Below are 56580 nucleotides of genomic sequence, written 5' to 3'. Positions count from 1 at the left end.
TCCAGGTCCCGCTGCTCAGCCCGATCCTGCACTACACGGGCGTGACGTACGACGAGGACGGCCGGGTGGTGGACGTGGCGCGGATCCGCTACCGCGGGGACCGGTTCTCCTTCACGGTGACGGTCGACGCGCACTGACGGGGGCCGGCAGGGGGCGGGCAGGAGGCCGGCAGGGGCGGCAGGGGGGCGGTCTACTTCTCGTCGGTCTCCGTGGTGCGCTCGCCCTCCGCCTGGGACGGCGTGGTCCGCATCGTCTGGGGGTGGCGCTCCTTGCGCTGCTTCTCGTCCATGTCCTCGTCGAGGCGCTCGCCCTCGGCCTGCGACGGAGTCGAGTATTCGTCGTACTGGCTCATGACCGTCTCCTCGGTCGATCCCGTACGTACGCCTCCCGTATGCGCACATTGCCCACATGGGCGTACATAAGGAGCGTAGCGCTTCGGCCTGGACGCAGCCCCGCCATCGGATCCCGTCGCTACCATCGGCGGCGTGAGCGAAGACGTACCGCTGCTGGACGATCTGATGCCCTGGGCCGTGGGCGGCCTGCGCCTGGGCCGGGACTGGGTGGCCGCACCCGATCCGGCGGCCCTGCGCGCCCGCTGGGCCCTCCTGACCGGCTCCGAAGGGGCCGAGCGGGAGCGGCTGTTCCGCCCGAGCCGGGTCCGCACGCCCGCCGCCGGGGCGGCCGCGCTGCCGGGCCAGCGCTCGGCGGCCACGGCCCGTTTCACCGACGCGCCCGGCGCCTGCCCCGACCCCGTACGGGTGCTCCGCGAGCCCTTCGACGAGCAGTGGCTCCTGCCCGACCAGCGGCTGATCGACACGGCCCGTCCGGAGCTCTGGCGGGTCCGGGACGAGCACCAGGTGTTCCTCGTCGAGACCCCGGACCCGCTGGTCACCGCGCACCTTCCGGCCGGCCGGCTCGGCCGGATCCGCCCGCTGCACCGGCGCCCCGGCGGCACCGAACCCAACCTCGCCCCCGGCCTGCTGCCCCTGCTGGGCGAGCGCTACGGCGGCTGGGCCACCCCCGAGGACTTCCTGTGCTGGGTCCTCGCCGCGGGCAGGCCGGGGCCGCGCGGTTACGAGGTCCCGCTCGCCGCCGATCCCGCGCGCTGGCGGACCGGCCTGGAGCTGGGGCACCGGCTGCTCACCGTCCAGCTGCGCGGGGCGCGCGGAGGTGAGCCGCCGCGGCTGCCGGGCGGCCGGCGCCCGTACGTCCGCTCGGCGGTCGGGGCGTGGCCGCACGAGCTCGCGTACGACGCCGGGAGCGAGACGCTGAGCCTCGGGAGCGGAATGGTCTCCCCCGTGCCGGCCGGGGCCTGGGAGTACGAGGCGCAGGGCGTGCGCGTGCTGGAGGCCTGGTTCGCCGCGCGCACCGCGCACCGCGGCCCGGACGCCGACGGGCTGGAGGCGCTGGGGCCCGCCGAGTGGCCGCAGAGCTGGACCTCGGAGCTGCTCGCCCTGGTGACGACCCTGGCGCTGCTGGCCGATCTGGCGCCGGAGCGGGCCGCGTTCGAGCCGGGGCCGGGCCTGTCGGCCGAGGGGCTGCGCGCGGCCGGGGTGCTTCCGCCGCCGGGCTGGTCCCGGCGGCCGGCCTCGGTGCTGGACCACCACGAGGAGGGCCCGGGCGGGCAGTTCGCGCTGCTCTGAGCCTCCGCGGGGACGAGCCCCGCCCTGGCAGACCCGCGCGGCCGAACCCGCCCCAGGCAGACCCGCGCGGCGGAACCCGCCCAGGCAGTCCCGCGCCGCCGAACCCGCACCAGCAGACCCGCGGGGCCGAACCCACACCGGCAGACCCGCGGGGCCGAACCGGCCCAGGCAGACCCGCCAGGCGGAACTCGCACCGGCAGACCCGCGCGGCGGAACCCGCACAGGCAGACCCGCGCCGGACGAACCCGCACCGACGGCTCCGCCACCGGACCAACCCGCACGGACGACGCCCGCACGCGCGCCCCTACGTACCCCAGGCCCCCAGCAGCCGCGACACCGAGCGGTCGAACACCGCGTCCATGTCCAGGCCCGCGCCCGGGACCGGGCCGCCGCCCGTGAGGGCCGCCGCCAGCCGCGGGTACTCCCCCGTGGCCAGCCGGGAGCCGAGCCAGGCCGTCCGTACGCCCTGCTCCTCCGCCTCGCTCCACGGCAGGGTCCGGGCCCGCTCGGCCAGCGCCAGCTCGCCCGCCACGTAGGCCGCGACGGTGCCGTTGACCGCGGCGACGAGCTCCAGCTTCTCGGCGTCCGGCACGTCGAGGGGCGCCAGGCAGTCCAGGCTGTGCTCCAGGTAGCGCAGGGCGTTCGGGCCGAAGCCGTACACGGGGCTCAGCAGGCGCGGCAGCCAGGGATGGCGGTGCATCAGCGCGCGCGTCTGCCGGGCCAAGGCCAGCTGGTCGGCCCGCCAGTCGCCGGTCGGCGGGGTGAACTCGTACTCCCCGCTGACCGCGTCGACCATCAGCTCGTACAGGTCCTCCTTGCGCGGCACGTAGTTGTAGAGGGACATCGTCCCCGCACCGACTCCGGCGGCCACGCGCCGCATCGAGACGGCCTCGATCCCCTCCGCGTCGGCGACGCGCACCGCCTCGGCCGCGATGGACTCGCGGCTGTGCGCCGGCCTGGGGCCGCGGCCGGCCCGTTGGGGCCTGGACCAGATCACTTCGGGTTCAGCGGGTCGCCCGCCGGCTGTCATCGCTCAGATCACCTCGTCGTCTCGCCCCCATCTTAGTTACGTACACCGTACGTAGTGAGGTACGGTGTCGCACATGACGACTACGTACGCTGTACTTAGTGAGGGTCTGGAGAAGAGCTACGGGGAGGTCCACGCCCTGCGCGGCCTCGACCTCACCGTCCCCGAGGGCACGGTCTGCGGCCTCCTCGGCCCCAACGGCGCGGGCAAGACCACCGCCGTCCGGATCCTCACCACCCTCACCGCACCCACCGCCGGGCGCGCCCTCGTCGCCGGCCACGACGTCACCCGCGAGCCCGCGGCCGTCCGCCGCGCGATCGGCGTCACCGGCCAGTACGCCTCCGTCGACGGGGACCTGACGGGCCGTGAGAACCTCCGGCTCTTCGCCCGGCTCGCCGGACTACGCGGCTCCGGGGGCCGGGCCCGCGCCGACGAACTGCTGGAGCGGTTCGGGCTCACCGAGGCCGCCGACCGGGTGGCCGCCACCTGGTCCGGCGGCATGAAGCGGCGCCTGGACCTGGCCGCCGGGCTGGTCACCCGCCCCCGGGTGCTGTTCCTCGACGAACCCACCACCGGCCTGGATCCGGCGGCCCGCGAGCAGATCTGGAGCGCGGTGCGCGAACTCGCCGAGGAGGGCACCACCGTGCTGCTCACCACCCAGTACCTGGAGGAGGCCGACCGGCTCGCCGACGACATCGTGGTCGTCGACCGCGGCCGGGTGGCCGCCACCGGCACCCCGGCCGGGCTCAAGGCCCGCATCGGCTCCTACGCGGAGGTCACGGTCACCGACCGCGCGGCGCTGTCCGGCGCCGCCTGCGTCCTCGACCAGCTCACCGGAGGCCGGCCCGTGCTCGACGAGGAGCGGCTGACCGTCGGCGTGACCGTCCTCGACAGCGGGCTCACCCTGCCGCGGATCATCCGGGAACTCGACACCGCCGGCGTGCCGGTCACCGACGCCGGCCTGCGCCCGCCCACCCTCGACGAGGTGTTCCTGCGCCTCACCCAGGCCCGTCCCGCCGACCAGGAGTACGCCGCATGAGCACCCTGCTGTCCGACGGCGGAGCCGTCTTCACCCGCCAGCTCCAGAAGGCCCGGCACGCCCCCGCGCTGCTGGTCCTCACCCAGACCATGCCGATCACCATGCTGCTGTTCTTCGGCTACGTCTTCGGCAGCGCCCTCGCCATGCCGGGCGCCGAGTACCGGGAGTTCCTGGTGCCCGGGCTGCTCGCCGCCACCGCCGCGAACGGCCTGATGACCGGCATGTTCACGGCGGCCCAGGACGCCCACCGCGGCGTGATGGACCGCTTCCGCACCCTGCCGATGAGCCGCACCGCCGTCCCGCTCGGGCAGACGGCGGCCGATCTGCTCACCACGGGCGTGTCGATGGTGCCGCTGATGCTGGTGGGGCTGGCGATGGGGTGGCGCATCGAGAACGGCCTGCCCGGCGCGCTGGGCGCCCTGGGCGTGCTGCTGCTGTTCCGCTTCGCCACGGCGTGGGTGGGCACGTACCTCGGACTGCTGAGCAGGAGCGAGGAGGCGGCGGGCCAGCTCGGCAGCGCCACCTTCGTCCTGCCGATGCTGTCCAGCGCCTACCTGCCGACCGCGGGGCTGCCCGGGTGGCTGCGCGCGGTCGCCGAGTGGAACCCGATCAGCGCCGTCGCCACCGCCGTGCGCGAGCTGTGCGGGAACGCCGGGGCCGAGGCGGCCGCGGGCGCGGCCTGGCCCGCGGCGCATCCGGTGGCCGGGGCCCTGCTGTGGTCGGTGCTGCTCCTCGCGCTGTTCGTGCCGCTGGCCACGCGCAGGTTCGCCCGCGGGGAGGCGGCGCGCGGATGACGCATGTCACCACCGCGTGTGGTGACAGTGGCCGCCCGAGCCGGTAGGCAGGGCCCATGGCTACCGAAACGGCTCCCGAACCGGCCTCCGAACCGCTCCCGCTGGACGGCATCACCGTCGTCGCCGTCGAACAGGCCGTCTCGGCCCCCTTCGCCACCCGGCAGCTCGCCGACCTCGGCGCCCGGGTGATCAAGGTCGAGCGTCCCGACGGCGGCGACTTCGCGCGAGGCTACGACACCGCCGCGCACGGCCTCGCCTCGCACTTCGTCTGGGCCAACCGGGGCAAGGAGTCGATCGCGCTCGACCTGAAGGACCCGCGCGGCCGGGAGGTCCTGCACGGCCTGCTGGCCGGCGCCGACGTGTTCGTCCAGAACCTCGCGCAGGGCGCCGCCGCCCGGCTCGGCCTCGACTCGGCCGCGCTGTGCGCGCGTTACCCGCGGCTGGTCGCCGTGGACGTCTCCGGCTACGGCCCCGAGGGCCCGTACGCCCACAAGCGCGCCTACGACATGCTCGTGCAGTGCGAGGCGGGACTGGTCTCGGTGACCGGAACCCCGGAGCAGCCCGTCAAGGCGGGGATCCCCGCGGCGGACATCGCGGCGGCCATGTACGCCTTCTCGGGCGTCCTCGCCGCGCTGCTGCGCCGGGGGGTCACCGGGCGCGGGGGCAGGGTGGAGGTGTCCATGCTGGACGCGCTGGCCGAGTGGATGGGGCATCCGCTGCACCACACGATGCACGGCGGGGAGCAGCCCGTACGCACCGGACTCGCGCACGCGGTGATCGCGCCCTACGACGCCTACCCAACGGCCGACGGGGACCGGGTGCTGTTGTCGGTGCAGAACGACCGCGAGTGGCGCCGGCTCGCACAACAGGTTCTGGACCAGCCCGAGTTGGCGGAAGATCCGGCGTACGCGACCAACACGGCACGCACCGCGAACCGGGAGAAGACCGACGCGGTCGTGGCGGAGGCACTGGGGCGGCTGGGCGCGGACGAGGCGATCGGCCGGCTGGAGGCGGCGGGGATCGCCTGCGCGCGGCTGAACTCGGTGGCACAGCTGGCCGGGCATCCGCAGCTGGCGGCCCGGGACCGCTGGCGGGAGGTGGGGTCACCGGCCGGACCGCTGCGGGCCCTGCTACCGCCGATCGGGCTGCCGGGCGGCGCGGCACCGCACATGGGTGCGGTGCCCGCGCTGGGCGAACACACCGAATCCCTGCTGCGCGCCCTGGGGATGGCGGACGCGCAGATCTCGGAACTGCGCCGGGACGGTGTGATCGGGTAGGGCCGGGAAGCCGCAGGCCCGAGGGCGAGCGGCCGCGGTGCGGGGACGGTTACGAACGGCGGCTGCCGAAGAGCGTGCGACGCAGACGGCGCAGCGGCGCGAAGAGCGAGACGCGCGCGCTCCGGCTCCGCAGACGGTGCGTGTGGTCGCGGGAGGTGAGCTCGCGCATCAGCAGCGTCGCCTCCGCGGTCTCCCGGTGCGGGACGGCGGGTCCGCCCAGCACGGCGAGATGGCGGTCGAGGCGCGAACTGCTCGCACCGCTGCCGCAGGTGATGGCAGGCACGCGAGGCGGCCTGCTGCGCATAGCTATCTGTTCCATGTTCTCTCCCCACCCGTACGAGGGCACCCGGCCCGGGCAGGTTAACCCTATCGCCCCCGCGTCGCCCCCGGGTATCCCGGTGGTGTGAATTACCCCTATGGGGACGGGTAGTTGACGATTACTCAGCGGAGTCGACCGTCACTCTCCGCACAGACGTGACGCTGCGGAAGGTCGCGCCGCGGGTCCCGTCACGACCGGAGCCACTTGGCGCGCACTGCGCTAACTTGGAGTGATCGCCCGATGACACGCGGGCGCACGGTGACGCACTCGGGGGGCCCGTGTGAGTGAGGAATCGAACTCCGATCGCGTCGTGTCGGGGCGCTACCGGCTGCTCGAACCGATCGGCCGCGGCGGGATGGGCATCGTGTGGCGGGCCCGGGACGAGGTGCTGGCCCGCGACGTGGCCGTCAAAGAGGTACGGGCACCCGCCGGACTGGACCCCGCCGAACTGCAGCGCATGTACCGGCGGCTGGAGCGGGAGGCCTGGGCCGCGGCCCGCGTCTCGCACCGCGGGGTGGTCACCGTCTACGACGTGGCGTCCGAGGACGGGCGGCCCTGGATCGTGATGGAGCTGGTGCGCGGGCTCTCGCTGGCCGACGTACTGGAGGCCGAGGGGCCGATGAGCCCGCAGCGCGCCGCGCACATCGGGGAACAGGTGCTGGCCGCGCTGCGTTCCGCGCACGAGGCGGGGGTGCTGCACCGGGACGTGAAGCCGGGCAACGTGCTGATCGCCAATGACGGCCGGGTGGTGCTCAGCGACTTCGGGATCGCGAGCCTGGAGGGCTCCTCCGCGATCACCATGACGGGCGAGGTGGTCGGCTCCCCCGAATTCCTCGCGCCCGAACGGGCGTTGGGACGCGATCCGGGACCGGGGTCGGACCTGTGGTCGCTCGGGGTCATGCTCTACGCGGCCGTCGAGGGGGTCACGCCGTTCCGGCAGGCCACGCCGCTGGACACCCTGCGGGCCGTGGTGGACGCGGAGTTGCCGCCGCCGCGCCGGGCCGGGCCGCTGGAGCCCGTACTGGAGGGGCTGCTGCGCAAGGACCCGGCCGAGCGGCTGCCCGCGGCGGAGGCGGCCCGGATGCTGCGGGTGGTGGGCGCGGGCGGGTCCGTACGGGCCTCCGGCGGGCCGGTGTCGGGCCCGGACTCACCGACGGCCGTCGCGCACCACGGGCACGAGCCGCGGGGCGGCGGGGTACCGCCGGGCCGGGGGGCGTTCGGCACGCAGGGGGCACCGGCGGCTCCGTACGGGCAGCCGACGCCGCCGATGCCCGTACCCGCACCGGAGCGCGAGGGCCGGGCCGGGCTGGTGCTGGCCGCGGGGATCGCGGTACTGGCGCTCGCCCTGGTCGCGCTGGGATGGGTGTTGCTGAAGGACCGCGGGGACTCGGACGGCCGCGGCGGCGGCGCGGGGGTTCCGACGGGCGCGGCGACCACGGCCCAGACCGTCACCACGAGCCCCTCGGCCGCTCCGTCCGCCTCGCCGCCGGCCTCGGCCTCGGCCTCGGCTTCCGCCTCGGCCACCGCGGGGCAGCACCTCTCGGTGTACGTCGTCGCCGTGCGCTCGGCCTACACGGGCAGCTGTCCGCCGCCCGAGGACCACGCGCCCGCCTTCACCGCCACCGTCGAGGTGGAGCGGATCCCGGTGGTGCTGGAGTACCGCTGGGCCACGCGCAGCGGGCGGACCTCCGGCCCCGGCTGGCAGTCCGTCACGTACGAGGCGGGCGGGCCGCGGAGCCGGCAGCTGGAGCACTTCGAGCTCGCGCACGTCCCGGACGCGACCTTCGAGGACGAGGTCCGGCTGGAGGTGCGCAAGCCGGCGGAGGTGACCACCCGGTGGGTGGCCACCTCCGTGACGTGCGGGAAGGAGAACCCGACCGCCGGGCCCTCCTCCCCCGCGGCGAGCACGTCACCACCTTCGCCCACGGCGAGCGCGGCGGCGAGCCCCGCGGCCGGCCGGGCGGATCAGGCCGCGCTGGTGAAGACGGGCAGGTAGCCGCCGGACTGTCCGGCGGCGGTCGGGTGGTACGACTCGCCGATGTTCAGCCAGTTGACGCTGTGCAGCCACGCGTTGCCGGAGCAGATCTCGTGGCCCGTGAAGGCTCCGGCGACCGAGGCGAAGGTGAAGCCGTGGTCGGCGGCGCGTTTGGCGATGGCGGCGTTGAGGTGGTCGGCGGCGCCGTTGATGGCGGCGCGCTCGCCCTCGGTGAGGCCGGTGGTGCAGGTGCCGCTCAGCTTGTAGAAGCGGGGATAGCCGAGGACGACGACCCGGGCGGCGGGCGACCGGCTGTCGATGGCGTTGTAGACCTGGTCGAGCCGGCCGGGGAGGGTGGAGTCCACGTAGGCCTTGGCCTGGTTCACGCGGCTGACGCAGGTGGATTCGGACTGGAGCACACAGGTCGTCATGACGTCGGAGAATCCGGCGTCGTTGCCGCCGATGGTGATGCTGACCAGGTCGGTGCCGGAGTTGAGCGGGGTGAGCTGGTTGGCGAGGACATCGTCCGTACGAGCGCCCGAGCAGGCGGTGAAGGAGAAGGTCTGGGGGGAATGGGCGGCGGCCCAGAGGGCCGGGTAGGCGCGGGGGGTGCGCTTGCAGTTGCCGCTCGCGCCGTCGTAGCTTCCGGCGCCGACGCCGGAGGAGTACGAGTCGCCCAGGGCGACGTAGCCGAAGTCGGCGGCGGCGGTGGCTTGGGAGGCGCCGAACAGGGCGGCGCCCGCGGCGAGTAACAGGGAGGAGGTGAGGGCAGCGAAGCGCGACAGTCTCATGCTCATGTGTGCGGCTCCTTGTGGGGGTTACTCCTGAGTCCGTGGTACAAGCAACCGAGGCTGGCTGGAAGTGTCCATGCCAAGAATGTTCGGAGCAGATCGCGGCCCGAATCTTCACTCCGCATGCGTTTGAAGAGGGAACTTGGCCACCCGATCCGGCGAAACACGGGTGCACGAGGGCACGGTGTGCCGGATCATGGGCGCCATGCCAGCCAACCCGCATGACGCGCTGCCGATCCGGCTCAACGTCGACGACAGCGACTCGCCGTCGGACGTCGTCGATGCGCTGTTCCTCGGCCGGTTCGCCTCCGGTGAGCAGCCGTACTCGCACAGCGTGTCGATCGAGCGGGTCAAGGCGGACGCGACCCTCCTGCCGCCGGAGGCCGCGGTGTTGCGCTCGGCGCGCGACAGCGACCGCAGCGCCATCCTCGCCGAGGGCGAGGGCTGGACCGTGCTCGTCTCCCGCTGGAGCCGCGGCGCGGACGTGACCGTGACGGCGATCAGCGACGAACTCGCGGAAAAGGTGCTCGGCGAGGCCACGGAAGGGGTGCAGGACGAACCCGAACCGCAGCCGGAGAACGTCACGATGGGCTTCTGGTACGTCTCCCCGCGCCGCGGACCGTACCGGACGACCCGCCAGATCGCCGCCGGGACCTGGGCGGAGGTGCGGCCGAACTACACCGCGCCGGTGGCCGGGGCGATGGACCGGCTGATGAAGGTGACCCCGGACGACATCGCGGGCCGGCTGCTCCTGCTGCACGGTCCGCCGGGCACGGGCAAGACCTCCGCCCTGCGCACACTGGCCCGGTCCTGGCGGGACTGGTGCCAGGTGGACTGCGTACTGGACCCGGAGCGGCTGTTCAACGACGTGGGCTACCTGATGGACATCGCGATCGGCGAGGACGAGGGCACGTCGAAGGGCCGCTGGCGGCTGCTGCTGCTGGAGGACTGCGACGAGCTGATCCGCGGCGAGGCGCGGCACACCGCGGGGCAGGCGCTGTCACGGCTGCTGAACCTGACGGACGGGCTGCTGGGGCAGGGCCGCAACGTGCTGGTCGGCGTGACGACCAACGAGGACCTGGAACGGCTCCACCCGGCGGTGGTCCGGCCGGGGCGCTGCCTGGCCCGCATCGAGGTCGGCCGGCTGACCCACCGGGAGGCGGTGGACTGGCTGGGGACCGACGAGGGCGTCTCCCGCGAGGGCGCCAGCCTGGCGGAACTCTTCGCCCTGCGGCGCGGCGCGGGCCCTGCCGCGATCCTGCCGCCGCAGCCGCACAGCTCGGAGGCGGGGCTGTACCTGTAGCCGGCGCCTCAGCCCCGCCGGCGTTTGAGGCGCGGGCGCGGAGCGCCGCAGGGGGTCCGGGGGGGGCGGAGCCCCGCAGGGGGTCCGGGGCGGAGCGCCGGCCGTCAGCGGGCGGCGTACCGGGCCCGGAGGGCTTCGGTGGCGGCCGCGACCGCCTCGGCCTGGGTGAGGCCCAGCCGATGGGCACGCTCCGCATAGGCCTGCGCGGCGGACGCGGCCTCGCGGGAGGCCCCCTCGCCCGCCGCCGCGACGAAGGTCCCGTTCCGGCCCCGCGTCTCGATCACCCCGTCCGCCTCCAGCGCCCGGTACGCCTTCGCCACGGTGTTCGCGGCCAGCCCGAGCTCCTCCGCCAGCCCCCGTACCGTCGGCAGTTTGAAGCCGGCCGGCAGCTTCCCCGATCGGGCCCGGTCCGCGATCTGCGCGCGCAGCTGTTCGTACGGGGCGGCCGACCCGGCCGAGCCGTCGAGAGTGATCTTCAGGTTTGTCGAGGTCACGCGGGTGATTGTCCCCCATCGCCGGTTAATTGGGAGGCGTCCGCGCGAAAGCGCCCGTAGCGTCTGCCGCATGATCGCATCGATCCGCGACCTCCGCCCTGGCGACCTCTCGGACGCGGCGTCCGTCGTGCGCGTCCGTCGTGCGGTCCTGCCCTTCATGATCAGCACCGCCGAGGACGTGGCCTACGAGCTGTCCTGCGCCCACCCCGCGAGCCACCACCGCGTCCTCGTCGCCGAGACCCCGGGCGGCGAGGTCGTCGGCACGGCCGATACCGGTATCGCCCACGACAGCCCGGAGCCCGGCCAGGGGTACGTCAACGTGTACGTCGCCCAGGCCCACCGGGGTCTGGGCGCCGGCCTGCTCCTGCTCCGCACGGCCGAGGAGCACCTCGCGGCGCGGGGCGCGGTTGACGCGTACGCCTGGGTGCTCGACGAGCCCGCGCACCGCGCCTTCGCCGAGCGGCGCGGCTACCGCCCCAGCCGGTCCGCGCACTTCCTGCGCCTGGACCTGGCAGCGGCCGCGCTGCCCGCGCTCCCGCAGCCGCTGCCGGCCGGGGTCGAACTGCGTCCGGGCTCGGCCTTCGCCGCCGGCCCCCGGCCGCTCTTCGAGGCCGACGCCGAGACGATGGCCGACGAACCGGGTGACATCGCTGCCGAGTTCGACGACTACGAGGACTGGCTCAGGCACACGTGGAACATCCCCTCCCTCGACAAGGAGCTCACCACAGTCGTGCTGGTCGACGGGGTGGTGGCCGCCTTCACTCTCGCCCGGACCGACGGCGCCACCCGCTACGCCTCGGGGATGACCGGCACCCTGCGCGCCTTCCGCGGGCGGGGGCTGGCCAAGCTCGCCAAGACGGCGTCCCTGCACCGGGCCCGCACGGCCGGGTACACCGAGGCCTTCACCGGCAACGACGCCGGCAACGCTCCGATGCTGGCCGTCAACAAGGGGTTCGGGTACGAGATCCGCGCGACCGAGACGCGCTACACGAAGAGACTCACGAAGCAACGCGCGCAGGAACGCACGAAGGAGCGGGAGACACCGTGACCGAGCAGCTGACCGTCGTCCTGACCAAGGCCGGACGGACCAAGATCCGCTATCCGGCGGCGCGGGTCGCCGACGACGGCGACCGGATCTCCGTACGCGCCCCCTGGGCGGCCGAGGGCGTGCGGGACTTCGGCTTCGTCCGCTTCGAGCCGGGCGACGTGTTCGTCGAGCACTTCTGGCGCACGCGCTGGTACGCGGTCAAGGAGGTGTGGACCGGCGACGGCGTCCTCAAGGGCTGGTACTGCGACGTGACCCGCCCGGCCCTGGTGCGGGCCGGGGAAATCCTCGTGGAGGACCTGGACCTCGACCTGTGGGTCTCGGCGGACGGAACGTCCGTCCTGCGGCTGGACGAGGACGAGTTCGCCGAGAGCGGGCTCGCCGAGAGCGACCCGGAGGCGGCCGCCCAGGCCGTCCGGGCCCTCGACGCCCTGGACGACCAGGCCCGCTCGACGGCCGGCCTGCGCGCCCTCCTCCCGTAGGACGGCCGGGCGCGGCAGGTCGCTACCCGTACCGCCCCGCCCGGCCTACGCGTCCTCGTCGAAGAACCCGGCCTCCACCTCAAGAGCGAGCCGCTGCAGGACCTCGATCGCGGAGACGTCCGTCTGGCCGCTGTCGTGCTCGATGGCGAGGCTCGTGAAGGCCAGGCTGAACCCGGCGACCATGGTCTGCAGGGCGGGTCCGAGGGCCTGCGCGACCAGGCGGGCGACCTGCTCGGGGGACGAGTCGGCCGGCACGCTGATCGAGGGCAGCATCTCGTTCAGCAGGTTCGTGACCACGCGGGTATCCGTTTCCGGGCCGTCGTCGTCCTCGCCTGCCTCCGCCGCCCGGCGGATCTCCTGGGCCTCCGTGAGGATGCCGATGACTCGTTTGAGAACCTCTGCTCGCCTCATCCCCGGAGCGTAGCCCCCACACCCGGCCCCCAACCCACGCGAAGCCCGCTTCCCGAGCCCGTCCTCACCCACCCTCAAGAGGACCGTAACGAGCCCGTCCGGCCTGGGCACCGTGCAGAGTGTGCTCCTGGATCGCTTCTCGGGGCAGGCCCGCCTCGTGAATTCAGCCCCCAGCCTTGGCGTGGAAGGCCCTGGGAGCCCGCTTCCTGAGGCGGCTCTTGTCCCTGCCTTAAGGGGATCCTAAGGATCCGCTCCAGGGGGTCGGAGCAGGCGAAAGGCGTGGTGCGGGGGGCTAGCTTGGCCGGGCCAGGACAGGAAGGGCCGCACGTGGCGCCGCCGGGGGGCGGCGCCGCGGGGCCCGATTCCGTTCCGCTGGCGCGCCCCTGCCTTGTGCCCGAAGGAGATCCACCCATGCCCGCACGCCGCCGTACCGTGACGCTGACCCGTATCGCCTCCGCGGGTTTCGCCCCGCTGGCGCTGGCCGCCTACGCCGCCGCTCCCGCGGTCGCGCACGGCTCGATGACGGACCCGGTCAGCCGGGTGGCGGCGTGCTACGCGGAGGGGCCGGAGTCGCCGAAGTCGGCGGCCTGCAAAGCGGCCGTGGCGTCCAGCGGGGCGCAGGCGTTCTACGACTGGAACGCCGTGAACATCGCCAACGCGGCCGGGCACCACCAGGCGTTGATCCCGAACGGTCAGCTGTGCTCCGCCGGCAACGACAAGTACCAGGGGCTGGACCTGGCCCGGGCCGACTGGCCGGCCAGCCCGATGACGGCCGGTGCGCACACCTTCCGTTACAAGGGGACGGCCCCGCACAAGGGTTCCTTCGAGCTGTACGTGACGAAGGACGGGTACGACCCGACGAAGCCGCTGAAGTGGTCCGACCTGGAGCCCGCGCCGTTCGCGAAGGCCACGGACCCCGGCATGCAGAACGGCGACTACGTCTTCTCGGGGACCGTCCCGAACAAGTCCGGCCGCCACCTGATCTACAGCATCTGGCGGCGCTCGGACAGTCCGGAGGCCTTCTACACCTGCTCGGACGTGGTCTTCGGCAAGGACAACGGGGGCGGCGGCAACGGGGGCGGCGGCACGCCCAGCGGCACGCCCAGCACGGCGGCGTCCGCGTCGGCGAGTGCCAAGCCCGGCACCGGCACCGGCACCGGCACCGGGTCCAAGCCGTCCGACAAGCCGTCCGACCAGCCCTCGGCCCCGACGGACCAGCAGATCGCCGCGGGTGCGGACAAGTCCACCGTCGAGCACAACGGCCACGGCGACAACGACCCGAAGACGAACGGCAGCACCGCCGCCGCCGTCCCGTTCCCCTCGCAGTCCACTGCCGGCAGCAACCTCGCGGAGACCGGCGGCAACGGCGCCACCCCGGCGATCGCGATCGCCGGGGCCGGCGCCCTGGCCGTCGGCGCGGCCGTGCTGTTCGGACTGGCCCGCCGCCGTGCGACGACGGCAGGCCGCCACGGCCGCTAGCTCACCCGTGCACCGGTGAACGCCGCGGACCGCCCGCCGCCGCCCGTCAGTCGAAGACGGAGGCGCAGGTGGTCCGTTCGGCGTGCGCCGGGTCGAGGGCGTTGAGGGCCTCGTGCCAGGCGATCCGGTCGGTGAGTCCGATGGCGACGTGCTCCGAGAGGTCCAGCACGCACAGGTCCTGGAGTACGACGTTCCGTACGTTCGGCCCGTCCAGGAACGCGCTCCGGTACGGCGTGACCACCTCGTCGTACTTGGTGGCGATCACCGTGTACTTCACCCCCGGCACGGTGTCCCCGCCCGCGTTCAGCTTCTGCTGGAAGGCGGATCCGGCGATCTGGTCGGCGAGGCCCGGGGTCGCCGTGCTGATCAGGTCCTCGGCCCCGGGGAAGTACGGGAGGAGCTTGGTGAATCCGAGCAGGGTGGTGCCGTGGTTGTCGGGTGCGAGTCCGACCAGCGCGTTGACCTTCTCGGCGCCGCCGAGGAACTTCAGGTAGTAGCGCGGCATCATGCCGCCCTGCGAGTGGCCGATGATGTCGGTCTTGGCGGAGCCGGTGGAGGCGAGCACCTTGTCGACGAAGACGTCGAGCTGGCCGGCGGACTTGTCGATGGGGCCGAGCCCGTTGAAGAAGGGCACGCCGGGCAGCTGCCCGTAGTCGAGGGAGTAGACGCAGTACCCGCGGTGCACGAGGTACGGCGCGAGTCCGAGCCAGTTGTCGACGGAGTTGCCGAAGGTGCCGTGGACGAGGACGACGGGGCGCGGGTGCGCGGCGGACGGCTTGCACGACCAGTTGTTCCAGCCGCTGCTGGGGGCGGACGCGGCCTGCGCTGCGCCGGTGGGGGCGACGAGCGCGGCGGCGGTGAGGGCGAGGACGGCCAGCGGGCGGAGCAGGCGTCTCCAGGGCAGCATCGTGTGATCTCCTTGCGGTTCGACTCAAGGGGATGGGGCGTGGGGGTTCGTCCCGTGATCCGGATCACAAGGGGGCGCTGCTGCCGCTAAATTACGGGTGAGTAGCAACACAGGGAAGTTACGCGTCGGTAAAAACTCGCGTGTCGTCCGATCTGCCGTCAGGCGGCCAGCGAGCCGCGGGCGATGGCCTGCGGCCCGAAGCGCGCGCGGACCCGGTCCGTGACGGCTTCCAGCCGGCGGGCCTTCTCGTCCCCGGGGTCGAAACTGAGCTGCCGCACGGCCCGTTCGGCCGGGGTCAGGCCCTCGGCCCGCAGGGACAGCGCGCGGACCCGGGCCCGTTGCAGGCCGAGTCCCTCGTAGAGGGCGTAGGCCGCGGCGGTCAGGGTGGCCGAATGCGCCGTGGGTTCGGCCAGGGTGCGGGTGCGGGTGAGCGTGGTGCGGTCGGCGCAGCGGACGGTGAGCGAGAGGGCCCGGCAGACCTGCCCCCGGTCCGGCCCTTGTGTACGAAGCCGGGCGCCCAGTTCCTCCGTCAGCGAGAGCAGCGCCCGCCGGTGCCGTACGGGGTCCAGCTCGTCCCGGTCGAAGAGCCGCTCCGCGGCGATGGTGCGGGCGGCCGCGCCCGGGCGGACGGGGGTCCGGTCGACGCCGAGGGCGCGTTCGTGCACCTCGCGGCCGAGCCGGGCGCCGAGGATCCGCCGCAGGGCGGCGGGCGGGGCCCCGGCGACCCGGCCGACGGAGTCGAGGCCGTAGGAGCACAGGGTGCGGGCGGCCCTGGGGCCGACCCCGTCGAGGACGGTGACGGGTTTGCCCGCCAGGAACTCCCTTACGGCGGCGGGCTCGTCGGGGATCACCAGGGTGTCCCCGGGCCGGGCCTCGCGGGCCGCCGCCCGGGCCAGCATGGGGTTGCCTGCCACGCCGACGGCGGCGTCCACGCCGTACAGGGCGAGGGACCTGACCCGGACCACGGCGGCCAGCCGGCGGGCGTCGCAGCCGAAGTAGCGCAGCGCGCCCCGCACATCGGCGAGGGCGGTGTCGGGCGCCAGGGCCTGCACGGCCGGGGTGATCCCGCCGAGCAGCGCGAGCACCCCGGCGTACGCCTCGGCCCCGAGCGGTCCCCCGCCGGCGGGGCGCAGCCGCAGGCACATCACGGTGCTCATCCCGCGCTCCCCGGGCTGGAGTGCCACAGCTTGCGGCCGGTCGCGGGGCCGGTGCCCGGGGGCTGGAGGTCGGCCCACGGGTTCATCTCGTACCCCGTGGGCATGCGGATCCGGCGCTCGGGGGCCCGTTCCTCCCCTGCCGCACGGTCACCGCCGTCGCCGTCGCCGTCGCCGCCCGGGGTGGCCGGCTCGGCCGCGAGCCGGGCCGCCACCGCGTCCAGGCCGCCCGCCGCCCGCAGTTCCACCAGCTCCGCCAGGTTCCACACCGCCGCCCCGACCACGCTCAGGCTCTGCGGGCCCCGCCGCTGCACGACACCCCGTACCAGCAGCAGGAAGGAGTGGAAGACGGTGTGCGCGCACCGCTCGTGGCTGTCGTCGAAGAAGGCCAGGTCGACCAGGCCAGTCCCGTCGTCCAGGGTGGTGAAGATGACCCGCTTCCCGGACCGGATCGGCGGGGTCTGGGTGGCTGCCTTGGCCCCCGCGACCAGCACGGTCTGCCCGTGCGCGGTGTCCCGCAGCCGGTTCGCCGGGACCACTCCCAGTTCGGCCAGGAAGGCGTGGTGGTCCCCCATGAGGTGCCGCGAGGCGTCCATGCCGAGTACGCCGAGCTCGGCGCTGAGCCGTTCCGCCTCGGTGAGGTCGGGCAGCCCGACGGAGGCCGTGGACCGGCCGCCCTCCAGTGGGAGTTGGGGGCCGCGCACCCCGGCCGCCCGCTGGGCGCCGTGCAGTTCGGTCAAGTGCAGCAGCAGATCACGCCGGTTGGCGCCGAAGGCATCCAACGCCCCTACCTGTGCCAGCCGTTCGGCGACCGGGCGGCCCGGGTGCGCCCGGTCCCAGAAGTCGCGCAGGGAGGCGTACGGCTGCCCGTCCTCGATCCGGCCGGCCTCGGCCCCGCTGATGCCGTGGACGTCGGACAGGCCCAGGCGCAGCCCCCACACCGCCCGGACGGCAGCATCGGACACCAGTTCGATACGAGGGGCGGCCGCCGACCGGTTCACGTCCAGCGGCAGCACCGGCACGCCCCGCCGGCGCGCGTCCGCCAGCAGCAGCCGCTTCGGGTACATCCCCGGATCGTGGGTCAGCAGCCCGGCGTAGAAGGCCGCCGGGTGGTGCGCCTTCAGCCATGCCGACTGGTACGTGGGCACGGCGAAGGCCACCGCGTGCGCCTTGCAGAAGCCGTAACTGCCGAAGGCCTCCACGATCTCCCAGGTCCGCGCGATCACCTCCACCGGATAGCCGCGCCCGCCCGCCTTCGCCGCGAACCAGACCTTGATCCGTGCCTGCGACTGCGGGTCGGACAGGCCGCGCCGCACGCGGTCGGCCTCGTCCCGCCCGCAGCCGGTCATGACGTGCACGATCTCGATGATCTGCTCGTGGAAGACCACCACCCCGTACGTCTCGCGCAGCGCGTCCGCCAGGTCCGGGTGCGGGAAGCGGACCGGTGCCCGCCCGTGCCGGGCCTCGATGAAGGGCCGCACCATGTCGGCGGCCACCGGACCCGGCCGGAAGAGGGAGATGTCGACGACCAGGTCGTGGAAGGTCGACGGCTGCAGCCGTCCCACCAGGTCGCGCTGGCCCGGCGATTCGATCTGGAAGCAGCCGAGCGTCTCCGCCGAGCGGATCAGCTCGTACGTGGCCCGGTCCCCCGGCGGCACCTGCGCCGGGTCGTCCAGGTCGATCTCCTCGCCCGTGCCGCGCCGGACCTCCGCGACGGCGTACGCCATGGCGGACTGCATCCGTACGCCCAGCACGTCCAGCTTGAGCAGCCCGAGCTCCTCCACGTCGTCCTTGTCGAACTGGGACATGGGGAAGCCCTCGCCGCTGGTGGGCACCACGGGCGTGCGGGCGAGCAGGGAGGCGTCGGAGAGCAGCACCCCGCACGGGTGCATGGCGATCCCGCGCGGCAGCGCGTCCAGCGATTCGACGAGCTCCCACAGCCGCCCGTACGACTCCCCCCGTACGTCACGCAGTTCGGGGAGTTCCGCCAGCGCGGCGCGGGCGTCGCGGGCCCGGATGTGCGGGAAGGACTTGGCGAGCCGGTCGATGACGGCCGGGTCCATGGACAGGGCGGCGCCGACGTCGCGGACGGCGTGCCGGACCCGGTAGGTCTCGGGCATGGAGACGGTGGCGACGCGCTCGGTGCCGAACCGGTCGATGATGCGCCGGTAGACCTCCAGCCGGCGGGCAGACTCCACGTCGATGTCGATGTCGGGCAGGACGCGCCGGCGCTTGGAGAGGAAGCGTTCCATCAGCAGGCCGTGCGCGACGGGGTCGGCGTGCGCGATGCCGAGCAGGTGGTTGACGAGGGAGCCGGCGCCGGAGCCGCGGGCGGCCACCCGGATCCCCATCTCCCGTACGTCGTCGACCACTTGGGCGACCGTCAGGAAGTACGAGGCGAAACCGTGATAGGCGATGATGTCGAGCTCGTGGTGCATCCGCTCCCAGTACGCGCGGTCGTCCGCGTACCCGCGCAGCACCATGCCCGCCGAGGCCCGGGAGGCGAGGACGCGCTGGGCGCTGCGGTGGGCGGCGCCGACGAGCCGGGCCTCGGGGAAGTGCACGGAGCCCATGCCGAGGTCGTCCTCGGGGTCCACCGCGCAGGCCCCGGCGGTACGGGAGGTCTCCGCGAGCAGGCGCCTGGCGTCGGCGGGGCGCAGGCCGGCGGCCTGGGCGATGCGGTCGGCGGCCTCGGCCATGGCGGCCGGGTCCTTGAGCCAGCGTTCGCCGGTGTCGAGGGGCCCGCGGGGGTCGATGGGGACCAGGCGGCGGGCCGCGTCGAGGATGTCGGCGACCGGGCCCTGGCCTCGGTCGGCGTAGCGGACGGCGTTCGTGAGCACGGCCGGGACGCCCTGTTCGGCGGCGAAGCCGACGGTACGGGCGGCCAGCCGCAGCGAGCCGGGCCCGGTGCCGGTGCGGCCGTGGTGGACGGCCTCCAGGCGCAGGGAATCGCCGTAGACCTCCCGCCAGGGCGCGAGCAGCCGGGCCGCCCGGTCGGGGCGTCCCGCGGCGAGCGCCCGCCCCACTTCGGAGCCGGGGCCGAGGAGGACGAAGACGCCTTCCCCGCGCAGGGCCGACCAGGGCAGCACCGGCTGCCCGCCGGTCACCCGCGGGGACGCGGCGCCGTCGGATCCGGTCCGGCCGGGCTCGCCGGCGTCGGCGCCGGCGTGGGCGGCGGTGACCATCCGGCACAGCTCGGCCCATCCGGCGGCGCCGTCCCGGGCCAGGAAGACGGCCCGCGCGGCGGACTCGTCGACGAAGGCCCCGCCCTTGACGGGGGTGCGGCGGCGGTACGAGGCCTCGGCGGAGCCCGCCCGGCCGCCGGACCCGGATCCGGATCCGGATCCGGATCCGCCGGCACCCGGACGCGTGCCGCCTCCGGCGGAACCGGCCGAGCCCCCCGACCCGGCCGACCCCACCGGAGACGACACGGCCAGGTCCACCCCGAACAACGGCCGGATGCCCGCCTTCACGCACGCCTTGGCGAACCGCACCGCGCCCGCGAGGGTGTCGCGGTCGGTCAGGGCGAGGGCGTCCATGCCCCGCTCGGCGGCACGTTCCGCCAGCCGTTCGGGGTGTGAGCCTCCGTAGCGCATGGAGAACCCCGAAACGGTGTGCAGATGCGTAAAACCAGGCACCCGCGGCCTCCTGCTTCGCTCGTTGAACACCTCCTCCCCCCTCCCCACCATAGAGCAATTCGAATATTCGTGCGAAACACTTGTTCGATCCTCCGAGGTCATCCATTCGGCCCTCCCCTGCTGCGCCCCGCCCCCGGTACGCCGAGCGTGTGGAACATGACCCAGCCCACCGAGAGCACCGGCGCAGGCCCGTCCGCAGGCTTCCTCGCCGAGGTCAAGGACGCCGTGACCACCCGGGCAGCCCTGCTGGTCCTGGGGGTGCTGGTCCTCCAGCTCGCCTTCATCACCTCGTACATCGGGGCCTTCCACCATCCGAAGCCCAGCGAGATCCCGATCGCCGTGACCGCCCCCCTCGCGCCGGTGGCCGAGCAGACGGCGAAGCAGCTCGGCGCCCTGCCCGGCGAACCGCTCGACCCCCGCATGGTCAAGAACGAGGCCGCGGCCCTCGACCAGGTCAGGCACCGGGACGTCGACGCCGCGCTGATCGTCGACCCGGGCGGCAAGACCGACCGGCTGCTGGTCGCCTCCGGCGCCGGCGCCTCGCTGTCCCAGGCCGTGGAAGAGGTCGTCGGCTTCGTCGAGAAGACCCAGGGCCGGACCCTGCGGGTCACCGACGTGGCCCCGGCCGGCAAGGGCGACAGCCGCGGCCTCAGCTCCTTCTACCTGGTCATCGGCTGGTGCGTGGGCGGCTACCTGTGCGCCGCGATCCTCGCGATCAGCGCCGGCGCCCGGCCCGCCAACGGACACCGCGCCGTCATCCGGCTCGGCGCGCTGCTCTCGTACGCGATCGCCGCCGGGCTGCTCGGCACGGTCATCGCGGGCCCGATCCTGGGCGCCCTGCCGGGCACCATCATGGGCCTGTGGGGGCTGGGCACCCTGGTCGTCTTCGCGGTCGGCGCGATCACCCTCGCCTTCCAGGGGCTGGCGGGCGTGATCGGCATCGGCCTGGCGATCCTGCTGGTGGTGGTGCTCGGCAACCCGAGCGCCGGCGGCGCCTACCCGTACCCGCTGCTGCCGCCGTTCTGGAGCGCCATCGGCCCGGCCCTGCCGCCGGGCGCCGGCACGTACGCCGCGCGCTCCATCACGTACTTCCGGGGGAACGGCGCGGGCGGCCCGATGCTGGTGCTCGCCGCCTGGGCGGTGGTCGGCTCGGCGATCACCCTGGCCTGCGCGGTGCTCCGCAAGGGCCGCCCGGGCCCCGCCGTGGGCAGCGGCCTCCCGGACTGACCCACGTTTGCCCTGCGGGCGGCTCGGCAGGACTTCCGGCGGCCCCGTCGGCGGAGCCGTTCCTCGGCCGTTTGCCCTGCGGGCGGCTCGGCAGGGTTTCCGGCGGGCTTGTCGGTAGGGGTCGGTCCGTGGTGCCGCGCCGGGATGTCTCCTCGGCTCGCGCCTGCGGGCCTGTCCCGGCCGTTCGGCCCGGGTTGCGCGCTCGTCCTGCGGGGACACCCCGCCACGTCCCCACTCCCCTCCCGCCGCCGCCGAAGCCCATGCGTGGGGCGGGGACACGCAGGAGGGTCCCCGCAGGACGAGCGCGCAACCCAGGCCGCACCACTGGACCATCCCCGCAGGCGCGAGCCGAGGAGACCCTCGTGCGGGGCACCGACCCACACCTTCGAACCGCCCGCAGGGGGCCAGCCACACACCGCCGAGCCCCCCGCAGGGGACACGGCACGGGCCGCAGCCTGGACTTCGGGCACCCGGCCCCGGTCCCCGACTCCCTCTTCGCCCTCGATCCGGAGATCAAGCGCGAGTGCACGTGGGCGGGGCGGAGCCCCGGTAGTGGGGGGCGCATCGGGGGGGCGGGTCAGGACGTTCCGTGGACGATTTCGCCTGCCACCACCACCGTTTCGGCCACCGTGCCCGGGATCTCGTCGGCCGGGACGGTGAGGATGTCGCGGGAGAGGACCACGAAGTCCGCGACCTTGCCCACCGTGAGCGAACCGCGCTCCCCGTCGAGGAAGTTGGCGTGGGCGGAGCCCATCGTGTAGCCGTGTACCGCCGTCGCCACGTCCACCGTCTCGGCCGGCTGCCAGGCCGGGCCGGCTCCGGAGAGCGGGCGGCGCGTCACCGCCGTGTAGATGCCGACCATCGGGTCCATCTCCGCCACGTTCCAGTCGCTGGAGAACGCCAGCACCGCCCCGGCCTCGTGCAGGCTCCGCATCGGCCACGCCTTGTGCCAGCGGTCCTCGCCCACGTTCTCCGCCCAGTCCTGGCCGGGGCCCGCGATCTCCGGTGCGCAGTGCCTGGGCTGCATGCAGGCGACCACGCCCAGCTCCGCGAAGCGCGGGACGTCCGCCGGGTCGAGGCACTCCACGTGGACCACCTGGTGGCGGGCGTCGCGCGGGCCGTTGACCGACCGGGCGTGTTCCACCGCGTCCAGGACGGTCCGGATGCCCCTGTCGCCGGTGGCGTGGACGAAGCACTGGAAGCCGCGCGCGTCCAGTCCCGCCAGCAGCTCCGCGAACTCCTCGGCCGGGTAGAAGGTCTCGCCGCGGTGGTGACCGCAGCCCGCGTACGGCTCCAGCAGCGCGGCCGTGCGCGGTTCCACCACGTCGTCGATGTAGAGCTTGAGGGGGCCGACCCGCAGCCGTTCTCCCGCGTACGTGCGGGCGGCCGCCGCGAAGGCGTCGAGTTCCTCCTCGGTGGTGCCGCGCGGGTGGAACAGGGCAGCGACGATCCGCGAGCGCAGCCGGCCCTCCGCCCGGGCCCGCTCGTAGAGGGCGAGGTCGTCGAGGGAGTTCTGCGGTTCCACCACCGTGGTGATGCCGAAGCCGATCGCGTCGTCGAGGCTCTTGGCGAGCCGCCCGTACTGCCGGTCCGGCGAGGCCCACGGGACGCCCAGGTCGCGCAGCGCCCGGTGGCCGTCGCGCGAGAGTCCCTTGATGGCGAAGTCCTTGACGAATCCGGTGGGCTCGCCGGTCTTCGGGTCCACGGCCGCCGTGCCGAAGGGGAGGTCCGTGCGGTCCCGCGAGACGCCCAGCCGGCGCATGGCCGCCGTGTTCAGCCAGGCCGTGTGCACGTCGTACGAGAGCACGATCGCGGGGGTGTCCCCGGTGACGGGGTCCAGGTCGGCGGCGCACGGCATCCGGCCGGCCGGGATCGCGGAGTAGTCGAAGGCCTCGGCCTCGATCCACTCCGCGTCCGGGTTGGCCTCCCGCCAGGCCAGGATCCGCTCGTGGATGCCCTCCAGGGTCCGCACCCCGGCGAGCTGCACGCAGGCGTCGTCCGAGCCGAGCCGGACGTGGTTGTGCGCGTCGATGAAGCCGGGGAGCACCAGCTTCCCGCCCGCGTCGATCCGCTCGGTGTCCGGGCCGGCCCAGGCGGCGGCCTCGTGGTCCGGGCCGAGCCAGACGATCCGGCCGTCGTGCACGGCGAGGGCCTCGGCCGCGGGCAGGTCCGGGTCCACGGTGTGGATGCGGGCTCCGGTGAGCAGCAGGTCGGCGGGGAAGGGGTGGCGTGCCATGTGAGGGTGCTCCATTGCGTGTGACGTGTCGTACGGGCGGCCGAGTGACCGGGGGCCGGTCAGGCGGCCGGGGCGTACGCCCTCACCCGGCGCCGGGTGAGGGCCCAGTAGGCGACCCCGGAGACGACCGACCCGAGGAGGGTGAGGTCGGCGCCGCCGAGCGGGGCCACCAGTGGCCCGGTCCACAGTTCGGAGTCGCAGGTCAGGGCGGCGAAGGCCATGCCGGCGAGCAGGGCGGCCATGCCGGCCGGGTGGTAGCCGGACCGGTACCAGTAGGCGCCGGTGCGGCCCGCGTGCAGCGCGTCGGAGTCGTAGCGGCAGCGGCGCAGCAGCATGTCGGCGAGGAAGACCCCGCCCCAGGGGGCGAAGACGATGATCAGGAGGGAGAGGAAGGAGAGCAGGGAGGTGGTGAAGTCGGTGAGGAAGAGGGCGGCCAGCGAGCCGGCGGCGGTGACGGCGGCGCTGATGACGATGGCGCGGGCGCGGCTCCACGGGATGCCGAGGACCTGGAGGTTCAGGCTGGAGGAGTAGAGCGTGATGATCGAGTTGGTGACGGAGCCGCCGAGTACGAGGGCCAGGAACAGCGGCTGGAACCAGCCGGGCAGCAGGCTCTCGGCCCCCGCGACCGCGTCGGTCATGTCGGTCTGGGTGGCGGCGGCGACACCGGCGACGCCGAGGGCCACGGAGGAGACGAAGCCGCCGAGGGCGCCCATCCACGTGAGGGACCGCAGCGAGGTGGTCCGGGGCAGGTAGCGGGTGTAGTCGGCGGGCATCGGCACGTACGAGAACGGTCCGGCGAACATGACCACGAAGGCGAGGCTCCAGCCGGACAGCCCGGGGGCGGTGGCCGCGGCGGCGGTGTCGGCGCCGGGCAGGACGAAGAGGAGCAGGACGCCGAAGCCGGCGGCGAGGACGTAGGCCATCCGGCGTTCGGCGAACTGCACGGTGGCGTGGCCCCACATGGCGACGGCGAAGGTCAGCGCGAGGGTGACGAGGAGTGCGGCGGCGCGGCCGGCCGTGCCGCCCTGCCAGCCGATCTCGGCGAAGAAGACCTCCAGGGCGAGGGTGCCGACCACGGTGTTGACGATGGTGTAGCCGATGCTCACCACCCAGTTGAGGACGCCGGCGGGGAAGTTGCCGCGGACGCCGAAGGCGGCGCGGGAGATGACCAGGGTGGCGGTGCCGGTGCGGATGCCGCTGAGCCCGGCGGCGCTGATGGCGAAGAAGGACAGTCCGCCGATCACGACCACGGCGGTGGCCTGCCAGAAGGAGAGCCCGAAGGCGACGGCGAGGGCGCCGTTGATCACGTAGGTGAAGGTGAGGTTGGAGCCGAACCAGAGCCAGAAGAGGTCCTTGGCGCTGCCGTGGCGTTCGGCGTCGGGGATGGGATCGATGCCGTGCGTCTCGACTCGGAACACCTCATCGACGTCGACTGTCTCCTGCTGTGCCATGTACGCCCCTGATCTTGAACGCCGTTCTAACTTCTTGAATGGCATTCAAGATGAGGGCTGGACCTCGACCCCGTCAAGACCCTGTCCGGGATAAGGTCGGCCCAGGAAGATCCGGAGGGCGGGAGCGGTGGCGGGAGCAGCGCGGCGGCGCGACGGGCGGATCGCCCAGGAGCGGATGCTGGAAGAGGCCATGGCGGCGATCGCGGAGGACGGCCTCGCGGCGCTCACCATGTCGGCCCTGGCCGAGCGGCTCGGCACCAGCGGCGGCCACATCCTGTATTACTTCGGCAGCAAGGACCGGCTCCTGCTGGAAGCCCTGCGCTGGAGCGAGGAGCAGCTCACCGGCGCGCGCCGGGCCCTGCTCGGCCGCCGGGTGACGGCCGCGCGCAAGCTCGACCAGTACCTGGAGCTCTACCTCCCCGAGGGCCCGCGCGACCCGCGCTGGACGCTCTGGATCGAGCTGTGGGCCCGTACCGCCTCCAACGAGCCGCTGAAGGCGGCGCAGGAGGAGATCGACGAGAGCTGGCAGCGGGACCTGGAGGCGCTCCTCGCCAAGGGCGTGGAGCAGGGCCGCTTCGCCCCCCTGGACGTGCCCGAACGGGCCTCGGAGCTGCTCGCCCTCCTGGACGGCCTGAGCACCCGGGTCGTACTGGGGCAGCGCGGCGCGGACCGGGCCCGGGCCCTGCGGCAGGCGCGCTCGGCGGCCGCCCTGCTGATCCCGGCGCCCTAGCGGTGTCTCGCCGATCGGGCCCGGCGCATCCGACTCCTTCATTTCGAACCGGACCGGACCGCGACCGGCTTTTTCCCGGCGCCTCAGCCTGATGCCGCAATTCGACGCGTAAAAGCGGAAGCATCCGTGCCGAAAAAGCCCTTTCCGGTCAGACCGAAGGGCCGTTCACCCTCGTTCACGCCCGTTCACACCCCTGCGACCCCCTTCTTGACCTGGGCATATACCAGAGGACCAAAGGCGGCCGCACCCTCGTGAAGGCTTTCACAATAATTTCGCACGAAGTGCGCCCTACCGCGCTCCTCCCCCAGCGAGCACAATCTCCGTGACGACTCGCACCGATCGTGAAGGAGGGAGCGCGTGCGCAATCAGGTGCGCACAGCGGACGGACGCGCTCTGACCGTGGAGCGCTGGGGCGATCCGGACGGCAAACCCGTCTTCCTGCTCCACGGAATGCCCGGCAGCCGTCTGGGCCCCGCCCCCCGGGGCATGGTCCTCTACCAACGCCGCATGCAGCTCATCGCCTACGACAGACCCGGCTACGGCGGTTCCGACCGCCATGTGGGCCGCACCGTCGCCGACGTGGCCCAGGACGTGGCCGCCATCGCCGACGCCCTCGGCCTGGACACGTTCGCGGTGGCCGGGCGCTCCGGCGGCGCCGCCGGAGCCCTCGCCTGCGCCGCCCTGCTCCCGGACCGGGTCACCCGGACCGCGGCGATGGTCGGCCTGGCCCCCCGGGACGCGGAGGACCTCGACTGGTTCGCCGGGATGGCCGCGTCGAACGTCAAGGAGTACACCACCGCCACCACCGACCCCGAGGAGCTGGCGGCCCGGCTGATCCCCCGCGCCGACGGCATCCGCAAGGACCCCGGACGGCTGCTGGACGAATTGCGCCGGGAGCTCACCGACAACGACCGCATGATCGTCTCGGATGCGGGCCTGCGGTCGATGCTGCTGCGGAACTACCGTGAGGGGCTGCGCCATTCGGCGTACGGCTGGATCGACGACGTCCTCGCCTTCAGCCGCCCCTGGGGCTTCGACCCGGCCGACATCCGCTGTCCGGTGCTGATCTGGCACGGGGAGCTCGACGTGTTCTCCCCCGTGGGCCATTCGCGCTGGCTGGCCCGCCGGATCCCGGGGGCCACGACCGCCATCGAGCCGGCCGCCGCGCACTTCGCGGCCCTGCGCGCGCTGCCCGACGTACTCAACTGGCTGCTGCGCGACCTGCCCATCCCGCCCCTCAGCGAACAACAGCCCGCCTAGGCCCCGCCGGGCCCGTCGGGGCGGTCCGGGCCGTCATGGCCGTCGGGGCCCTCCCGGCCGGCCAGTACGCCGAGCACCTCGCCGATGCGCGCCCGGACCTCCGGGTCGGCGACCGTCCCGTCCCGGCCGGACATCCCCCCGGTCACCGGGATCCGTACGCAGGCCTCCTCCACCACCACGGCGCCGGTGTAGCCGAGGACCGCGCGCAGCGTGGCCTCCGCGCCCCGGCCGCGGCCCGGGGCGGCCGCGTTCACCCAGCCCACGGGCTTGTCGCCGATCTCGGTACCGCCGACGGTCCAGTCCAGGAGGTTCTTGAACGACCCCGGCAGGGTGCCCGCGTACTCCGGGGTGCAGACCAGGATCGCGTCCGCGCCGGCGATCGCCGCGCGCAGCCGGGCCACCGGGGCGGGCAACGGGTCCGTGTCGTCATCCGGGTTGAAGTGCGGCAGCGTCGCCAGACCGTCGTACAGGACGGTGCGCAGGCGGGCGGGGGTCTCGGCGGCGACGGCCCGGGCCGTGCGCAGCACCGTTTCGTTGGAGGAACCGGCGCGCAGACTTCCGGACAGCAGGAGGATCAGGGGCGGCGTGGTCATGCGGCCAACCTACCGAGGCGGGTCCGACCAGGTCAGTGCCGGGTTGCGGCTCTCGCGCACCCCGGGCGGACCGGGTGCGGCCCCGGCCGGATCCCGGTCCGGATCCGATCCTGATCCCGGTCCTGATCCCGGTCCTGATCCCCGTCCGGATCCCGGCCCGGGTCCGCCGGCGGAAGAAAAGGATCTTGCCGTCCGGCGAACGGCCGAATAAGCCACGTCGAGAAATACACCGGGCTTGCCATAGAACGGTTGACCAGGCGTCATGTCTCGGTTGCCAATGGGGTGTGGCCGAGTAAAGTCCACGCTTGACGGCAGCGCGTCGCTGTTGTCATTCCCATGCCCATTCCACATGGCTTCCCCAAGGACGGTGTCGTGAACACTTCCGCAACCCCCCCGACCAGCACGGTCAAGGCCCGCCGGGTCCCGCTCGGCAAGATCGACGTCCACACCGCGTCCGCGGCGGCGACGCTCGGTCGTGTGCTGCCGGCTGAATCCGGTCGTCCGGTTCAGGCACCGATCTTCAACTCCGCGCTCTGACACCGAAGTAAGCGCTCTAGACTGGTGGAATGACCGGCCTGATCGCATTTCGCGAGATCGTCCTGAAAGTTCACAGCAGATGCGATCTTGCTTGTGATCATTGCTATGTCTACGAACACGCAGATCAGAGCTGGCGAGCCCGGCCGAAAGTGATCTCCCCCGAGGTAATTTCGCATACCGCGTCGCGGCTCGCCGAACATGCCCGTGACCATGCACTCCCCTCCGTCACGGTGATCCTCCATGGAGGGGAACCCCTGTTGGCGGGCACGGCCCGGCTCCGCCTCGTGTGCGAGGAGTTCAGCCGGGCGCTCACCGGAACCGCCGACCTCGATCTGCGGATCCACACCAACGGACTGCAGCTCAGCACCCGTTACCTCGACCTCTTCGACGAGTTCGGCGTCCGGGTGGGCATCTCCCTCGACGGGGACCGCGCCGCCAACGACCGCCACCGCCGCTTCGCGGACGGCCGTACGAGCCACCCGCTGGTCCTCGCGGCCGTCGCGCTGCTCCGCTCGGAGCCCTACCGCCACCTCTACCAGGGCCTGCTCTGCACCGTGGACGTGGCCAACGACCCCGTGGCCGTCCTGGACGCGCTCGTCGAACTCGAGCCGCCGCGCGTGGACTTCCTCCTTCCGCACGCCACCTGGGAGACCCCTCCGGTCCGCCCCGACGACGCCCCCGACGCGTACGCGCGCTGGCTCCTGCGGATCTTCGACCACTGGGAGCGCCTCGGCCGCCCGGTGCCCGTACGGCTCTTCGAGTCCCTGCTCTCCACCCTGCGCGGCGGCCCCAGCCTGACCGAGTCGCTCGGCCTCGCGCCCACGGACCTCGTCGTCGTCGAGACCGACGGGACCCTGGAGCAGGTGGACTCCCTCAAGAGCGCCTTCGAGGGGGCCGCGGCCACCGGGTTCAACGTCTTCGACCATGCGTTCGATCAGGTCGCGGCCCATCCCGGGGTCCGTGCCCGGCAGCTGGGTCTCGCGGGCGTCAGCGACTCGTGCCGCCGGTGCCCCGTCGTACGTTCGTGCGGCGGCGGGCTCTACACCCACCGGTACCGCGACCGCAACGGCTTCGACAACCCCTCCGTGTACTGCACCGACCTGCGCGAGCTCGTGGACGGGGTCGAGGGCCGCACGGCCCTGCGCGAGAGCGCACCGCAGCTCTCCGATCCGGCCGAACTCGCCCGCTCCCAGGAGGAACTGACCCGGGTCCTGCTGGCCCGGCTCCACGCGGACCTCGGCGCCGAGCCCGACTGGGCGCGCGCCTGGGAGCTGCTGGCCGCCGTGGAGCGGGCCGGGGAGGCGGGCGCGGACGCACTGGACGCCGTACTGGACCATCCCTTCACCCGGACCTGGGTGCTGGCGGCCCTGGACGCCGCCCGGGAGGGCCGGCAGGAGGGGCCGGAGGCGGCGCGCAGGCTGACCGCGCTGGCCGTCGCGGCCGTCCTGCGCGGCGGGCTGGACCTGCCGGCCGAGGTGGCCTACCGGGACGGGGAGGTGTACCTGCCGACGCTGGGGCTGCTGCGGCTCGGGGAGCCCGGCACGGAGGGCCGGGCCGCGCTGCGCGTCACCGACGAGGGGTACGCCGTACGGGACGGGCGCGCCGAGCACCGCTTCGGGCCCGCGGCGGGGGACGCGCGCTGGCAGCCCGTGCGCACCTGGTCGCCCGGGCCGGACGCCGCCCCGGTGGCGCTGGAGGACCTCGACCCGTACCGCAACTGCTTCCCCCGCCCGCCCCGGCTCCGGCTCGGCACCGGCGAGGCCGAGGAGTGGCGGCGCAGGCTGGACCGGGCGTGGGCGCTGCTGCACAAGGCGGTGCCCGGCTTCGCCCGGGCGGCGGCGGCCGGGCTGACGACCCTGACCCCGCTGGCGGGCGGCCCGCGGGCCGGCGGCTGGGGCGAGGCGGGCCGGCACGGTCCGGGGGCGCTCGGGGTGCCGTACGCGGCGGGGGTGCGGGAGACCGCGCTCGCGCTGCTGACCGGGCGGCGGCGGACCCGGCTGCGGGCCCTGACCGAGGTGGCCGACCTGTACGCGCTGGACGGGGAGTGGCAGCACCCCTCGCCGTGGCGGGAGCGGCCGGTCCCGGTGTCGCGGCTGCTGGCCGACGTGCACGAGCGGGTGGCGGTGGAGGCGTACCGGCGGGCCACCGGGGCGGCCGAGCCGGGCGGCGCGGACCGCATCCACCGGGCCCTGGACCGCCTCTCGGAGGCGGCCGAGCTGACCGTCACCGGCAAGCACCTCGTCGCGGAGCTCCGCTACGAGTTGAAGGCGGTCGACGCGTGAGCGCGCCGCCCCGGTCCCCGGCCCCCGTCGGCCCGGGCCGGGTCGCCGGCACGCTTCAGCTGGCCGTGCAGCTGCGGCTGCTCGGGGTCCGCCCCGGGATGCGGCTCCTGGTGCATGCCGGCCTCGGGGGGACCGGTCTGCGCGCCGAGCAGCTGCGTGACGCCCTGACGGGGGTCCTCGGCCCGCGCGGCACCCTGGTGGTCCCCGCGTTCACCCCGGAGAACTCCAAGACCTCCAGCGCCCATCTGGAGCGGATCGCCGGTCTGGACGAGTCCGGGGTGCGGGCGTTCCGGGAACGGATGCCCCCCTTCGATCCGGCGAGCAGCCCGAGCCAGGGCATGGGCTCCCTCGCCGAGGCAGTCCGCACCGCGCCGGGCGCCGCGCGCAGCTCCCACCCGCAGACTTCTTTCGCCGCCCTGGGCGCGGACGCGGAGCGGCTCTGTTCCGGGCACCGCATCGGAAGCCACCTGGGTGAGGAGTCACCGCTGGGAAAGCTGTGCTGGGAGGGCGGCCAGGTACTCATGATCAATGTGGGGTTCTCGGTCTGCACGGCTTTCCATCTCGCGGAGTATCGAATTCCGAAGCCCCCCTTGCGCATGTACGAGTGTGTGGTGAAGGTGAACCTTCCGGAGCGGCGAGGGAGTCTGCGGGAGGGGGCGTGGACCGCCTACGAGGACGTCGCGCTCGACGACGGGGATTTCGCGGAGATCGGCGGGACGTTCCCGGATTCCCGGGTGCGCAGGGGGCGGGTGGGAGGGGCGGCGACCATGCTCTTCTCCCTCCCGGACGCCGTCGATCACGCCCTTGACTGGATGACCGAAAACAGACGCTGATTGACTGAACGATGAGGGGATGTGGCGAAGCAGCTCCGGAATGATGTTTCTTCGCTCGCAGCTTCGGGACGGGGGGCGTGTTGCCCGCATCAGTGCACCCATATTTTTTTCTCAGTTATGCGCACACACCGAGATTCGGGGCCGGGGGGCCCGACCCCGACATGTGGGTGGAGCGCCTCTTCCGCGATCTCTGCGGCCACGTCATGGCGCTGACGGACCTGCCCGCCGGCGCCGAGGCCGGCTTCATGGACCGGGAGATACGCAGCGGCGAGGGCTGGTCGGAACGGCTCGGCGCGGCGCTCGCCACCTGCCGGGTCTTCGTCCCCCTGTTCTCGCCGCGGTACTTCGCCAGTGAGATGTGCGGGAAGGAGTGGTTCGCCTTCGCGCACCGCGCGATCCAGCACGGCGCGGCGAGCAACGAGCGCGCCGAGGCCATCGTGCCCGCGTTATGGGTGCCGGTCCCGCCCTCCCAACTGCCCGGCCCCGCCGAGCGGTTGCAGTTCAACCACAACACCTTCGGCGAGCGCTACGTCACCGACGGGCTGTACGGGCTGATCAAACTGCGCGGATACGCCGAGCAGTACGAGCGTGCCGTGTACGAACTGGCCCGGCGCATCGTCCGGGTCGCCGAGACCGTCCGTCTCGATCCCGTCCGCCCGATGGACTACCGGGTGGTGCCCAGTGCCTTCGGCCCCTCCGGCAGCGCCGGCGGCGGCCCCGCCCGCACCCTCCACGTGACCGTGGCGGCCGGCTCCCGGCACGATCTGCCGGACGGCCGGAGCCCGGAGTACTACGGGGAGAGCGCCCTGGACTGGAACCCGTACCACCCGGTGTCCCAGCGGCCGATCGCGTACGTCGCCGAAGACGTGATCAAGAACCTCAACTACCAGACCACCATGTCCTCCTTCGACGACGAGGCCGGTCACTTCGACAGCAAGCAGCCGCCGACCCGGCCGGAGATCCTGATCGTCGACCGCTGGGTGGTGGAGGACGAGCACCGCCGCCAGCGCCTGGCCGCCTTCGACCAGGAGTCCCGCCCGTGGATCAACGTGGTCGTGCCGTGGAACCGCTACGACCACCAGAGCCGGGCGAAGGAGGCCGAGCTGGCCCGGCGGCTGGAGGAGACCCTGCCCGTCAAGATGAGCCAGGGCCGGGCCGCCTGCCGGGCCGCCGCCAACGGCGTCGCCAACATGGAGACCCTCGGGCAGATCCTGCCCCAGGTGGTCGAGGCCGCCGCCCAGCAGTTCCTCAGACACGCCCAGGTCTACCTGCCGGCCGGCAACACCCACACCGAACGCCCGCGACTGATCGGGCCGATGGGGATGAGCGAGCCGCCCGCACCGCCGCCGGCTCCCTTCCCGCCCGACGCCTACGACGCGTACGACGCCCACATCGACGGCAACGACAGCAACGACACCGACCGGGGGGACGCGGATGACAGCGAGTCGTGACAGCAGGGACACCCGTGACGGACGCATCGTCACCTTCTACTCGTACAAGGGCGGCACGGGCCGCACCATGGCGCTCGCCAACACCGCCTGGATCCTCGCGGCCAACGGCAAGCGGGTCCTCGCCGTGGACTGGGACCTGGAGGCCCCGGGCCTGCACCGCTTCTTCCACCCCTTCCTGGACCCCTCCACGCTCGGGGCCACCACCGGGGTCATCGACCTGATCAGCGAATACGCCTGGGCCGCGACCAGCCCGGTGCAGCGCGCCGACGACTGGCACAAGGACTACGCGCGGATACAGCCGCACGCCGTCTCGCTCACCCCGGAGACCCTCGGCTGGGAATTCCCGGACGGCGGCACCCTGGACTTCGTCTCCGCGGGCCGGCAGAACCGCGAGTACTCCGCGACCGTCTCCACCTTCGACTGGGACAACTTCTACGACCGCCTCGGCGGCGGCCTCTTCTTCGACGCCTTACGCGCCGACATGAAGAAGAACTACGACTACGTCCTGATCGACAGCCGCACCGGGCTGTCCGACATCGCGGACATCTGCACCGTGCACCTCCCGGACGTCCTCGTCGACTGCTTCACCCTCTCCGACCAGTCCATCGACGGCGCCGCGTCCGTGGCCCGGCAGATCGACGAGCGGTTCAACGACCGCGGCATCAAGATCTACCCCGTCCCGATGCGCATCGACGAGGGCGAGAAGGAGAAGGCCGACGCGGGCCGGGCACTGGCCCGGATCAAGTTCGACCGCTTCCCGGGCGGCCTCGTCGGGGACGAGCTCACCTCCTACTGGGGCGCGGTGGAGATCCCGTACCGGCCCTACTACGCCTACGAGGAGACCCTGGCCACCTTCGGCGACGAGGCCGGGCTCACCAACTCCCTGCTCTCCGCCTTCGAGCGGCTCACCACCGTGGTCACCGAGGGCGAGATCACCTCCATGCCTGCCATCGGCGAGGAGGTCCGCCTGCGGATCAGGGACGCCTTCACCCGGCGCCGTCCGGCCCTGCCCGCCGACCTGTTCCTCTCCTACGTCGCCGAGAACCGGATGTGGGCCGACTGGATCGAGTCGGTGCTCACCCGGGCCGGCTTCCGGGTCGTGCCCAAGGACGTCTCCGCGGAGCGGGCCCCGGTGACCGCCGGCTCCGGGGACACCCTCGGCGGCGGCACGGGCATCAGCATCGACACCGCCGCCCGGACCGTGGTGCTGCTCTCCACGGCCTACCTGAAGTCCGCCCGGGCCGTGGACGTGTGGGAGCGGGCGGCCGCCGAGGACCCGACCGGGGGCCGGCGCCAGCTGGTCCCGCTGAGGGTGGGCGACGTACGGCTGTCCACGCCCTACATCGACCGCAACCCGGTGGACCTCTTCCGGCTCGACGAGGTGCACGCCACCACCGCCCTGTTGCGCGCGGTGGAGCGGCCCATGGCCCTGCCCGACAGCGTCAACAGCGCCTCCCAGCCCGGCCCCCGCTTCCCGGGGACGGTCCCGAAGATCTGGAACGCGCCGCCCCGCAACCCCGGGTTCACCGGGCGCAGCATCGTGCTGGAGCGGATGCGCGACCAGCTCGGCGGCGGCATGGCCGTGGTGCTGCCGCAGCCGCAGACCCTGTTCGGGCTCGGCGGCGTCGGCAAGACCCAGGTGGCACTGGAGTACGTACACCGGTTCATGGCCGACTACGACCTGGTGTGGTGGATCTCCTCGGAGCAGACCGACGACGTGGTCGCGGCCCTCGCCGAGCTGGCCGTACGCCTGGGCGCGCAGACCGGCGAGGACATGGCGGCCGCCTCCCAGGAGGCGATCGACCTGCTGCGGCGCGGGGTGCCCTCCTCGCGCTGGCTGCTCGTCTTCGACAACGCGGACGATCCTGAGACGCTGAAGCGGTTCTTCCCGCCGGGCGGTCCGGGCCACGTGCTGGTGACCTCCCGCAACCAGTCCTGGTCGCAGTACGGTGACGCGCTCCCGGTGGACGTCTTCCTGCGCGAGGAGTCCATCGAGCACCTCCAGCGCCGGGCCCCGGGGCTCAGCAAGGACGACGCCGAGCAGGTCGCGGTGGCGGTCGGCGACCTGCCGCTGGCGGTCGAGCAGGCGGGAGCCTGGATCGCGGAGACCGCGACCCCGGTGGCCGCGTACATCGAGCAGCTGGCCCAGCAGGCCGCGAGCGTGCTGGCCCTGAACCAGCCGCCCGGCTATCCGGAGCCGGTCGCCGCCACCTGGAACATCTCCATAGAGCGGCTGCAGTCCCGCTCCCCTGCCGCGGTCCGGCTGCTCCAGCTGTGCGCCTTCCTCGCGCCCGAGCCGATCTCCGCGAACCTGCTCTACAGCAAGGAGATGATCGACGCGCTCAAGCCCTACGACGCCTCGCTCCAGGAGAAACTGGTGCTCGGCCGGGTGATCCGGGAGATCGGCCGGTTCGCGCTGGCCAAGGTCGACCAGGTGAGCAACAGCATCCAGGTGCACCGGCTGGTGCAGGCGGTGATCCGGGCCCAGCTGACCGAGGAGGAGCAGCGGGAGGCCCGGCACGCCGTCCACCGGATCCTGGCCGGCGCCCGGCCGGACGACGACGAGCCGATCGACAACCCGGAGACCTGGCCGCGGTTCAACACCATCTGGTCGCACCTGACCCCGTCCGAGGCCCGGTACTGCAAGGAGCCGGAGACCCGCCGGCTGCTGATCGACCGCGTCCGCTACCTGTGGAAGCGCGGCGACTTCAAGGCCGCCTACCAGCTCGGCGAGGAACTGCGCGAAGCCTGGAAGGAGATGCTGGGCAACGACGACCTGCAGTACCTGTACCTGCGCTTCCACCTGTCGAACATCCTGCGTTCGCAGGGCCGGTTCGTGGAGGCGAAGGAGCTGGACGAGGTCACCCTGGAGCGCCAGCGGGCGGTGCTGGGTCCGTCGCATCCGCACACGTACATGACCATGAGCGGTCTCGCCAACACCCTGGGCGCGCTCGGCGACTACGCGCAGGCGATGGAGCTGGCGACCGACGCCCACGAGGGCTTCAGCCAGATCTTCCACGAGGCGCACCCGCGCACGCTGGCCGCCGCGAACAACCTGGCGCTGAACCTGCGGCTGGTCGGCCAGTACACCAGAGCCCGCGAGATCGACCAGGAGGTGCACGACCTGCGCACGGAGGTGCTGGGACCGGAGCACCCGTACACCCTGTCCTCCGCGCAGAACCTCGCCCGCGACCTGCGCGAGGTGGGCCGGTACGAGGACTCGGTGCAGTTGCTCAGCCGGACCTACGAGACCTACAAGCGGACGCTGGGGCGGGCCTTCCCCGGCACCCTGTCGGCCGCGAAGAACCTGGCGGTGTCGCTGCGCCGGGCGGGCCAGCTGGAGGACGCGCTCCGGCTGACCACGGCCACCCGGGCCCGTTACCGGGCCAAGTACACCTCGGTCAACCCGGACCTGCTGTCCTGCGAGCTGAACCTGGCCTCGGACCTCTTCGCGACCGGGGACCCGGGCGGGGCGCGGGACCTGGCGCAGGAGGTGGTGGACGAGTACATGAAGGTGCCGGGCGAGCGGCACCCGTACACCCTGGCGGCCGTCAACAACCTGGCGGTCTTCCACTGGGGCACGGGCGCGGCGGAGACGGCGGAGACGATGCTGCGGCAGACGATCCGGCTGATGCGGGACGTCCTCGGCGACAACCACCCGCACACGGTCTTCGCCCACCTCAACCTGGCCAACACCCGGGCTGACCTGGGCGATCCGGAGGGCGCCCTGGAGCTGGAGCGGCTCGCGGTGATGCGCCTGCGCGAGGCGCTCGGCGGGCACCATCCCGAGACACTGGCGGCCGGCTCCAACATGGCGGTCAGCCTGGACTCGCTGGGCCGCAAGGAGGAGGCGGCCCGGCTGCGGGCGGAGGCGGTGGCCGAGCTGACCCGGCTCCTCGGCGAGGACCACAGCCTGACCCGGTACGCCCGTGACGAGCGGCGGATCCACCGCGATCTGGAGCCTCTCGCCGTGTGATTCCACGGAGGGCGGCGGGGGCCCCGCGACCGCGGGCCTCCCGCCGCCCGCCACCCGACAGCAGGGGGGCGCTGTGACCGACAGCATGACTTTCCGAAACGAGGACCTGCCGGCCCTCTTCCACCACACCGACCAGGCGGCGATCTCCCGGCAGCGGGAGTCCACCCAGGCCACGCGCGCGCAGCTGGTGCTGCTCGTGGCCGCCGCGGGGGCCGCGGCCCTGCCCTCGGGGCCGAAGCTGGGCTCGCTGTACCTCTTCGGGCTGCTGAGCGTGCTCGCGTACGCGGGCGTGCTGGGCGTGGGCATGCGGGCGACCCGGCGCCGGGCCCGCCCGCAGTGGCAGCTCAACCGCAGCGCGGCGGAGTTCATCAAGTCCCTGGCCTGGCGTTACGCCGTGCACGGGGCGCCGTTCGGCAGCGAGGTCGCCACTCCCGAGGAGACGTACCGGACCCGGCTGGAGGCGGGCCTGGCCGAGCTGCGGAAGATGGGCTGGGACGATCCGCGGACCGCCGGGACGGTGCCGGAGGGCGGGGAGATCACCGGCGCGATGCAGCGGCTGCGCGGCATGGACTACCAGGTGCGGCGGGAGACGTACGTCCGGGACCGGCTGATCGAGCAGCGCAACTGGTACCGGCGGCGGACGGAGGTGTCCCGGCGGGCGACGAGCCTGTGGTCGTGGACGATCGTGCTGCTGACCTGCCTGGCCCTGCTGTTCGCCCTGCTGGGGTCGTTCGGGTCCGGGCCGGGGCCGAGGCTGACGGCGCTGCTGAGCGCGGCGGCGGCGGCCGGTATCGCCTGGAACGAGGTGCGCCGCCATCATCCGCTGATCGAGGCGCACACCCTGATCGAGCAGGACCTGGCGGCGATGATGGTCGTGATGCAGACGACGATCACCGAGTCCCAGTGGCCTTCGTCGGTGTACGAGACCGAGCGGTATGTCTCCCCGCAGCACACCGACTGGCTCGCCCGGCACAGCAGTTGAGACCGGTGGGGGGCGTGGCTCAGTCCCTGGACACGCCCTCGCACCAGATGACGGTGACCGGCTTGCCGAGCGCCCGCGCGTAGGCGACGATCTCGCCGGTGCCGCCGTGCCCGCGGGCGGGCTGTCCGTCCCAGACGGCGACGAGGCGGTCGCAGGAGTCGGCGATGTAGGTGCCGGCGGCGTAGTAGGCCTCGTCCGTGGAGCGGGCGAAGTCCATCCGGATCTCCTGCGTGGCACGGCGCTTGAGCCACCGGTAGCGGGCCAGGGCCTCGGCGCCCTCGAAGCCGTCCTCGTAGTCGCCGCTGGGGATCACCACGGTCAGTCCCGCGCCGCATTCGAGCGCGATGGCGGCGAACAGCTGGTCCGCCCCCTCGGCGAGACTGGAGAACGCCTCCAACGGCCCTTCGTGGCCGCCCAGTACGGCGCGCAGGCCGTTCTCCACATGGCCGAGCACCGCATCCGGAAGGGACCGGTGTCCGGTCACGCCGATTCGTTTCATGCAGAAACCTGCCTCCCCCGGCGGACACGCACCCCTGGACATCCTCCCAGAAGGCGGGAGGACGTCCAGGGGTGCGACGGGGGCGCGTGAGGCACCGTCAGTAGACGCTGACCCCGTAGGCGTTGAGGGCCTCGACCACGGGCTGGAAGAAGGTCGTGCCGCCCGAGGAGCAGTTCCCGCTGCCGCCGGAGGTGAGGCCGACGGCGCGGGTGCCCGAGTAGAGCGGGCCGCCGCTGTCGCCGGGCTCGGCGCAGACGTTGGTGCGGATCATGCCGTAGACGATGTCGCCGCCGCCGTAGTTCACGGTGGCGTTGAGGCCGGTGACCCGGCCGCTGTGGATGCCGGTGGTGGAGCCGCGCCGGGTCACGGACATGTTGACCGTGGCGTTCACGGCGCTGGTGATGTCCTGGCTGCCGACGGTCCCCGGGGGCACCGGCGTGTTGCTCGCGTACTTGATGAGGCCGTAGTCGTTGGTGGGGAAGCTGGAGCCGGTGGTGCTGCCGAGCACGTTGGTGCGGGCGGAGTTGGTCCACCACGTGCCCGCGCCGTCGGTGCAGTGGCCGGCGGTCAGGGCGTAGTAGTTGCTGCCGCTGCGCACGTTGAAGCCCAGCGAGCAGCGCCAGCTGCCGGCGTAGATCGCGTCGCCGCCGGAGGCCAGCTTGGTGAGCTTGCCGGGGGTGCGCTCGATGCGCAGCGCCCCCGCGTCCGCTCCGGCCTCGCGCTTGATTCTGTCGATGGCGGCGGCGGAGACGGTGGAGTCGGCGGTGACCACGAGGGTTCCGGTGGCGGGGTCGGTGTGCCAGGCGGTGCCTCCGACGTTGGCGCGCAGCACGGATGCGCTGGCCGACGCGAGCCGGTCGGCGCTGAAGCCGCCGCCGTCCCGGGGGTCCGCGGTCGCCGCCGTGGGGACGGCGAACGCTGCGGCGGCGGCCAGGCCGGTGGCCGCCGCGAGCAGCCTGGTACGGGTCATGCGCTTGATCCTCACTTCTCGTCCTCCTGGAGAGGGTCGGGGGCCCGGCGGACGTGGGGGTGCCTGGGCCCGTGAGGCGCAGCCGGGGGCACGGCGGGCGCATGAACTTTGGCCGTGCCCCTGACAAGCGCTGTCGGGAGTGTCCTGTCGTCGGATACCGGTCGCAAGAGCGGCTTTCAGCCTCCGCTCGCCCGCCGCCACCGCGAACGGCAGCGTGTTCCCGGGCGGCGGAAACGGACGGACGAGGTGGTCCGCGAAGGCGCAGGGGGGCAGCAGAGATCGGTTGAAATCCGCGGTGATCGCCCCGCCCGCGTCCGGTATGCCGGGCCGGAGGAAGCAGAAACGGAAGGGGAAGGTCAGTTCCCCGCCGAGGCCGAGTCCGCGGGCCCGCCCGTCGGCGTTCTCCACCTGGACGCTCCGGTCCTCGGTGTAGGGCCGCAACCGCCCGCTCGGCGCGAAAGCGGGGTCGTACGGGGTGGTCACGACGCCGGCGAAGGCCCGGCGGGCCTCGGCGGCGGGGCCGAAGGCGCGTACCGCCCACTCCCCTTCGCGGCGGATCACCACGATCCGCACCTCGCCGGCGGAGAGCCGGGATCGGGCGGGCGGGGCCTCGTCGGCGGCCGGTACGGCGTCGCCCTCCCCCAGGTTCCGTCCGGGGGGACCCCCGGGCTCGCCGTCGAGGCGGAGGCCGTCCTCGGCGGTGGCGGTGAGCGCCACACCGCCGCCGGTCGTACGCCAGCGCCCCGGAACGGCCGGAATTCGACCTTCCGGGTAATCGGCGAGCCTGGGGGTCCCCCGGACGGAGTCTGGGGGAGGGTGGCCGTCAGCGCGAGGGGGGCGTAGAGGGCGGACACGGCCGCGGCCCTACGCTCGCGCCATGTCCGCCGGGCGGCCTGCGGATCGTCTGCGTCGTCGCTCATCCCGCTCACCCCTTCCACGCGGGTCCGGACGGGAATCCCCTCGTACGCCGTCCGGACCTGTGAAACCTGAAAGAGCCTCAGCAGTCGCAGCCGCAGCAGTCACAGCTGCAGCAGCCGTCGCCACCGCCGCTCCCGCTCCCGCCACCGCCGCCAGAGCCGTTGGTTCCGTTGCAGCAGTCGCAGCAGTCACAGGCGTCGCACCACGGATCACGCTTCTTCCGGGACCACGGGCCCTCGTGCTCGGTGCAGCACATCTGGCAGGTGCAGAAGAGCCCGAGGGCGACCGCGCAGCCGGCGAGCAGTCCGCGACGCGGCCGCTGCGGCGGCGGCGCACCGCCAAATCCACCCGGGCCGGTGGGCGGCATCCCGGGGCCGCCCGCTCCACCGCCGTACGGGCTCCCGCCGTACGGGTTCTCGCCGTACGGGTTCCCGCCGTACGGGCTCCCGCCCTGGCCGCCGTACGGCCGGCCCCCGTAGGGGTCGCCGCCCTGCCCGGCGGAGGCGGTCGCCGTGTGGGCGCAGCTGCCGGTCCCGAAGGCCCGGTCCACGGAGGTGCGCAGCTCGTGGACGAGCAGCCGGTGGGCGAGCCCCGCGTCCGCGAACTCCGCCTCGCCCAGCGCGAGCCGGATCCCGTGCAGGGCGTCGTCGCAGAGCCGGCGCGCCTCGGCGAGCGAGGTCCCGGTGGCGGTGAGCGGGTTCCAGGCGCCCGCCGCGGCGTCGGCGCCCTGGTCCTCCACGGCGTCCAGCAGGTGCGCGAGCCGGCCGAAGTACCGGCCCGCCTCGGCCAGCGCGGAGGCGTTGCCTGGACGTCCGGCCAGCTGCGCGGTATGGGCGAAGGCGGCGGCCGTCGCGGTCTCCGTCGGCTCGGTCACCACGAGCACGGACGTGCCGTGGCCCGCCAGCGCCTCGATGCCCGTCTGCCGGTCCACGGCCTCCACGAGCACCGCCGTGTCGAAGCCGAGCGAGGCCCCGGTGCGGGCGCCGGCCCTGTCCCAGCCGCGGGCCACCCTGCGCGCGGCCGCGGCCATGGGTGCGCGGGCCAACAGCCCGTCCCGGTCCGCCACGTGGTCGCGCACCTTCGCGGAGGCGAGGACGAGCGAGACGGCGGCGGCGAGCCGCGCACCCTCGCCCTTGGCGACCGAGGCGGTGCGCATCCCGCGCATGGGGCAGGGCCCCGCGGTGCGCCGGGCGCCGGGCGCGGGCCCCGACTGAGCCTCCGTCAGGACGGAGACGAGCAAGCCGTCGTAGTTGGTGACGATCCGGGCGAACTGACCGTGGTCTCCCCGAAGTGCCAGACACAGCCCGCACAGATGGGCCATCCACTCCGCTTTGAACCGCTCCCCCAGCCGGTGCGTGCAAGGTCTGACGATGCCGAACAAGCTTCTGCCCCCGTGTGTCGTACGCGTTTCCCGCCGGGCATCGTAACGAGCCGAGTCGTTCACTCGAACGTCCCCATCGCTCACCCGCACGGCGGCAGTGGTCGTATTTTCACTCAGTCAGCAGTGGTAGCCACCAGGACCCTTGACCGTGCAACGGATGTTCTGCACCAGTACCGTCACGAAACCTCTGCGCGGCGGCTATCCACTTGGCGCGTTGTCAGCATCATGGACGAGCATAGGGGCAGCGGAGAGAAGACAGACTGACCGCGGTGAAAGGAGGCAGTCCATGGGTTCGGTGCGCAAGGCGAGTGCCTGGCTGGGTCTCGTGGAGGACAGCGACGACGAGCGCTACTACGACGACGACTACGCGGAGGCCCCCCAGGGTTCGGTGGCCGGCCCCGGCGAGCAGTGGGTCACCGACCCGCGGGTGCGGGTCGCCTCCGAGTCGGCCGTGGAGCACGGGCGCCGGATCGCGACGGTCACCCCGGACGGCTTCCGTGACGCGCGCGGCATCGGAGAGCTGTTCCGCGACGGGGTCCCGGTGATCGTGAACCTGTCGTCGATGGACCCGGGCGACGCGAAGCGCGTGGTCGACTTCGCGGCCGGACTGACGTTCGGGCTGCGCGGTTCGATCGAGCGGGTGGCGACCAGGGTCTTCCTGCTGACCCCGGCCGACACCCAGATCGTGAGCGGCGAGCCCGGCGGCCGCTCGCGCGACTTCTTCAACCAGAGCTGAGCAGGGCCCTCACCGGAAGGCGTCGAGACCGGTGAGCGCCTTGCCCAGCACCAGCTGGTGCATCTCGACGGTGCCCTCGTAGGTGAGGACCGACTCGAGGTTCGTGGCGTGCCGCATCACCGGGTATTCGAGCGAGATCCCGTTGGCACCGAGGATGGTCCGCGCGGTACGGCAGATGTCGATGGCCTCGCGGACGTTGTTGAGCTTGCCGAAGCTGATCTGCTCCGGCCTGAGGGTGCCCGCGTCCATCCGCCGGCCCAGGTGGTGGGCGAGCAGGATGCCCTTGTGGAGTTCGAGGGCCATGTCGGCCAGTTTGGCCTGGGTGAGCTGGAAGCCGCCGATCGGCTTGCCGAACTGCTCCCGCGTCCGCGCGTAGTCGAGCGCCGCCTCGAAACTGGCCCGCGCCGCGCCCATGGACCCCCAGATGATCCCGTACCGCGCGTGGCTGAGACAGCCGAGCGGCCCCTTGAGCCCGGTCACTCCCGGCAGCACCGCATCCGCGGGCAGCCGTACGTCGTCCATGACCAGCTCACTCGTCACGGACGCCCGCAGGGACCACTTGTGCTTGATCTCCGGCGCGGAGAACCCCGCGGTGTCCGTCGGGACGGCGAACCCGCGGATCCCCTCGTCGGTCTGCGCCCACACCACGGCCACGGCGGCCACCGACCCGTTGGTGATCCACATCTTGCGGCCGTTCAGCACCCAGTCCGTGCCGTCGCGCTTGGCGTACGTCCGCATCGCGGCCGGGTCCGAACCCACATCGGGCTCGGTCAGCCCGAAGCAGCCGATCAACTCCCCCGCGGCCATCCCGGGCAGCCAGCGCTGCTTCTGCTCCTCGGAGCCGTACTTCCAGATCGCGTACATGGCGAGCGAGCCCTGCACCGACACGAGCGAGCGGATCCCGGAGTCGGCGGCCTCCAGCTCCAGGCAGGCGAGGCCGTACTGCACGGCGCCGGCGCCCGCGCACCCGTAGCCCTGGAGGGACATCCCGAGCGCCCCGATGGCACCGAGCTCCCGGGCCAGCTCCCGGATCCCGGGCAGCTCACCGTCCTCGTACCACTGGGCGATGTGCGGCAGCACCCGTTCGGCGGCCCACCTGCGAACGGTGTCCCGGACGGCGAGGTCCTCGGGCCCGAGGAGCTCGTCGAGCCCGAGCGGATCATGGGGCAGGAACGCGGACACGGGGCCTCCCGGCGGCCTGAATACCGAACCTGGCAACGCAAGTTTTTGCGCCCGGCCGACGCTATTAGCCCCCGCCGCCCAAATCCAGCCCCGATCGGCCCCGCAGGCCAATCCCACCCCCGCCGCACCACTCCAGCCCCGCCGCACCACTCCAGCCCCGCCGGCGTTTGAGGCGCGGGGGCTCGGGGGCAGCGCCCCCGCCACGGCGATCAGCCCGCGTGCTCCACCGACGCCGGCGCCGGCGCAGCCGCCCCGCACGGCTCACCCTTGGCCTGCGCGGGCAACCGCACAGCACCCTCCGCCGCCTCACCCTCGGCGGCCCCGCACTCCATCGCCCGCGGCAGCCTCAACGCCATCACGGCCCCCGCGAGCAGCAGCCCCGCGCTCACCACGAGAGTGACGTGCAGCCCGTGCACGAACGACTGCCGCGCCGCCGCGTACAGCGAGGCCCCGGCCGGCCCCCCGAGGTGCGCGGCGATCTGGTACGCCTCGCCGAGCGAGTTCGCCGCGCCCGCCGAATCCGCCGCGGAGACCCCCGGCACCCCCACCAGCCCCGGCCGGTACGCCGCGTTCATCACGCTGCCCAGCAGCGCGATGCCGATGCCCGCGCCCAGCTGGTACGAGGTCTCGCCGATCGAGGCCGCGCCGCCCGCGGTGGCCGCCGGGGCCTCGCTCAGCATCGACTCGTACGCGGCGAACAGCGTGGTCTGCAGTCCGAAGCCGAGCAGGATGAAGCCGACGGTCAGCAGCAGCGGCCGGTCCTGCTGGCCCATCAGCGTCAGCAGCAGCACGGCGAAGGCCGTCAGCAGGAAGCCGAGCGAGACCATCGTGCGCGGCCCGACCCGGCCCAGCGTGTACGACCCGGTGGCGCCCGCGGCCATGGCGGCGAAGGTCAGCGGCAGCAGCCGCAGGCCCGTGTCCAGCGGGCTGAGCTCCAGTACCAGCTGGAGGTACTGGACGGCGATCAGCTCCAGGCCGACCAGGGCCAGCATGGCGAGCACGATGCAGGCCACCGAGGTGGAGAAGGCGGCGCGGGAGAACATCCGCATGTCGATCAGGGGGTGCGTGCGCCGCTTCTGGCGCCGTACGAAGAGGACGAGCAGCACCGCGCCGAGCAGCAGCGGGACCACGGCCTGCGCGTCGAGGAGCTGGCGTTCGGCGCCGAGCCGCTTGATGCCGATCACCGAGCCGAGTACGCCGGCGGCGGCCATCAGCGCACCGAGCACGTCCCACGGCCCGTCCGCGGCGCCGCGCGACTCGGGCAGCAGCCAGCGTCCGAGCGGCAGGATCAGCGCCATCAGCGGGATGTTGATGAGGAAGACCGAGCCCCACCAGAAGTGCTGGACGAGGAAGCCGCCGAGCACCGGCCCGCTCGCGGCGCCGACCGCGGCGACGGCGGTCCAGATGCCGATGGCCAGTGCCCGCTCGCGCCGGTCGGGGAAGACCTGGCGCAGGATCGACAGGGTGGCGGGCATGATCATCGCGCCGCCGATGCCGAGCAGGGCGCGCGCGGCGATGAGGACCTGGGCGTTGTCGGCGAGGGCCGCTATCGCGGAGGCGACGCCGAAGAGTCCGTAGCCGAGGAGGAGGACGCGCCGGCGGCCGACCCGGTCACCGAGGGTGCCGAAGAGGATGAGCAGCGAGGCGCAGACCAGCGGGTAGGCGTCGACGATCCAGAGGAGTTCGATCGGGCCGGGGCGCAGGTCCTCGGTGACGGAGGGGACGGCGACGTGCAGGATGGTCGCGTCGAGTGCGACGAGGACCAGGCTGACGCAGAGGACCGCCAGGACGACCCAGCGGTTGGCTCCGCCGGAGGCCGCGCTGATCCGCTGCCAGGGGGAAGGGGTCCTGGCCCCGGCCGCGTTCGTCCCCGACATGCATGTACCTCCCAGGTGATCCCTCGCGCTCGGCGGACCAGCGTCTTGTGGAGCCACGGGGGGTGGTGCGCTGTGCGGCGTCCAACGGGGTCCGGCATCGACACGCGAGTGAACGGTCAGCGTACGCGAGTTCGTGCGTCCGACACGTGGCCAAGCTCTCATCACGGCGACGGCCCAGGTGTGGCGTGTGCCACTCGCCCCTCCCCCGGTCCTCCCCCGCGTACACGCCCGCTCACGGCCCGTGGTCCCCGGGCCCGGGCAGGGCCGGCGCCACCGATAATCATGCCCGTGAAAGATCTTGGATTGCGCCGGGCCGCGCCCGCCCTGGCCGTCTTCGCGGCGGTCCGGCTGCTGGGGCTGACCGTGCTCGCGGTGTGGGGCGCGGCGGCCGGCAGCAGCCCGCACACGCTGCTGTCGGCCCGCTGGGACTCGCTCTGGTACGCCCGCATCGCCGCGGAGGGGTACGGGTACGAGGTGGTCCTCCCGAACGGGGACGTCCACTCGAACCTGGCGTTCTTCCCGCTGCTGCCGTGGCTGGAGCGGCTGGTGTCGGCGGCGACCGGACTGTCGTACGGCTCCGCCGGCCTGGTGGTGTCGGCGGTCGCGGGCCTCGCCGCGGCCTGGGGGATCTTCGCCGTGGCCGATCTGCTGTACGGCCGCCGGGCCGGGGTGTTCGCGGTCGGGGTCTGGGCGGCGCTGCCCGTCGGGATCGTGCAGTCGATGGCGTACAGCGAGTCGCTGTTCACGGCGCTGGCCGCCTGGGCGCTGTACGGGGCCCTGCGCGGCCGGTGGCTGACGGCGGCGCTGCTCGCGGCGGGTGCGGGGCTGACCCGCCCGGTCGGCGCGGCGGTGGTCGCGGCGGTGTGGGTGGCGGCCGTCCTGGCGTGGCGGCGCGGGGAGCGGTCGTGGCGGATGGCCGCGGGGGCGCTGCTCGCTCCGGCGGGCGCGGCGGCGTACGTGCTGTGGGTGGGCGCGCGCACCGGCAGCGGTCTGCTCGGGTACCTGGACGTGCAGGGCGGCTGGGGCAACGGCTTCGACGGCGGCTGGGCCTTCGCCCGGTTCGTCGGCGCGAAGCTGGCCTCGTCCGCGTTCCCGGCCGGTGTGGGACTGATCGCGGGGGTGGTGCTGGTGCTGTGGCTGTACGCGACGTGCGTGCGGCAGCGGCAGCCGGCGCCGCTGCTCGTGTACTGCGGGATCGTCGTGGCGCTGGCGCTGTGCGCGTCCGGCTACTTCGGCTCCAAGCCCCGTCTGTTGCTGCCCGCCTTCCCGCTGCTGCTGCCGCCGGCGCTGGCCCTGGCGGGGTGGCGGACCCGGCGGGCGGCCCTGGTGCTGGGCGTGGCGGCGCTGATCTCGGCGGTCTACGGGGCGTTCTGGCTGAACGGCTCGGGACCTCCATAGAGCCCCCACATAACGGAATGAATCGTTCCCATCCATCTTTCAGCAAAAGAAATGATCTGCGGCAATAAAGTTCGGGTAAGTGACTGAAACAATTGCCGGGGAAGTGGATCACCCGGCTTCCAACCACTGCCGAAATACCGCGAATTAAGCTCCGCGTGAGACCAACTCCACATCACATGGTCATCACAAAGCCCGCGATTCGCCCGGGCTGAGCAGCGGCGCGCGGTAACGTCGATTGAGTGCGTACCGACCAAATCCTGACCCGTCTGGAGCGGGTGTTCGCCCGGCTGGACCGGGAACCAGAGCGACCGGCTCATCTGCAAACCCCGCAGATGAGCCGGCACCGCGTCGTACTCCTGGGATCGACCCTCGTCTTCTATCTCGCAATCGTCGTGGCCGTACTGACCACTTCGTGGCTGGTCCGCCTGGACTGGCAGATCATGTTCTTCCGGCCCTACGAACAGTGGCCGCAGGTACACGCCTTCCTCGACTACCTCGTCGTGCTCGGCCAGCGCGGACCCACCGCGGTCATGGTCGCCGCCTGGCTCGGCTGGCGCTGCTGGCGCCAGCACACGCTCCGGCCGCTGATCACCCTCGGCGTGGCGCTGCTCCTGCTCAACGTCACCGTGGGGTCGGTCAAGCTCGGCCTCGGCCGGCTCGGCCCGCACTACGCCACGGAGATCGGATCCGCCGAACTCTTCGCGGGCGGCGATATATTTCCTTCGGGCCACACCGCCAACGCCGTCGTGACCTGGGGGATCCTGGCCTATCTGGCCTCCACCGTGGTCACCCGGCGGGTGCTGTCCGTGGTGTCCGCGGTCGTCTCCCTGAGCGTCGGCGCCACCACCGTGTACCTCGGCACCCACTGGGTCAGTGACGTCCTGCTCGGCTGGTCCGCGGGTCTGCTGATCCTGCTGGCCCTGCCGTGGTTCGAGCCGCTCATCGCCCGCGCCGAGGCCTACGTCTTCGACCTGCGCGAGCTGCTGCGCCGTCGCGCCGAGACCGGACGGATGCCCGCGCCGGTCGTCTCCGCGCTCACTCCGCTGCTCTCCGCGGGCGGCAAGTGGCAGCTGCGGCGCGCCGACGGAGCCGTCGAGGAGCCGGTTCCGGTCCCCGCCCCGGCCCCTGCCGGCACGGCGCACTCCCCGACCCCCCGGCCCGCCGCCCACCCGGCCGTCGGCCGGCCGCACCTGATCCGCTCCGAGCGGACCCCGGTCACCCCGGTCGGCAGCCGCCGCCCGGCGCACACCGAACGGGCCACCGCCCGGGGGGCCGCGGCCCGCCCGATCGCCGGCGGCTGACGGACCCACCGCGGGGCGGTACGCACCACCTCACCCCGCGGCACGAAGGCGGGCCCGGTCTCACCGACCGGGCCCGCCTTCGTCGTCCGTCAGCGTCGCGCCCGGACGTTCGTCCGTCCCGGGTCACGCTTGTGTCACAGAATATCTACAACCGCAAATCCTTATCCGACGCGCGACACGCCCGACGTGCAAGGACTTTGGAATTCACGCCGATCGGCCCGGAATTCCCTTCGGAGATTGCCACGGCCCGCATGGACCAGACCAGCTGAATCCCCCTCAGGTCCGCTACATTTCCTTCACTTCTCCGGTCTCCAGGGCCCGCCCCAGGAGATCCCGCGCGGTCCTGACCCGATCCGTCAGCTCCGGCGGCTCGACCACTTCGAACTCACAGCCGAGCAGCATGGTGTGAATCACGAGAACGTCGAGGTTCGCCGCCCCGGTGCGCAGCAGACAGCTCTGCCCGTCCACCGGTTCGAGCACTCCGTCGCTCGGCCCGATGATCCGTCCCGCCTCCTGCGCCGAAACCTTCAGCCGCACCACCGCCCGGGCCGCGTACACCCGCTGCGACACACCCTGGGAGACGTACGCGGCGAGGTCCTCGGCGGGCGGCGGGCGCGGGGTGAACCGTGGTCCGTGCGGCGGTCTGGGCTCGATCCGGTCGGCGCGGAAGGTCCGCCACGCGTCCCGGTCCACGTCCCACGCGACCAGGTACCAGCGCCGCTCGGTGCACACCAGCCGGTGCGGCTCGACGGTGCGGCGGCTGACGTTGCCCTCGTGGTCCCGGTAGTCGAAGCGCAGCCGCTCGCCGTCGCGGCAGACGGAGGCCAGCTCGGTCAGCACCGAGGCGTCCACCGTGGACCGCTCGGCCCCCCGCAGCATCGGCACGGTGAACTCGTTGAGCGCGGACACCCGGCGGCGCAGTCGTGAGGGCAGCACCTGCTCCAGCTTCGCGAGGGCGCGCACGGAGGCCTCGCCGATCCCCTCGACCCCGTTCCCGGCGGCGGTCCGCAGCCCGACCGCGACGGCCACGGCCTCGTCGTCGTCCAGCAGCAGCGGCGGCAGCTCGGCCCCCGCCCCCAGTTGGTAGCCGCCGCCGGTCCCGGGGCTGGCGTTCACCGGGTACCCCAGCTCCCGCAACCGGTCCACGTCGCGGCGGACCGTACGTGCGGTGACCCCGAGGCGCTCCGCGAGATCGGCCCCGGTCCATTCGCGGTGGGCCTGCAACAGGGACAGCAGGCGCAGCAGTCGTGCGGAGGTGTCGAGCATCCCCCGAGTCTGCCAGCGGGGTCCGGCGGCGCGGAGCCGGGCGGGAGCGGGCCGGGCGGCCGGGTGTCAGCAGGGCGGCGCCGGCGCGTCGTGGCCGCTGAGGTCGATCAGCCCGCACAGGCTCTTCAGCGACACCTTCCAGACCCCGTCGTCGAGCACCGCGACCCCCTTGCTGTCCTCCAGCGCCGGGGCGCCGCCGACCAGCAGGTCGTACGTCACCTTGGCCTCGGTGGGCGAGGTGAAGGTGATGTCCGAGATCTCCACCGCGGTGTCGGGGCTGTCGGGATCGGTCCCGAAGAGGCCCAGCAGCATCGCGATCATCTCACCGTGCTGCAGCAGGTCGGCCTTCTCTTTGACGGGGGTCTCCGGGTCGAAGAAGGCGGCCCAGTTCTTCTCGATCTGTTTCCTGGCGGCCTCGGGGTCCGCCGGGCCGTCCACGGTGGGAACACCGGGCACGGCGGGGGCCACGGCCGCGGGCGGGCCCGGGACGCCCTGCCCGCCCGCCCCGGCGGCCCAGGACCGCCCCGCCGCGGCCGGTACGGCCAGCAGGACCGCGGCCAGCGCGCAGGCCGCGGCACGTGGGTGTCTGCTGTGGACCATCTGGCTCACCACCGGAGTCCTCGCGAGCCGTTCGGCTCGGTGTTTCCAGGGTCAGCGCCCGCACGGCATCCCGCAACGCGCGCACGGGCCCGTGGCCGGGCCGGACGGTGACCTGCGGGCCCCCGCCGTCAGCGGCGGGGGGACGGAGCGGCCGGGGCCGGAGTGGCCGGGGCCTGAGCCGGAGCCGGAGCCTTGGCGGGCGGCGGCGCCGGCACGGCGGGAGACGAGGGCCCCGGCCCGGCGGGCACCGCCGGAACCACCGGCTCAGGCCTCGGGTACGAGTCCGGCTCCGGCTCTGGCTCGGGCTTCGGCTTCGGCTCGGGCTTCGGCTCCGGCTCCGGCTCCGGCTTCGGCTTCGGCTTCGGCTTCGGCTTCGGCTCCGGCTCCGGCTCGGGCTTCGGCTCGGGCTTCGGCTCGGGCTTCGGCTTCGGCTCCGGCTCCGGCTCCGGCTGCGGCTCCGGCTCCGGCTGTGACTCTGGGACCGTCAGCAGCATGCCCACCGCGATGGCCTCCGGCCGCGCCCCGATCAGCTCCCGGTTCGCCTCGTACAGCGCCCGCCACCCGCCCCGCACCCGGTGCTTGCGCGCGATCGACACCAGCGTGTCCCCGGCCCGCACCGCGTGCATCCGCCCCGCCAGCCCGTACCGCTTCGAGCACACCGGCCAGGCGTTCCACCCCTGCGAGCCGAGGAGGTCCTCCGCGACCCGGATCTGCTGTCCGCGGGTCGCGAGGTCGGCCCGCCGGGCGAACGCCAGCCCCCCGTGCTCCTCCCAGGTCGGCTGCCGGAACTGCAGCCCCCCGTAGAACCCGTTGCCGGTGTTGACCGCCCACCGCCCGCCGCTCTCGCAGTCGGCCACGCAGTCCCAGGGCCACTCCCCGCCCGGCCCGCAGTCACCCGGCCCGCTGCCGATCACCCCGGGCGAGCCGGGGTGCGCCGCGCCCGCCGGTCCGGCCGCGGGCGGTGGCGGTGGCGGAGCCGCGGCCGCGGGGCCGCAGGGAAGTACGAGCACCAGCACGGCGGCAGCGGCCACGCCGACGGCGGCCCGGCGGATCCGGAGGTTGGGCATCGGGTCACGCTACGCAGCCCCCCACGGCCCCCTCCGGCCCGCCGCGCGGCGGGTCACCGCACCCCACCCGGTCGGCCGACCCGCCACCCCTGCGTCAAACGGCCATACCCGGCCGCCAACTGAGCACAACCAGAAAACAGTTGGCACGAAAACAACACTCCGATCAGACGGTTCACTCTTCCGGGGGCCCGGTTCGATTCCGTTCCCTCAAATGGCGTGACCCCGGCCACCGCTCCCCCGTTGAGCCCGGCGAGCCGGGAGTCCCCCGGCCCCGCACCTATGCCGAGGAGCCACCCCGTGCCGCGCATGCTCGACGTCAGTGATGAGGTACGTGCCGAGATCGGTGACGAAGAAGCCGACAGGCTGCTCGTCGGCGAGGACGCGCCGCGCAGTTACGACTGCACTTCCTGCCGCACCCCCGGCGACCCCGAGAACGACCCCACCAGCACGGTGCTGTTCGTCGGCGAGGAGACCGCCGTCCTCGCCTTCGCCCATGCCACCTGCATCCCCTCGCAGGTCGTCTCCGTCTCCGAGGAGCAGCTCCAGGGCGCCGTCCGCAGCATCACCGGCGACAGCCCGGCGCCCGGCGCCAACGGCGGCGCCCCGCAGAACGTGCCCGGCGGCCAGGCCGTCCTCGGCATCACCAGCGGCCTGATCCTCATCGGCGGCGAGCTGCACCCCGCCCTGGTCGTCGAGCCGACCGCGCCGATCGCCCGCCCGGGCAGCGACGGCCCCGGCGACGACTTCCTGCCGCTCCTCATCGAGCAGGGCTTCATCCCGGTCACCGACACCGCCGAGCTGCCCACCGTCCTGGGCGGCTGGTCGGTCCTGCTCGCCGGCGGCCAGCTGCACGCCGTGCTGCAGCCGGGCACCGAGGGCGGCGGGCAGGTCGCCTGGTGGCAGGCGCACCAGGCGCTGTCGGTCACCGACGGCTGGCGCACCGCCGTGCAGAAGACCCAGCGCGTGCTCATCTACGCCGCCCCGGTCGGCTCCATCGGCCAGCAGCCCCGCGAGGACCTGCTGCGCGACGCGCTCGACAAGGCCGCCGCCGCGGGCAAGCTCGTGGCCGCCGCGATGCCCCTGGCGGGTGCGCCCGGGGTCTGATCCAGCGGGTTACCGGAACGGCCGCCAGCCCCCGGCGAGGGGGCCCGGTGGCGTGCGCCGGGGGTGTGCGGTCCGTCCCGCGCACCCCCGGCGATCTGCGTTTCCTCCCCCGTCACCCCGCATCCGCAAGCCGTCGGTTTCGTTGGCTGATACGTGCATTCATACGACTCCTCCCGCGCCCCGTCCTATCCGCGCCCCGTCCCCGCGATGCGCCCCGCACGCGATCGGGACAGCGCTCCGGCCGTCTCGCATACCCCGATCTACGACACGCTGTACTCCGAGTACCTGCGTGCCTTCCGGGCACTGCCCGGCGACCGTACGGGCGAAGAGGACCTCGGGTTCACGGCCTTCTCCTACGGGGGCGGGTACGCCGGCGGCGGCAGCTCGTACGGCAGCGGCTGGAACGGTTCGGCATGGCAGCGGACCGACGACTGGCAGCCCTCGTACACCCCGCAGCCACAGCCACAGCCGGCCTACTCGTACGCGGGCAGCCCCGGATACGCCGGCGGGCGGCAGCACCAGACCGGGATGACGCACGTCCCGGCGGCCCTGCCGCCCGCTCCGCGCCGGGGCTACTGACCCCGGACAGCTCTTCCGCGTTCCGCTGCTTCGCCGCTACTTCTTCTTCTTGTGCTGGGCGCCGCGCTTCTCGCGCACCCGCACCGAGATGTGGATCGGGGTGCCCTCGAAGCCGAACTCCTCGCGCAGGCGGCGCTCGATGAAGCGCCGGTAGCCGTGCTCCAGGAAGCCGGAGGCGAAGAGGACGAACCGCGGCGGCTTGCTCCCCGCCTGGGTACCGAACAGGATGCGGGGCTGCTTGCCGCCGCGGATCGGGTGCGGGTGGGCGGCGACGACCTCACCGAGGAAGGCGTTCAGCCGGCCGGTGGGGACGCGCGTCTCCCAGCCCGCGAGGGCGGTCTCGATCGCCGGGACCAGCTTCTCCATGTGGCGGCCGGTGAGCGCCGAGACGTTCACCCGGGGCGCCCAGGCGACCTGCTGCATCTCGGTCTCGATCTCGCGCTCGAGGTAGTAGCGGCGCTCCTCGTCGAGCTCGTCCCACTTGTTGTAGGCGATGACGATCGCGCGGCCGGCCTCGACGGCCATGGTGATGATGCGCTGGTCCTGGACGCTGATGGTCTCGGTGGTGTCGATCAGGATCACCGCGACCTCCGCCTTCTCGACGGCGGCGGCCGTGCGCAGCGAGGCGTAGTAGTCGGCGCCCTGCTGGAGGTGGACCTTCTTGCGGATGCCGGCGGTGTCGACGAACTTCCAGGTGATGCCGCCGAGCTCGATCAGCTCGTCGACCGGGTCGCGGGTGGTGCCGGCCAGCTCGTTGACGACGACGCGGTCCTCCTTCGCCACCTTGTTCAGGAGCGAGGACTTGCCGACGTTCGGGCGGCCGATCAGCGCGATGCGGCGCGGGCCGCCGAGGGCGGCGCCGCCGAAGGTCTGCGCGGGCGCCTCGGGCAGGGCCTCCAGGACGGCGTCGAGCATGTCGCCGGTGCCGCGGCCGTGCAGCGAGGAGACCGGGTGCGGCATACCGAGGCCGAGCGACCACAGGGAGGCCGCGTCGGCCTCGCCGCTCTGGCCGTCGACCTTGTTGGCGCACAGGACGACGGGCTTGCCCGCCTTGCGCAGCAGGCGTACGACGGCCTCGTCGGTGTCGGTGGCGCCGACCTTGGAGTCGACGACGAAGACGACCGCGTCGGCGGCCTCGATGGCGTATTCGGCCTGGGCGGCGACGGAGGCGTCGATGCCGAGGACGTCCTGCTCCCAGCCACCGGTGTCGACGACCTTGAAGCGCCGGCCGGCCCATTCGGCCTCGTACGTGACGCGGTCGCGGGTGACGCCGGGCTTGTCCTCGACGACCGCCTCGCGGCGGCCGATGATCCGGTTCACCAGGGTCGACTTGCCGACGTTCGGGCGGCCCACGACGGCGAGGACGGGCAGCGGGCCGTGGCCCGCCTCCTCGATGGCGCCTTCGACGTCCTCGATGTCGAAGCCCTCTTCCGCGGCGAGCTCCATGAACTCCGCGTACTCGGCATCGCCAAGTGCTCCGTGGTCGTGCTGGTCGTTCATGAAGTCCGTTCCTCGTCGTTCGTGGTGGTCGGTGGCACCCGCGCAGCGCGGTTCCACTACTAGGTCAAGTCTCGCTCAGCGCCCGGTGAGGCGCTTGGCGTCGGCCAGGTGGGCGGTCAGCCGGTCCTGGATGCGTGTGGTGGCCTGGTCCAGCGCGGTACGGGTACGTCGGCCCGTGCCGTCGCCGGCGTCGAAGGCGGAGCCGAAGACGACGTCGACCCGGCTCTTGAAGGGCGGCAGCCCCGGGATCAGCTTTCCGCGGTTCTCGCCGCTGCCCAGGACGGCCACGGGCACGATGGGCGCTCCGCTGCGGACCGCGAAGTACGCGAGGCCGGCGCGCAGCGAGGCGAAGTCCCCTTCGCCGCGGGTGCCCTCGGGGAAGATCCCCAGGGCCCCTCCGTTGTCGAGCACCTTCAGGGCGCGGCCTATCGCCGTCCGGTCGGTGCCGGTGCGGTCGACCTTGACCTGCCCGATCCCGTCGAGGAAGGGGCCGAGGGGGCCGACGTACGCTTCCTTCTTGATCAGGAAGTGCAGGGGCCGCGGTGCGGTGCCCATGACCATCGGGCCGTCGATGTTGTGCGAGTGGTTCACGGCGAGGATCACGGGGCCGGAGGCGGGCACCTTCCAGGCGCCCAGCACGCGCGGCTTCCACAGCCCGTACATGAGCCCGATGCCGATGCGCCTGCCGACCGCCGCACCCGTGAGGGAGGGCGATTCACTCACTTGCGGCCCGCCCGCTTCTCTTCCACCAGGGTCACGACGCATTCGATCACCTGGTCGAGCGTGAGCTCGGTGGTGTCCACCTCGACGGCGTCGTCGGCCTTGGCCAGCGGGGAGGTCTTGCGGCCGGAGTCGGCCGCGTCGCGCTTGATCAGCGCCTCCTTGGTGGCCGCCAGGTCGGTGGCCTCCTTGCCGCGGAGCTCGCCGCTGCGCCGGGCGGCGCGCGCCTCGGCGGAGGCGGTCAGGAAGACCTTGAGGTCGGCGTCGGGCAGCACGGTGGTGCCGATGTCCCGGCCCTCGACGACGATCCCCTCGGCCTCCATCGCCGCCGCGGCGGCGATGGAGCGCTGGAGCTCGGTGATCAGGGTGCGCACCTCGGGGACGGCGCTGACGGCGCTGACCTTGGAGGTGACCTCCTGGGTACGGATGGGGCCGGCGGCGTCCAGGCCGTCCACCGTGATGGTGGGGGCGCCCGGGTCGGTGCCGGAGACGATGGCGGGCTTGCCCGCGGCGACGGCGATGGCCTGCGGGTCGTCGGTGTCGACGCCGTTGGTGATCATCCACCAGGTGATGGCCCGGTACTGGGCACCGGTGTCCAGGTAGCGCAGCCCGAGCTTGGCGGCCACGGCCTTGGAGGTGCTGGACTTGCCCGTGCCGGAGGGACCGTCGATGGCGACGATCACGGCGGACGGAGCTGCGGTTTCCACGGTGCGGGCACCTTCCTGGTTGCGCGTACGTGTCCGGGCGCGGCAAAACGCCCCTCCCCAAGGTTACCGGCCCCCGGCGGCTCCCGGCCCCGCCTTGTCTTCCGGCCGGGAACACCTCCGGCCGGCCGTGCAGGTGCAGGCTCGCCCGGGGCCGGGGGCGGAGCCCCCCGGCCCGGACGGCGCGGCTACTGCTGGCGCAGCGCCCAGCCCCGTTCCCGCAGCTCGGCCGTCAGGCCGGCCACCGCCCGCGGCTCCACCATCAGCTGCACGAGGCCCGCCTGCTGCCCCGTCGCGTGCTCGATCCGCACGTCCTCGATGTTGACCCCGGCCCGCCCCGCGTCGGCGAAGATCCGCGCCAGCTCGCCCGGCTGGTCGCTGATGAGCACGGCCACCGTCTCGTAGACCGTCGGCGCCGCACCGTGCTTGCCCGGCACCCGCACCCGGCCCGCGTTCCCGCGCCGCAGTACGTCCTCGATGCCCGCCGCGCCGCCGCGCCGCTTCTCCACGTCGGCCGACTGGAGGCCCCGCAGCGCCTCCACGGTCTCCTCCAGGTCGGCCGCGATCCCGGCGAGGACGTCGGCCACCGGCCCCGGGTTGGCCGAGAGGATCTCCACCCACATCCGCGGGTCGGAGGCCGCGATCCGGGTCACGTCCCTTATCCCCTGCCCGCACAGCCGGACCGCCGTCTCGTCGGCCTCCTCCAGCCGGGCCGCGACCATGCTGGAGACCAGCTGCGGGGTGTGCGAGACGAGCGCCACCGCCCGGTCGTGCGCGTCCGCGTCCATCACCACGGGGACGGCCCGGCACAACGCCACCAGCTCCAGCGCGAGGTTCAGCACCTCGTGTTCGGTGTCCCGGGTCGGGGTCAGCACCCACGGGCGGCCCTCGAAGAGGTCCGCGGTGGCCGCGAGCGGTCCCGACTGCTCCTTGCCCGCCATCGGGTGCGTGCCGATGTAGGCGGTGACGTCGACGCCGAGCGCCGCCAGCTCCCGCCGCGGCCCGCCCTTGACGCTGGCCACGTCCACGTAGGCCCGCGCCGCCTTGCGTCCGATCAGGTCGGCCAGCGTCGCCGCCACGTGGGCCGGCGGTACGGCGACGATCGCGAGGTCGACCTGCCCCTCGGGGGCCTGGTCGGTGCCGGCTCCGAGGGCGGCGGCCGTCCGGGCCCGGTCCGGGTCGTGGTCGGCGAGGTGCACGGTGATCCCGCGCGCCGACAGGGCGAGCGCCGCGGAGGTGCCGATCAGTCCGGTTCCGATGACGACGGCGGTTCTCACGGGCGCTCCAGGGTTGCGTACGGCACGGTGACGGGACTGCCCGGCCAGGGTAGCCAGAGCGGACGCACGAGGGCGGGGGGGGGGGGGGGGGGGGGGGGGGGGGGGGGGGGGGGGGGGGGGGGGGGGGGGGGGGGGGGGGGGGGGGGGGGGGGGGGGGGGGGGGGG

Annotated in this window: 47 protein-coding genes and 2 pseudogenes (1 of these 49 only partly in view); 24 read left to right on the top strand and 25 right to left on the bottom strand. The window is 73.4% G+C overall.

The features are described from left to right. A protein-coding gene (locus ACZ4VT_RS26230; RefSeq protein ID WP_467953255.1) for a GntR family transcriptional regulator crosses the window boundary here: on the top strand, window positions 1-137 show its 3' portion. It extends 613 nt beyond the left edge of the window; only the last 137 of its 750 coding nucleotides appear in the window; its start codon lies off the left edge, out of view; the stop codon is at window positions 135-137. A gap of 53 nt (window positions 138-190) precedes the next feature. Here ACZ4VT_RS26230 and ACZ4VT_RS26225 read toward each other — a convergent pair whose 3' ends face one another. Beyond that, window positions 191-352: a hypothetical protein gene (locus tag ACZ4VT_RS26225; protein ID WP_467953180.1), complete on the bottom strand. Its 162-nt coding sequence runs from the start codon at window positions 350-352 to the stop codon at window positions 191-193. A 166-nt stretch (window positions 353-518) separates the two neighbouring features. Here ACZ4VT_RS26225 and ACZ4VT_RS26220 point away from each other — a divergent pair, with 166 nt between their 5' ends. Further along, window positions 519-1643: a type ISP restriction/modification enzyme gene (locus ACZ4VT_RS26220; RefSeq protein WP_467953254.1), complete on the top strand. Its 1125-nt coding sequence runs from the start codon at window positions 519-521 to the stop codon at window positions 1641-1643. A gap of 304 nt (window positions 1644-1947) precedes the next feature. Here the strand turns inward: ACZ4VT_RS26220 and ACZ4VT_RS26215 are convergent, their stop codons facing one another. Then, window positions 1948-2673 carry a TetR/AcrR family transcriptional regulator gene (locus ACZ4VT_RS26215; RefSeq protein ID WP_467953178.1) on the bottom strand — a complete coding sequence of 242 codons (726 nt, stop codon included), beginning with the start codon at window positions 2671-2673 and terminating at the stop codon, window positions 1948-1950. A gap of 73 nt (window positions 2674-2746) precedes the next feature. Between ACZ4VT_RS26215 and ACZ4VT_RS26210 the strand changes: the two genes are divergently transcribed. Genes ACZ4VT_RS26210 through ACZ4VT_RS26200 form a run of 3 tightly spaced genes read left to right on the top strand, consistent with a single transcriptional unit; the run spans window position 2747 to window position 5780 of the window. After that, the gene (locus ACZ4VT_RS26210; RefSeq protein ID WP_467953176.1) at window positions 2747-3709 is read left to right on the top strand and encodes an ATP-binding cassette domain-containing protein; all 963 of its coding nucleotides are present in this window, start codon (window positions 2747-2749) and stop codon (window positions 3707-3709) included. After that, window positions 3706-4503, top strand: a complete 798-nt coding sequence (locus tag ACZ4VT_RS26205) for an ABC transporter permease (protein ID WP_404960912.1) — start codon at window positions 3706-3708, stop codon at window positions 4501-4503. The genes ACZ4VT_RS26210 and ACZ4VT_RS26205 overlap by 4 nt, the downstream gene beginning before the upstream one ends. Window positions 4504-4559: 56 nt before the next feature. After that, window positions 4560-5780, top strand: coding sequence for a CaiB/BaiF CoA transferase family protein (locus tag ACZ4VT_RS26200; RefSeq protein WP_467953174.1), 1221 nt, complete (start codon window positions 4560-4562; stop codon window positions 5778-5780). 49 nt (window positions 5781-5829) lie between these two features. Here ACZ4VT_RS26200 and ACZ4VT_RS26195 read toward each other — a convergent pair whose 3' ends face one another. Next, entirely contained in the window at window positions 5830-6099 is a 270-nt protein-coding gene (locus ACZ4VT_RS26195; RefSeq protein ID WP_319731741.1) for a hypothetical protein, read from the bottom strand. A gap of 280 nt (window positions 6100-6379) precedes the next feature. On the opposite strand from ACZ4VT_RS26195, the gene ACZ4VT_RS26190 reads away from it, so the two are divergent. After that, the gene (locus tag ACZ4VT_RS26190) at window positions 6380-8095 is read left to right on the top strand and encodes a serine/threonine-protein kinase (protein ID WP_467953172.1); all 1716 of its coding nucleotides are present in this window, start codon (window positions 6380-6382) and stop codon (window positions 8093-8095) included. On the opposite strand, the gene ACZ4VT_RS26185 is transcribed toward ACZ4VT_RS26190, so the two are convergent. Beyond that, a complete protein-coding gene (locus ACZ4VT_RS26185) occupies window positions 8065-8865 on the bottom strand; it encodes an SGNH/GDSL hydrolase family protein (protein WP_467953253.1) in 801 nt (266 codons plus the stop codon). The two genes, ACZ4VT_RS26190 and ACZ4VT_RS26185, sit on opposite strands and share 31 nt — an antisense overlap. Window positions 8866-9070: 205 nt before the next feature. Between ACZ4VT_RS26185 and ACZ4VT_RS26180 the strand changes: the two genes are divergently transcribed. Further along, window positions 9071-10168 (top strand): DUF5925 domain-containing protein, encoded by a 1098-nt coding sequence (locus ACZ4VT_RS26180; protein ID WP_467953170.1) that lies wholly within the window; start codon window positions 9071-9073, stop codon window positions 10166-10168. 104 nt (window positions 10169-10272) lie between these two features. On the opposite strand, the gene ACZ4VT_RS26175 is transcribed toward ACZ4VT_RS26180, so the two are convergent. After that, entirely contained in the window at window positions 10273-10662 is a 390-nt protein-coding gene (locus tag ACZ4VT_RS26175) for a GntR family transcriptional regulator (protein ID WP_351589090.1), read from the bottom strand. A 70-nt stretch (window positions 10663-10732) separates the two neighbouring features. On the opposite strand from ACZ4VT_RS26175, the gene ACZ4VT_RS26170 reads away from it, so the two are divergent. Then, window positions 10733-11710 (top strand): GNAT family N-acetyltransferase, encoded by a 978-nt coding sequence (locus ACZ4VT_RS26170; RefSeq protein ID WP_467953168.1) that lies wholly within the window; start codon window positions 10733-10735, stop codon window positions 11708-11710. Beyond that, window positions 11707-12189, top strand: coding sequence for a ribonuclease FAU-1 family protein (locus tag ACZ4VT_RS26165; protein WP_467953166.1), 483 nt, complete (start codon window positions 11707-11709; stop codon window positions 12187-12189). The genes ACZ4VT_RS26170 and ACZ4VT_RS26165 overlap by 4 nt, the downstream gene beginning before the upstream one ends. 45 nt (window positions 12190-12234) lie before the next feature. Here the strand turns inward: ACZ4VT_RS26165 and ACZ4VT_RS26160 are convergent, their stop codons facing one another. Further along, window positions 12235-12600 (bottom strand): hypothetical protein, encoded by a 366-nt coding sequence (locus tag ACZ4VT_RS26160; protein WP_467953164.1) that lies wholly within the window; start codon window positions 12598-12600, stop codon window positions 12235-12237. A 411-nt stretch (window positions 12601-13011) separates the two neighbouring features. Here ACZ4VT_RS26160 and ACZ4VT_RS26155 point away from each other — a divergent pair, with 411 nt between their 5' ends. Further along, a complete protein-coding gene (locus ACZ4VT_RS26155; RefSeq protein ID WP_467953162.1) occupies window positions 13012-14079 on the top strand; it encodes a lytic polysaccharide monooxygenase auxiliary activity family 9 protein in 1068 nt (355 codons plus the stop codon). A gap of 46 nt (window positions 14080-14125) precedes the next feature. On the opposite strand, the gene ACZ4VT_RS26150 is transcribed toward ACZ4VT_RS26155, so the two are convergent. From ACZ4VT_RS26150 to ACZ4VT_RS26140, 3 genes are all read right to left on the bottom strand, one after another. Beyond that, the gene (locus tag ACZ4VT_RS26150) at window positions 14126-14986 is read right to left on the bottom strand and encodes an esterase/lipase family protein (RefSeq protein WP_467953160.1); all 861 of its coding nucleotides are present in this window, start codon (window positions 14984-14986) and stop codon (window positions 14126-14128) included. Window positions 14987-15144: 158 nt separating this feature from the next. Next, entirely contained in the window at window positions 15145-16143 is a 999-nt protein-coding gene (locus tag ACZ4VT_RS26145) for a DNA polymerase Y family protein (protein WP_467953158.1), read from the bottom strand. Beyond that, window positions 16140-19778, bottom strand: a complete 3639-nt coding sequence (locus tag ACZ4VT_RS26140; protein WP_467953156.1) for a DNA polymerase III subunit alpha — start codon at window positions 19776-19778, stop codon at window positions 16140-16142. Before ACZ4VT_RS26140 ends, ACZ4VT_RS26145 begins: the two co-directional genes overlap by 4 nt. A 156-nt stretch (window positions 19779-19934) precedes the next feature. On the opposite strand from ACZ4VT_RS26140, the gene ACZ4VT_RS26135 reads away from it, so the two are divergent. Beyond that, window positions 19935-21005 carry a DUF3533 domain-containing protein gene (locus ACZ4VT_RS26135; RefSeq protein WP_467953154.1) on the top strand — a complete coding sequence of 357 codons (1071 nt, stop codon included), beginning with the start codon at window positions 19935-19937 and terminating at the stop codon, window positions 21003-21005. Between the two features lie 577 nt (window positions 21006-21582). Here ACZ4VT_RS26135 and ACZ4VT_RS26130 read toward each other — a convergent pair. After that, a complete protein-coding gene (locus ACZ4VT_RS26130) occupies window positions 21583-23241 on the bottom strand; it encodes an amidohydrolase (protein ID WP_467953152.1) in 1659 nt (552 codons plus the stop codon). 59 nt (window positions 23242-23300) lie between these two features. Continuing rightward, entirely contained in the window at window positions 23301-24692 is a 1392-nt protein-coding gene (locus tag ACZ4VT_RS26125) for a purine-cytosine permease family protein (protein WP_467953150.1), read from the bottom strand. A 127-nt stretch (window positions 24693-24819) separates the two neighbouring features. On the opposite strand from ACZ4VT_RS26125, the gene ACZ4VT_RS26120 reads away from it, so the two are divergent. Together ACZ4VT_RS26120 and ACZ4VT_RS26115 are read left to right on the top strand one after the other, a co-directional pair. Next, on the top strand, window positions 24820-25422 hold the full coding sequence (locus ACZ4VT_RS26120; RefSeq protein WP_467953148.1) for a TetR/AcrR family transcriptional regulator: 603 nt from the start codon (window positions 24820-24822) through the stop codon (window positions 25420-25422). A gap of 357 nt (window positions 25423-25779) precedes the next feature. Further along, window positions 25780-26682, top strand: coding sequence for an alpha/beta fold hydrolase (locus tag ACZ4VT_RS26115; protein WP_467953146.1), 903 nt, complete (start codon window positions 25780-25782; stop codon window positions 26680-26682). Here the strand turns inward: ACZ4VT_RS26115 and ACZ4VT_RS26110 are convergent. Next, window positions 26679-27275: an NADPH-dependent FMN reductase gene (locus ACZ4VT_RS26110; RefSeq protein ID WP_467953144.1), complete on the bottom strand. Its 597-nt coding sequence runs from the start codon at window positions 27273-27275 to the stop codon at window positions 26679-26681. The genes ACZ4VT_RS26115 and ACZ4VT_RS26110 overlap by 4 nt on opposite strands. 372 nt (window positions 27276-27647) lie before the next feature. Between ACZ4VT_RS26110 and fxsA the strand changes: the two genes are divergently transcribed. From fxsA to ACZ4VT_RS26080, 6 genes are all read left to right on the top strand, one after another. Beyond that, window positions 27648-27812 carry an FxSxx-COOH cyclophane-containing RiPP peptide gene (fxsA, locus tag ACZ4VT_RS26105; protein ID WP_467953142.1) on the top strand — a complete coding sequence of 55 codons (165 nt, stop codon included), beginning with the start codon at window positions 27648-27650 and terminating at the stop codon, window positions 27810-27812. Between the two features lie 29 nt (window positions 27813-27841). Continuing rightward, the gene (gene fxsBH, locus ACZ4VT_RS26100) at window positions 27842-30094 is read left to right on the top strand and encodes a radical SAM/SPASM protein FxsBH, inactivated beta-hydroxylase extension form (RefSeq protein WP_467953140.1); all 2253 of its coding nucleotides are present in this window, start codon (window positions 27842-27844) and stop codon (window positions 30092-30094) included. Beyond that, entirely contained in the window at window positions 30091-30927 is an 837-nt protein-coding gene (locus ACZ4VT_RS26095; RefSeq protein WP_467953138.1) for an AAC(3) family N-acetyltransferase, read from the top strand. Before fxsBH ends, ACZ4VT_RS26095 begins: the two co-directional genes overlap by 4 nt. Before the next feature lie 77 nt (window positions 30928-31004). Then, window positions 31005-32378: a TIR-like protein FxsC gene (locus ACZ4VT_RS26090; RefSeq protein ID WP_467953136.1), complete on the top strand. Its 1374-nt coding sequence runs from the start codon at window positions 31005-31007 to the stop codon at window positions 32376-32378. Beyond that, a complete protein-coding gene (gene fxsT, locus ACZ4VT_RS26085; RefSeq protein WP_362814857.1) occupies window positions 32362-36354 on the top strand; it encodes an FxSxx-COOH system tetratricopeptide repeat protein in 3993 nt (1330 codons plus the stop codon). Before ACZ4VT_RS26090 ends, fxsT begins: the two co-directional genes overlap by 17 nt. A gap of 85 nt (window positions 36355-36439) precedes the next feature. Further along, window positions 36440-37336, top strand: coding sequence for a DUF4231 domain-containing protein (locus ACZ4VT_RS26080; RefSeq protein WP_467953134.1), 897 nt, complete (start codon window positions 36440-36442; stop codon window positions 37334-37336). A gap of 19 nt (window positions 37337-37355) precedes the next feature. Here the strand turns inward: ACZ4VT_RS26080 and ACZ4VT_RS26075 are convergent, their stop codons facing one another. From ACZ4VT_RS26075 to ACZ4VT_RS26060, 4 genes and pseudogenes are all read right to left on the bottom strand, one after another. Further along, window positions 37356-37835, bottom strand: coding sequence for a hypothetical protein (locus ACZ4VT_RS26075; RefSeq protein WP_467953132.1), 480 nt, complete (start codon window positions 37833-37835; stop codon window positions 37356-37358). A 97-nt stretch (window positions 37836-37932) separates the two neighbouring features. Next, on the bottom strand, window positions 37933-38820 hold the full coding sequence (locus ACZ4VT_RS26070) for a S1 family peptidase (protein WP_467953251.1): 888 nt from the start codon (window positions 38818-38820) through the stop codon (window positions 37933-37935). 228 nt (window positions 38821-39048) lie between these two features. Next, window positions 39049-39213, bottom strand: a pseudogene (locus ACZ4VT_RS26065) (DUF1684 domain-containing protein); the annotation flags it as partial. A gap of 589 nt (window positions 39214-39802) precedes the next feature. Continuing rightward, window positions 39803-41104: a DUF5685 family protein gene (locus ACZ4VT_RS26060; protein WP_467953130.1), complete on the bottom strand. Its 1302-nt coding sequence runs from the start codon at window positions 41102-41104 to the stop codon at window positions 39803-39805. A 286-nt stretch (window positions 41105-41390) separates the two neighbouring features. On the opposite strand from ACZ4VT_RS26060, the gene ACZ4VT_RS26055 reads away from it, so the two are divergent. Next, window positions 41391-41840, top strand: a complete 450-nt coding sequence (locus ACZ4VT_RS26055) for a cell division protein SepF (RefSeq protein ID WP_351294569.1) — start codon at window positions 41391-41393, stop codon at window positions 41838-41840. 9 nt (window positions 41841-41849) lie between these two features. On the opposite strand, the gene ACZ4VT_RS26050 is transcribed toward ACZ4VT_RS26055, so the two are convergent. Both ACZ4VT_RS26050 and ACZ4VT_RS26045 read right to left on the bottom strand, forming a co-directional pair. Next, a complete protein-coding gene (locus ACZ4VT_RS26050) occupies window positions 41850-43022 on the bottom strand; it encodes an acyl-CoA dehydrogenase family protein (RefSeq protein ID WP_467953128.1) in 1173 nt (390 codons plus the stop codon). Between the two features lie 209 nt (window positions 43023-43231). Next, entirely contained in the window at window positions 43232-44899 is a 1668-nt protein-coding gene (locus ACZ4VT_RS26045; RefSeq protein ID WP_467953126.1) for an MFS transporter, read from the bottom strand. Window positions 44900-45181: 282 nt separating this feature from the next. Here ACZ4VT_RS26045 and ACZ4VT_RS26040 point away from each other — a divergent pair, with 282 nt between their 5' ends. Together ACZ4VT_RS26040 and ACZ4VT_RS26035 are read left to right on the top strand one after the other, a co-directional pair. Then, the gene (locus ACZ4VT_RS26040) at window positions 45182-46297 is read left to right on the top strand and encodes a hypothetical protein (RefSeq protein WP_467953125.1); all 1116 of its coding nucleotides are present in this window, start codon (window positions 45182-45184) and stop codon (window positions 46295-46297) included. Between the two features lie 239 nt (window positions 46298-46536). Continuing rightward, on the top strand, window positions 46537-47598 hold the full coding sequence (locus ACZ4VT_RS26035) for a phosphatase PAP2 family protein (protein WP_467953124.1): 1062 nt from the start codon (window positions 46537-46539) through the stop codon (window positions 47596-47598). 312 nt (window positions 47599-47910) lie between these two features. On the opposite strand, the pseudogene ACZ4VT_RS26030 reads toward ACZ4VT_RS26035, so the two are convergent. From ACZ4VT_RS26030 to ACZ4VT_RS26020, 3 genes and pseudogenes are all read right to left on the bottom strand, one after another. After that, window positions 47911-48864 (bottom strand): annotated as a pseudogene (locus tag ACZ4VT_RS26030) (helix-turn-helix transcriptional regulator); the annotation flags it as partial. A gap of 66 nt (window positions 48865-48930) precedes the next feature. Then, window positions 48931-49464, bottom strand: a complete 534-nt coding sequence (locus ACZ4VT_RS26025) for an MTB12 C-terminal domain-containing protein (protein ID WP_467953250.1) — start codon at window positions 49462-49464, stop codon at window positions 48931-48933. Window positions 49465-49592: 128 nt separating this feature from the next. After that, on the bottom strand, window positions 49593-50531 hold the full coding sequence (locus ACZ4VT_RS26020) for a transglycosylase family protein (RefSeq protein WP_467953122.1): 939 nt from the start codon (window positions 50529-50531) through the stop codon (window positions 49593-49595). Window positions 50532-50828: 297 nt separating this feature from the next. Here ACZ4VT_RS26020 and ACZ4VT_RS26015 point away from each other — a divergent pair, with 297 nt between their 5' ends. Both ACZ4VT_RS26015 and ACZ4VT_RS26010 read left to right on the top strand, forming a co-directional pair. Next, window positions 50829-51635, top strand: a complete 807-nt coding sequence (locus tag ACZ4VT_RS26015; RefSeq protein WP_467953121.1) for a hypothetical protein — start codon at window positions 50829-50831, stop codon at window positions 51633-51635. Between the two features lie 153 nt (window positions 51636-51788). Beyond that, window positions 51789-52214 (top strand): hypothetical protein, encoded by a 426-nt coding sequence (locus ACZ4VT_RS26010; RefSeq protein ID WP_467953119.1) that lies wholly within the window; start codon window positions 51789-51791, stop codon window positions 52212-52214. A 36-nt stretch (window positions 52215-52250) separates the two neighbouring features. Here ACZ4VT_RS26010 and der read toward each other — a convergent pair whose 3' ends face one another. From der to ACZ4VT_RS25990, 4 genes are all read right to left on the bottom strand, one after another. Continuing rightward, on the bottom strand, window positions 52251-53714 hold the full coding sequence (gene der, locus ACZ4VT_RS26005) for a ribosome biogenesis GTPase Der (protein WP_362810356.1): 1464 nt from the start codon (window positions 53712-53714) through the stop codon (window positions 52251-52253). Between the two features lie 75 nt (window positions 53715-53789). After that, entirely contained in the window at window positions 53790-54479 is a 690-nt protein-coding gene (locus ACZ4VT_RS26000; protein ID WP_467953117.1) for a lysophospholipid acyltransferase family protein, read from the bottom strand. Next, on the bottom strand, window positions 54434-55141 hold the full coding sequence (gene cmk, locus ACZ4VT_RS25995) for a (d)CMP kinase (protein WP_467953115.1): 708 nt from the start codon (window positions 55139-55141) through the stop codon (window positions 54434-54436). Before cmk ends, ACZ4VT_RS26000 begins: the two co-directional genes overlap by 46 nt. 185 nt (window positions 55142-55326) lie before the next feature. Further along, complete coding sequence (locus ACZ4VT_RS25990) at window positions 55327-56415, bottom strand: prephenate dehydrogenase (protein WP_467953113.1); 1089 nt, start codon at window positions 56413-56415, stop codon at window positions 55327-55329. Window positions 56416-56580 lie beyond the last annotated feature (165 nt).

This window comes from Streptomyces sp. NPDC029164 (assembly GCF_055563995.1).
The sequence above is the reverse complement of the archived record's forward strand: the minus strand, read 5'-3'. Positions and strand labels throughout refer to the sequence as shown.

Coding starts and splice junctions, on each gene's coding strand:
- ACZ4VT_RS26225 (WP_467953180.1), bottom strand. CDS start 352: ATGAGCCAGTACGACGAATACTCGACTCCGTCGCAGGCCGAGGGCGAG.
- ACZ4VT_RS26220 (WP_467953254.1), top strand. CDS start 519: ATGCCCTGGGCCGTGGGCGGCCTGCGCCTGGGCCGGGACTGGGTGGCC.
- ACZ4VT_RS26215 (WP_467953178.1), bottom strand. CDS start 2,673: ATGACAGCCGGCGGGCGACCCGCTGAACCCGAAGTGATCTGGTCCAGG.
- ACZ4VT_RS26210 (WP_467953176.1), top strand. CDS start 2,747: ATGACGACTACGTACGCTGTACTTAGTGAGGGTCTGGAGAAGAGCTAC.
- ACZ4VT_RS26205 (WP_404960912.1), top strand. CDS start 3,706: ATGAGCACCCTGCTGTCCGACGGCGGAGCCGTCTTCACCCGCCAGCTC.
- ACZ4VT_RS26200 (WP_467953174.1), top strand. CDS start 4,560: ATGGCTACCGAAACGGCTCCCGAACCGGCCTCCGAACCGCTCCCGCTG.
- ACZ4VT_RS26195 (WP_319731741.1), bottom strand. CDS start 6,099: ATGGAACAGATAGCTATGCGCAGCAGGCCGCCTCGCGTGCCTGCCATC.
- ACZ4VT_RS26185 (WP_467953253.1), bottom strand. CDS start 8,865: ATGAGACTGTCGCGCTTCGCTGCCCTCACCTCCTCCCTGTTACTCGCC.
- ACZ4VT_RS26180 (WP_467953170.1), top strand. CDS start 9,071: ATGCCAGCCAACCCGCATGACGCGCTGCCGATCCGGCTCAACGTCGAC.
- ACZ4VT_RS26170 (WP_467953168.1), top strand. CDS start 10,733: ATGATCGCATCGATCCGCGACCTCCGCCCTGGCGACCTCTCGGACGCG.
- ACZ4VT_RS26160 (WP_467953164.1), bottom strand. CDS start 12,600: ATGAGGCGAGCAGAGGTTCTCAAACGAGTCATCGGCATCCTCACGGAG.
- ACZ4VT_RS26155 (WP_467953162.1), top strand. CDS start 13,012: ATGCCCGCACGCCGCCGTACCGTGACGCTGACCCGTATCGCCTCCGCG.
- ACZ4VT_RS26150 (WP_467953160.1), bottom strand. CDS start 14,986: ATGCTGCCCTGGAGACGCCTGCTCCGCCCGCTGGCCGTCCTCGCCCTC.
- ACZ4VT_RS26145 (WP_467953158.1), bottom strand. CDS start 16,143: ATGAGCACCGTGATGTGCCTGCGGCTGCGCCCCGCCGGCGGGGGACCG.
- ACZ4VT_RS26135 (WP_467953154.1), top strand. CDS start 19,935: ATGACCCAGCCCACCGAGAGCACCGGCGCAGGCCCGTCCGCAGGCTTC.
- ACZ4VT_RS26130 (WP_467953152.1), bottom strand. CDS start 23,241: ATGGCACGCCACCCCTTCCCCGCCGACCTGCTGCTCACCGGAGCCCGC.
- ACZ4VT_RS26125 (WP_467953150.1), bottom strand. CDS start 24,692: ATGGCACAGCAGGAGACAGTCGACGTCGATGAGGTGTTCCGAGTCGAG.
- ACZ4VT_RS26110 (WP_467953144.1), bottom strand. CDS start 27,275: ATGACCACGCCGCCCCTGATCCTCCTGCTGTCCGGAAGTCTGCGCGCC.
- fxsBH (WP_467953140.1), top strand. CDS start 27,842: ATGACCGGCCTGATCGCATTTCGCGAGATCGTCCTGAAAGTTCACAGC.
- fxsT (WP_362814857.1), top strand. CDS start 32,362: ATGACAGCGAGTCGTGACAGCAGGGACACCCGTGACGGACGCATCGTC.
- ACZ4VT_RS26080 (WP_467953134.1), top strand. CDS start 36,440: ATGACTTTCCGAAACGAGGACCTGCCGGCCCTCTTCCACCACACCGAC.
- ACZ4VT_RS26075 (WP_467953132.1), bottom strand. CDS start 37,835: ATGAAACGAATCGGCGTGACCGGACACCGGTCCCTTCCGGATGCGGTG.
- ACZ4VT_RS26055 (WP_351294569.1), top strand. CDS start 41,391: ATGGGTTCGGTGCGCAAGGCGAGTGCCTGGCTGGGTCTCGTGGAGGAC.
- ACZ4VT_RS26045 (WP_467953126.1), bottom strand. CDS start 44,899: ATGTCGGGGACGAACGCGGCCGGGGCCAGGACCCCTTCCCCCTGGCAG.
- ACZ4VT_RS26040 (WP_467953125.1), top strand. CDS start 45,182: ATGCCCGTGAAAGATCTTGGATTGCGCCGGGCCGCGCCCGCCCTGGCC.
- ACZ4VT_RS26025 (WP_467953250.1), bottom strand. CDS start 49,464: ATGGTCCACAGCAGACACCCACGTGCCGCGGCCTGCGCGCTGGCCGCG.
- ACZ4VT_RS26020 (WP_467953122.1), bottom strand. CDS start 50,531: ATGCCCAACCTCCGGATCCGCCGGGCCGCCGTCGGCGTGGCCGCTGCC.
- der (WP_362810356.1), bottom strand. CDS start 53,714: ATGAACGACCAGCACGACCACGGAGCACTTGGCGATGCCGAGTACGCG.
- ACZ4VT_RS26000 (WP_467953117.1), bottom strand. CDS start 54,479: ATGCGTCGTGACCCTGGTGGAAGAGAAGCGGGCGGGCCGCAAGTGAGT.